General features: G+C 60.5%; 53 protein-coding genes (2 of these 53 running past the window's edge). 17 read left to right on the forward strand and 36 right to left on the reverse strand.

The window, feature by feature from the left end; translation table 11 throughout:
• A protein-coding gene (locus EBQ26_RS02305) for an MBL fold metallo-hydrolase (RefSeq protein ID WP_122237497.1) crosses the window boundary here: on the reverse strand, positions 1–249 show its 5' end (the start). Its footprint begins 390 nt before the window's first position; 249 of the gene's 639 nt are visible here — the first part of the coding sequence; the start codon lies at positions 247–249; the stop codon falls past the left edge of the window.
• Positions 250–588: 339 nt separating this feature from the next.
• Here EBQ26_RS02305 and nrdH point away from each other — a divergent pair, with 339 nt between their 5' ends.
• From nrdH to EBQ26_RS02325, 4 genes are all read left to right on the forward strand, one after another.
• Positions 589–819: a glutaredoxin-like protein NrdH gene (gene nrdH / locus EBQ26_RS02310; protein ID WP_122237408.1), complete on the forward strand. Its 231-nt coding sequence runs from the start codon at positions 589–591 to the stop codon at positions 817–819.
• Positions 820–910: 91 nt separating this feature from the next.
• Positions 911–1324, forward strand: coding sequence for a class Ib ribonucleoside-diphosphate reductase assembly flavoprotein NrdI (gene nrdI / locus EBQ26_RS02315; RefSeq protein ID WP_122237409.1), 414 nt, complete (start codon positions 911–913; stop codon positions 1322–1324).
• Between the two features lie 57 nt (positions 1325–1381).
• Positions 1382–3568 carry a class 1b ribonucleoside-diphosphate reductase subunit alpha gene (gene nrdE / locus EBQ26_RS02320; protein ID WP_122237410.1) on the forward strand — a complete coding sequence of 729 codons (2187 nt, stop codon included), beginning with the start codon at positions 1382–1384 and terminating at the stop codon, positions 3566–3568.
• Positions 3569–3685: 117 nt separating this feature from the next.
• On the forward strand, positions 3686–4774 hold the full coding sequence (locus tag EBQ26_RS02325; RefSeq protein WP_122237411.1) for an acyltransferase family protein: 1089 nt from the start codon (positions 3686–3688) through the stop codon (positions 4772–4774).
• Positions 4775–4938: 164 nt separating this feature from the next.
• On the opposite strand, the gene EBQ26_RS02330 is transcribed toward EBQ26_RS02325, so the two are convergent.
• Positions 4939–5601: an ACP-like domain-containing protein gene (locus EBQ26_RS02330; protein WP_147473985.1), complete on the reverse strand. Its 663-nt coding sequence runs from the start codon at positions 5599–5601 to the stop codon at positions 4939–4941.
• A gap of 122 nt (positions 5602–5723) precedes the next feature.
• Positions 5724–6689 carry a thioredoxin-disulfide reductase gene (trxB, locus tag EBQ26_RS02335; RefSeq protein WP_122237413.1) on the reverse strand — a complete coding sequence of 322 codons (966 nt, stop codon included), beginning with the start codon at positions 6687–6689 and terminating at the stop codon, positions 5724–5726.
• A 149-nt stretch (positions 6690–6838) separates the two neighbouring features.
• Here trxB and EBQ26_RS12560 point away from each other — a divergent pair, with 149 nt between their 5' ends.
• From EBQ26_RS12560 to EBQ26_RS02355, 5 genes are all read left to right on the forward strand, one after another.
• Positions 6839–7045: a hypothetical protein gene (locus EBQ26_RS12560; RefSeq protein WP_124780532.1), complete on the forward strand. Its 207-nt coding sequence runs from the start codon at positions 6839–6841 to the stop codon at positions 7043–7045.
• Positions 7046–7095: 50 nt separating this feature from the next.
• Complete coding sequence (locus tag EBQ26_RS02340; protein WP_122237414.1) at positions 7096–9648, forward strand: DNA translocase FtsK; 2553 nt, start codon at positions 7096–7098, stop codon at positions 9646–9648.
• 20 nt (positions 9649–9668) lie between these two features.
• Positions 9669–10103 carry a thioredoxin domain-containing protein gene (locus tag EBQ26_RS02345; RefSeq protein ID WP_122237415.1) on the forward strand — a complete coding sequence of 145 codons (435 nt, stop codon included), beginning with the start codon at positions 9669–9671 and terminating at the stop codon, positions 10101–10103.
• Positions 10104–10323: 220 nt separating this feature from the next.
• Complete coding sequence (locus EBQ26_RS02350; protein ID WP_122237416.1) at positions 10324–11406, forward strand: TRAP transporter substrate-binding protein; 1083 nt, start codon at positions 10324–10326, stop codon at positions 11404–11406.
• Between the two features lie 269 nt (positions 11407–11675).
• A complete protein-coding gene (locus tag EBQ26_RS02355; protein WP_122237417.1) occupies positions 11676–12758 on the forward strand; it encodes a TRAP transporter substrate-binding protein in 1083 nt (360 codons plus the stop codon).
• A 61-nt stretch (positions 12759–12819) separates the two neighbouring features.
• On the opposite strand, the gene EBQ26_RS02360 is transcribed toward EBQ26_RS02355, so the two are convergent.
• The 6 genes from EBQ26_RS02360 to def all read right to left on the reverse strand — a co-directional run bounded on the left by EBQ26_RS02360 (position 12820) and on the right by def (position 18608).
• Entirely contained in the window at positions 12820–13608 is a 789-nt protein-coding gene (locus tag EBQ26_RS02360; RefSeq protein WP_122237418.1) for a peptidylprolyl isomerase, read from the reverse strand.
• A gap of 100 nt (positions 13609–13708) precedes the next feature.
• A complete protein-coding gene (locus EBQ26_RS02365) occupies positions 13709–13984 on the reverse strand; it encodes a BolA family protein (RefSeq protein ID WP_122237419.1) in 276 nt (91 codons plus the stop codon).
• Positions 13981–14571 (reverse strand): inner membrane-spanning protein YciB, encoded by a 591-nt coding sequence (locus EBQ26_RS02370; RefSeq protein WP_122237420.1) that lies wholly within the window; start codon positions 14569–14571, stop codon positions 13981–13983. The genes EBQ26_RS02365 and EBQ26_RS02370 overlap by 4 nt, the downstream gene beginning before the upstream one ends.
• A 315-nt stretch (positions 14572–14886) precedes the next feature.
• Positions 14887–15999 (reverse strand): high-affinity branched-chain amino acid ABC transporter substrate-binding protein, encoded by a 1113-nt coding sequence (locus tag EBQ26_RS02375; protein WP_122237421.1) that lies wholly within the window; start codon positions 15997–15999, stop codon positions 14887–14889.
• A gap of 285 nt (positions 16000–16284) precedes the next feature.
• Positions 16285–18012 carry an NAD+ synthase gene (locus EBQ26_RS02380; RefSeq protein ID WP_122237422.1) on the reverse strand — a complete coding sequence of 576 codons (1728 nt, stop codon included), beginning with the start codon at positions 18010–18012 and terminating at the stop codon, positions 16285–16287.
• 95 nt (positions 18013–18107) lie between these two features.
• Complete coding sequence (gene def, locus EBQ26_RS02385; protein WP_122237423.1) at positions 18108–18608, reverse strand: peptide deformylase; 501 nt, start codon at positions 18606–18608, stop codon at positions 18108–18110.
• Between the two features lie 505 nt (positions 18609–19113).
• Here def and EBQ26_RS02390 point away from each other — a divergent pair.
• Positions 19114–20046 (forward strand): peptidoglycan-binding protein, encoded by a 933-nt coding sequence (locus EBQ26_RS02390; protein ID WP_238944088.1) that lies wholly within the window; start codon positions 19114–19116, stop codon positions 20044–20046.
• A 165-nt stretch (positions 20047–20211) separates the two neighbouring features.
• Positions 20212–20685, forward strand: a complete 474-nt coding sequence (gene lysM / locus EBQ26_RS02395) for a peptidoglycan-binding protein LysM (protein ID WP_122237425.1) — start codon at positions 20212–20214, stop codon at positions 20683–20685.
• Between the two features lie 76 nt (positions 20686–20761).
• Here lysM and purF read toward each other — a convergent pair whose 3' ends face one another.
• The 7 genes from purF to EBQ26_RS02425 all read right to left on the reverse strand — a co-directional run bounded on the left by purF (position 20762) and on the right by EBQ26_RS02425 (position 28042).
• Entirely contained in the window at positions 20762–22237 is a 1476-nt protein-coding gene (purF, locus tag EBQ26_RS02400) for an amidophosphoribosyltransferase (RefSeq protein ID WP_122237426.1), read from the reverse strand.
• 75 nt (positions 22238–22312) lie between these two features.
• A complete protein-coding gene (locus EBQ26_RS02405) occupies positions 22313–22876 on the reverse strand; it encodes a CvpA family protein (protein WP_122237427.1) in 564 nt (187 codons plus the stop codon).
• 38 nt (positions 22877–22914) lie between these two features.
• Complete coding sequence (locus EBQ26_RS02410; RefSeq protein ID WP_122237428.1) at positions 22915–24012, reverse strand: SPOR domain-containing protein; 1098 nt, start codon at positions 24010–24012, stop codon at positions 22915–22917.
• A gap of 150 nt (positions 24013–24162) precedes the next feature.
• The gene (folC, locus tag EBQ26_RS02415) at positions 24163–25545 is read right to left on the reverse strand and encodes a bifunctional tetrahydrofolate synthase/dihydrofolate synthase (protein WP_122237429.1); all 1383 of its coding nucleotides are present in this window, start codon (positions 25543–25545) and stop codon (positions 24163–24165) included.
• Positions 25546–25589: 44 nt separating this feature from the next.
• Entirely contained in the window at positions 25590–25763 is a 174-nt protein-coding gene (locus tag EBQ26_RS12815) for a hypothetical protein (protein ID WP_238944089.1), read from the reverse strand.
• Positions 25764–25900: 137 nt separating this feature from the next.
• Positions 25901–27106 carry a tryptophan synthase subunit beta gene (gene trpB / locus EBQ26_RS02420; RefSeq protein ID WP_122237498.1) on the reverse strand — a complete coding sequence of 402 codons (1206 nt, stop codon included), beginning with the start codon at positions 27104–27106 and terminating at the stop codon, positions 25901–25903.
• Positions 27107–27313: 207 nt separating this feature from the next.
• Entirely contained in the window at positions 27314–28042 is a 729-nt protein-coding gene (locus EBQ26_RS02425) for a toxin-antitoxin system YwqK family antitoxin (protein WP_122237430.1), read from the reverse strand.
• 278 nt (positions 28043–28320) lie between these two features.
• Here EBQ26_RS02425 and mtrR point away from each other — a divergent pair, with 278 nt between their 5' ends.
• Positions 28321–28971 carry a multidrug efflux system transcriptional repressor MtrR gene (gene mtrR / locus EBQ26_RS02430; RefSeq protein ID WP_122237431.1) on the forward strand — a complete coding sequence of 217 codons (651 nt, stop codon included), beginning with the start codon at positions 28321–28323 and terminating at the stop codon, positions 28969–28971.
• Positions 28972–29067: 96 nt separating this feature from the next.
• Here mtrR and rlmB read toward each other — a convergent pair whose 3' ends face one another.
• From rlmB to EBQ26_RS02445, 3 genes are all read right to left on the reverse strand, one after another.
• The gene (gene rlmB, locus EBQ26_RS02435; RefSeq protein ID WP_122237432.1) at positions 29068–29814 is read right to left on the reverse strand and encodes a 23S rRNA (guanosine(2251)-2'-O)-methyltransferase RlmB; all 747 of its coding nucleotides are present in this window, start codon (positions 29812–29814) and stop codon (positions 29068–29070) included.
• Positions 29815–29882: 68 nt separating this feature from the next.
• Entirely contained in the window at positions 29883–31460 is a 1578-nt protein-coding gene (murJ, locus tag EBQ26_RS02440; RefSeq protein WP_122237433.1) for a murein biosynthesis integral membrane protein MurJ, read from the reverse strand.
• Positions 31461–31604: 144 nt separating this feature from the next.
• Positions 31605–32435 (reverse strand): DUF3108 domain-containing protein, encoded by an 831-nt coding sequence (locus EBQ26_RS02445; RefSeq protein ID WP_122237434.1) that lies wholly within the window; start codon positions 32433–32435, stop codon positions 31605–31607.
• Positions 32436–32660: 225 nt separating this feature from the next.
• Here EBQ26_RS02445 and ychF point away from each other — a divergent pair, with 225 nt between their 5' ends.
• Positions 32661–33755 (forward strand): redox-regulated ATPase YchF, encoded by a 1095-nt coding sequence (ychF, locus tag EBQ26_RS02450; protein WP_122237435.1) that lies wholly within the window; start codon positions 32661–32663, stop codon positions 33753–33755.
• Between the two features lie 190 nt (positions 33756–33945).
• On the opposite strand, the gene EBQ26_RS02455 is transcribed toward ychF, so the two are convergent.
• Together EBQ26_RS02455 and EBQ26_RS02460 are read right to left on the reverse strand one after the other, a co-directional pair.
• Complete coding sequence (locus EBQ26_RS02455; RefSeq protein ID WP_122237436.1) at positions 33946–34962, reverse strand: polyphenol oxidase family protein; 1017 nt, start codon at positions 34960–34962, stop codon at positions 33946–33948.
• Between the two features lie 84 nt (positions 34963–35046).
• Complete coding sequence (locus tag EBQ26_RS02460) at positions 35047–35937, reverse strand: sulfurtransferase (RefSeq protein ID WP_122237437.1); 891 nt, start codon at positions 35935–35937, stop codon at positions 35047–35049.
• A 116-nt stretch (positions 35938–36053) separates the two neighbouring features.
• Between EBQ26_RS02460 and EBQ26_RS02465 the strand changes: the two genes are divergently transcribed.
• Complete coding sequence (locus EBQ26_RS02465; RefSeq protein WP_122237438.1) at positions 36054–36362, forward strand: c-type cytochrome; 309 nt, start codon at positions 36054–36056, stop codon at positions 36360–36362.
• A gap of 88 nt (positions 36363–36450) precedes the next feature.
• Here the strand turns inward: EBQ26_RS02465 and EBQ26_RS02470 are convergent, their stop codons facing one another.
• The gene (locus EBQ26_RS02470; RefSeq protein WP_122237439.1) at positions 36451–37389 is read right to left on the reverse strand and encodes an NAD(P)-dependent oxidoreductase; all 939 of its coding nucleotides are present in this window, start codon (positions 37387–37389) and stop codon (positions 36451–36453) included.
• 166 nt (positions 37390–37555) lie between these two features.
• Here EBQ26_RS02470 and EBQ26_RS02475 point away from each other — a divergent pair, with 166 nt between their 5' ends.
• Entirely contained in the window at positions 37556–38452 is an 897-nt protein-coding gene (locus EBQ26_RS02475) for a TrmH family RNA methyltransferase (protein WP_238944090.1), read from the forward strand.
• A gap of 417 nt (positions 38453–38869) precedes the next feature.
• Here EBQ26_RS02475 and EBQ26_RS02485 read toward each other — a convergent pair whose 3' ends face one another.
• The 5 genes from EBQ26_RS02485 to EBQ26_RS02505 all read right to left on the reverse strand — a co-directional run bounded on the left by EBQ26_RS02485 (position 38870) and on the right by EBQ26_RS02505 (position 45196).
• Positions 38870–39385, reverse strand: coding sequence for an OsmC family protein (locus tag EBQ26_RS02485; RefSeq protein ID WP_122237441.1), 516 nt, complete (start codon positions 39383–39385; stop codon positions 38870–38872).
• Positions 39386–39550: 165 nt separating this feature from the next.
• Entirely contained in the window at positions 39551–41173 is a 1623-nt protein-coding gene (locus EBQ26_RS02490; RefSeq protein ID WP_122237442.1) for a carboxyl transferase domain-containing protein, read from the reverse strand.
• 74 nt (positions 41174–41247) lie between these two features.
• Positions 41248–42957, reverse strand: a complete 1710-nt coding sequence (locus EBQ26_RS02495; protein ID WP_122237443.1) for an AMP-binding protein — start codon at positions 42955–42957, stop codon at positions 41248–41250.
• Between the two features lie 474 nt (positions 42958–43431).
• Positions 43432–44529, reverse strand: coding sequence for an SMP-30/gluconolactonase/LRE family protein (locus EBQ26_RS12565; RefSeq protein WP_124779693.1), 1098 nt, complete (start codon positions 44527–44529; stop codon positions 43432–43434).
• A gap of 118 nt (positions 44530–44647) precedes the next feature.
• Positions 44648–45196 carry a CinA family protein gene (locus tag EBQ26_RS02505; protein WP_122237445.1) on the reverse strand — a complete coding sequence of 183 codons (549 nt, stop codon included), beginning with the start codon at positions 45194–45196 and terminating at the stop codon, positions 44648–44650.
• Positions 45197–45354: 158 nt separating this feature from the next.
• On the opposite strand from EBQ26_RS02505, the gene EBQ26_RS02510 reads away from it, so the two are divergent.
• Positions 45355–46434 carry a 6-phosphofructokinase gene (locus EBQ26_RS02510; protein WP_390614159.1) on the forward strand — a complete coding sequence of 360 codons (1080 nt, stop codon included), beginning with the start codon at positions 45355–45357 and terminating at the stop codon, positions 46432–46434.
• A 115-nt stretch (positions 46435–46549) separates the two neighbouring features.
• Here EBQ26_RS02510 and EBQ26_RS02515 read toward each other — a convergent pair whose 3' ends face one another.
• The 9 genes from EBQ26_RS02515 to EBQ26_RS02555 form a co-directional block, all read right to left on the reverse strand.
• The gene (locus EBQ26_RS02515; RefSeq protein ID WP_238944091.1) at positions 46550–47704 is read right to left on the reverse strand and encodes an AraC family transcriptional regulator; all 1155 of its coding nucleotides are present in this window, start codon (positions 47702–47704) and stop codon (positions 46550–46552) included.
• Between the two features lie 156 nt (positions 47705–47860).
• The gene (gene greA / locus EBQ26_RS02520) at positions 47861–48337 is read right to left on the reverse strand and encodes a transcription elongation factor GreA (protein WP_122237448.1); all 477 of its coding nucleotides are present in this window, start codon (positions 48335–48337) and stop codon (positions 47861–47863) included.
• Between the two features lie 253 nt (positions 48338–48590).
• The gene (locus EBQ26_RS02525; RefSeq protein ID WP_122237449.1) at positions 48591–49469 is read right to left on the reverse strand and encodes a SirB1 family protein; all 879 of its coding nucleotides are present in this window, start codon (positions 49467–49469) and stop codon (positions 48591–48593) included.
• 236 nt (positions 49470–49705) lie between these two features.
• Positions 49706–50038, reverse strand: a complete 333-nt coding sequence (trxA, locus tag EBQ26_RS02530; protein WP_122237450.1) for a thioredoxin TrxA — start codon at positions 50036–50038, stop codon at positions 49706–49708.
• A gap of 180 nt (positions 50039–50218) precedes the next feature.
• Positions 50219–51004 carry an enoyl-CoA hydratase/isomerase family protein gene (locus tag EBQ26_RS02535; protein WP_122237451.1) on the reverse strand — a complete coding sequence of 262 codons (786 nt, stop codon included), beginning with the start codon at positions 51002–51004 and terminating at the stop codon, positions 50219–50221.
• Between the two features lie 301 nt (positions 51005–51305).
• Positions 51306–52610 (reverse strand): replication-associated recombination protein A, encoded by a 1305-nt coding sequence (locus EBQ26_RS02540; protein ID WP_122237452.1) that lies wholly within the window; start codon positions 52608–52610, stop codon positions 51306–51308.
• Between the two features lie 27 nt (positions 52611–52637).
• Positions 52638–53081 carry a TA system VapC family ribonuclease toxin gene (locus EBQ26_RS02545; protein ID WP_122237453.1) on the reverse strand — a complete coding sequence of 148 codons (444 nt, stop codon included), beginning with the start codon at positions 53079–53081 and terminating at the stop codon, positions 52638–52640.
• Positions 53082–53084: 3 nt separating this feature from the next.
• A complete protein-coding gene (locus tag EBQ26_RS02550; RefSeq protein ID WP_122237454.1) occupies positions 53085–53339 on the reverse strand; it encodes a hypothetical protein in 255 nt (84 codons plus the stop codon).
• Positions 53340–53436: 97 nt separating this feature from the next.
• A complete protein-coding gene (locus EBQ26_RS02555; RefSeq protein ID WP_122237455.1) occupies positions 53437–55098 on the reverse strand; it encodes a CTP synthase in 1662 nt (553 codons plus the stop codon).
• 375 nt (positions 55099–55473) lie between these two features.
• On the opposite strand from EBQ26_RS02555, the gene EBQ26_RS02560 reads away from it, so the two are divergent.
• Positions 55474–55619, forward strand: partial view of a primosomal protein N' gene (locus EBQ26_RS02560; RefSeq protein ID WP_122237456.1) — the 5' portion only. The gene runs 2101 nt beyond the window's last position; only the first 146 of its 2247 coding nucleotides appear in the window; the start codon lies at positions 55474–55476; its stop codon lies off the right edge, out of view.

Raw genomic sequence — 55619 nt, forward strand, 5'->3', positions numbered from 1 at the left:
TTGCGGATGCGGGCCGATGATGGGCAAACCCTTGAGCTGGGCCAGCTCGCCCGCAGCGCCTGCGTGGTCGATGTGGGCGTGGGTGAGCCAAATCGCCTTGGGCACAACGCCCAATTGCTCCACTGCGTGCAGGATGCGCGGCAGATCGCCGCCGGGATCGATGATGGCGGCCTCCATCGTTTGATCGCACCAGACGATGGAGCAGTTTTGCTGAAAGGGCGTAACGGGGATGGTGTGGTACTGAAGCATGGCGGGCGATTCTACGGGGCGATGCCCCCGGCCCAGCAGCGCGTAGCGCCTGGCGGGCGCGCTGGCGTTGGCCGGGGATTTGGCTGTTTGCATCGGCATGCACCGGCTGCGCCCTTGCTGGGCAAGGGTTTGCAGTTTCCGGTGCAGCAACGGCAAGGGCTGCGAGGCATTTTCGGCTCTCAAGGCGCATGGTTGAGGGAAAAAAGCTGATTGCCCTCATGAGGTCAAAACACTAAATGTAGTGGTTGATGGGGATTGGGGGCACTAAATGTAGTAGCATCACGACCGTGAGCCAGGCAACGCCTGGCTGCTTTTTGTTCCATCGCCAAGGAGTAATTCATGCAGGTCACGGTCTACAGCACGCCTTCTTGTGTTCAATGCAATGCGACTTATCGGGCGTTGGAGCGCCAAGGCATTGCCTATGAAGTGGTCGATCTGACGCAGGATGCGGCGGCCATGGAAATGGTCAAATCCCTGGGCTACACCCAGGCGCCCGTGGTGATGGCGGGCGCGGAGCATTGGAGCGGCTTTCGCCCTGACTTGATCGGGGGCTTGAAAGCCACGGCCTGAGCGAAAACTGAGCGAAAAGACCGACGCGAAAAGCCCTGCCCGCGCCACCGGCGTGCCAGGTGGGGGTGGGGCTCTGGCGTGTCGCCGCGCCATGATTGTTTATTTCTCGACCGTTTCCGAAAACACCCATCGGTTTGTGGCCAAGCTGGGCCTGCCGGCGCAGCGCATCCCCTTGAGCAACAGCGCCGCCGCCCAATTCAAGGTGGACGCGCCCTATGTGCTCATCGTCCCTTCGTATGGGGGCGGCAAGCTCGAAGGCGCTGTGCCCAAGCCCGTGATCCACTTTCTGAACCAGGCCGCCAACCGGGCTTTGTTGCGCGGGGTCATCACCGCTGGCAATACCAATTTTGGCCAGGCCTATGGCATCGCTGGCCGGGTGATCGCGCAAAAGTGCCAGGTGCCGCTGCTTTACAAGTTTGAGCTATTGGGCACCAGTGACGATGTGGAGCGCGTGCGCGCTGGGGTGCAGGCGTTCTTGCAGGCAAGCGCCGCACAGACTGCTTGAGCCATTGCTGCGGCGTTTCTCTTTTTTTGATTTTTCTGTTTTTTTCCGAATGCTGTCATGACTATCGCCCTTCGTCCCGAACCTCTCAAGCCTGAAGTCAAGCCTGTGGGAGCAGGCGTCTCGTCGCAAGATCAGGCGCTGGACTACCACGCGCTCAACGCCATGCTCAACCTGTTCGGGCCGAGGGGGGAAATCCAGCTCGACAAGGACCGGCTGGCCGCGCGGCAGTATTTCTTGCAGCACGTGAACCAGAACACGGTGTTTTTCCACAACCTGAAGGAAAAGCTCGATTACCTGGTGGAGAAAGGCTATTACGAGGGCCAGGTGCTGGCGCAGTACGACTTTGCCTTTCTGCAAAAGCTCTGGGATGCGGCCTATGCGCACAAATTCCGCTTCCCGACCTTCCTGGGCGCCTTCAAGTACTACACCAGCTACACGCTGAAAACCTTTGACGGCAAGCGCTATCTGGAGCGCTACGAAGACCGCGTGTGCATGGTGGCGCTGACGCTGGCGCGCGGCGACGAGGCCATGGCCATGGAGCTGATGCACGAGATCATCAGCGGGCGCTTTCAGCCGGCCACGCCGACCTTCCTCAACTGCGGCAAGCGCCAGCGCGGCGAGCTGGTCTCGTGCTTTTTGCTGCGCATCGAGGACAACATGGAGTCCATCGGTCGCTCCATCAACTCGGCGCTGCAACTGTCCAAGCGCGGCGGCGGCGTGGCTTTTTGCCTGAGCAACATCCGTGAGGCGGGCGCGCCCATCAAGCACATCGAGAACCAGTCCTCGGGCGTGATCCCGATCATGAAGCTGCTGGAAGACGCCTTTTCCTACGCCAACCAGCTGGGCGCGCGCCAGGGCGCGGGGGCGGTGTACCTCAACGCCCACCACCCGGACATCCTGCGCTTTCTGGATACCAAGCGCGAGAACGCCGACGAGAAAATCCGCATCAAGACCTTGTCGCTGGGCGTGGTCATCCCCGACATCACCTTCGAGCTGGCCAAGAACAATGAGGACATGTATTTGTTCTCGCCCTACGACATCGAGCGCGTCTATGGCCAGCCCATGGCCGACATTTCCATCACCGAGAAATACCGCGAGATGGTGGACGACCCGCGCATCCGCAAAAAGAAGATCAACGCGCGCGAGTTCTTCCAGACCCTGGCCGAGATCCAGTTCGAATCGGGCTACCCCTACATCATGTTCGAGGACACGGTCAACCGCGCCAACCCCATCAAGGGGCGCGTCAACATGAGCAACCTGTGCTCGGAGATCCTGCAGGTCAACGAGCCTTCGCACTACGTGGACGACCTGGGCTACGAGAGCATCGGCAAGGACATCTCCTGCAACCTGGGCAGCCTGAACATCGCCAAGACCATGGATTCGCCCGATTTCGCCAAGACGGTGGAGATGGCCATCCGCGCGCTGACGGCCGTCTCCGACATGAGCGACATCCGCTGCGTGCCCTCTATTGCCAAGGGCAATGACGACTCGCACGCCATCGGCCTGGGGCAGATGAACCTGCACGGCTACCTGGCGCGCGAAAAAATCTTCTACGGCAGCGAAGAAGGCATCGACTTCACCGACATCTACTTCTACACCATCACCTACCACGCGCTGCGCGCCTCCAACCAGCTGGCCATCGAGACCGGCAAGACCTTCAAGGGCTTCAAGGACTCCAAATACGCCAGCGGCGAGTACTTCGACAAATACATCTTCCAGAAGTGGGAGCCCAAGACCGCCCGCGTGCGCCAACTGTTCGAGCAGGCCGGCATCGCCATCCCCACGCAGGAGGACTGGAAAGCCCTCAAGGCCAGCATCCAGCAGCACGGCATCTACAACCAGAACCTGCAGGCCATCCCGCCCACCGGCTCGATCTCCTACATCAACAACTCCACCAGCAGCATCCACCCCATCGTCGCCAAGATCGAAATCCGCAAGGAGGGCAAGGTCGGCCGCGTCTACTACCCCGCGCCCTACCTGGCGCAGGACAACCTGCAGTACTACCAGGATGCCTACGAAATCGGCCCGGAGAAAATCATCGACACCTACGCTGCCGCCACGCGCCACGTGGACCAGGGCCTGTCGCTGACGCTGTTCTTCCGCGACACCGCCACCACGCGCGATGTGAACAAGGCGCAGATCTACGCCTGGCGCAAGGGCATCAAGACCATCTACTACATCCGCCTGCGCCAGATGGCGCTGGAGGGCACGGAGGTCGAAGGCTGCGTCTCCTGCACGCTGTAAGCGCTGCAAGGCCCCGCCAGGCGCAGGGCAGGGGGGGCTTGGGCCGGATGCGGTGAAAAATGGCTGTCACAAAATGGGCGTTAGGATGCGCGCAGGGCATTCCCAGATAGGCTATTCATGATTATTCAGAATATACAAATCCTGCGCTTTTTCGCCGCGTTTCTGGTCGTATTGCACCATACGCTGCCGCCCAATATCCACCCGGCCCATTACGCAAAAATCCCGGCCTTTATTACGGAAATATCGCTGTACGGCTTTGCCGGGGTGGATATTTTCTTCGTCATCAGCGGCTTTATCATGGCCCAGACGACCAGAAACATATCCCCTGGCCCTCAAGCGGCAGGCAGTTTTGTGATGCGCCGTTTCTGGCGCATTTATTCGAGTTATTGGCCTGCTTTTTTCCTGACCTTGGGATTGAGCATCTGGCTGGGAATTTTCCAGGGGCCTGAAATCAGCAGGCTCGGCTCATTTTTGCTGTGGCCGCAGGAATATTATTTGCTCAATGTATCCTGGACTTTGAGTTATGAGCTGTATTTCTATTTGCTGATTGGCTTGGTGCTGCTCATTTCGAGAAAATGGGCCTGGGCGATATTGACAGCGCTCTTTCTGGCGCTGGCGATGTATGTCATGTGGGGCTTTGCGCATGGGTTTTATCTGCCTGAGCGGTATCAAAGCCTGTCTTTCATCTTCCAGGTTTTTTTGACTTCACCGCTGATTCTGGAGTTCTTCGCTGGATTTTTGCTCAGTGAGTTTCTCCACCGTTATCCGCGCCAACCTGTGCATTGGTGGCTGCTTGCGACGGTGATGGCAATTGCAGCCAGCGTCTATTATCAAAAATATGGCGGGCTGCAAGGCGTTGGCATGGCGGCGTTTCTCTATTATCCAGAGAGAGTGCTGTTTTTTGGCACGGCCTCGGTGGGTTTAGTTGCCGTTGCGGCTTTGGCTCCATCTGGGCGTGGGGTGTTTGGGGCTTTATTGCATCGCTTGGGCGATGCGTCTTACGCCTTGTATTTGCTGCATATTCCCTTGCTGGTGATTTTGTATGGCTTGCTGTTCCCACGTATCCCGGGTTTGTTATGGTGGAGCGGCGGCAAACTGGCGTTATTGAGCTATTTATTGCTGGCGGTCTTGGCCTCGTGGGCTTACTTCAAATGGGTGGAAACGCCTTTGAATCGCCTGGGCAGGCGGTGGCTGCCTGGTATTTGATAGATTGCAAATCAAAGAAAAAACGACTTTCCATCCATTATGCCGAAAAACTCGATTTATTTTCCTTTGAAATATAATTTTGGCATGAAAAAGCCGCACTGGCTTGGTGCGGCTGGAGAGGGATTGAGAGTAGAAAAAGCTTGGGTCGATATGCCTGAGCTTTCTTATTTTGCAGGCATGCAGGATTTGTAGAGGATTTTGTCGTTAGGCCCAGTCACCATGACGGCCAGCGAGCGGAAGTTGTCGCGCGTCATGGCCTCTGTGCTGATGCGATAGCCTTGGCCTTTGAAAAAAGTATCGACATCATCGGAATCGTTCAAATCGTACTGAAGGGTGCGACGCTTGCCTTGCAGTTGGGTCGTAGCGCTGACAGGAATGCCGACTTTATTGAATTTGTAATCGATGCTCAAACGGCCTTGCTGGCAGGCATATGCAACCGTGTTGGAGGCCGAAGCTGCGGCTGTCGATTTTTGCGCGCTGGCTTTGGAGGAAACCTGACAGTTTTTGAACAGGATTTCATCATTGGGCGCGGTAATGATGATTTGCGAGTTGCGGTAATTTTTGGAGTTCAGCTCGTTGGAGGCAAGACGATACCCTGTTTTGTTTTTGAAAATGGTGTCCACATCATCGGAATTTTGCAAGTCGTATTGCAAAACTTGTTTGCTACCCAGAATGCTGGTTTCCGCGCTGACAGGAATCCCCATTTTGTTGAACTTATAGCGCACAGTCACATGGCGCCCTTGATCGCAGGAATAACTGACAGAATGATCGGCCGCCATGGCAGAAAGGGATGCGCAAGCCAGCGCGCCAGCGATGAGGTGTTTCATTTTCATATTTCGATTCCTTTGGTTGATAAAAGGCAATCTTTTATAGGTGATTGCCTGACCTTTTTGCAATTCTAGGGGGCAGATGCTGCTGCTATGTAAACTCTGGTTTCCTGGGAGTTTTTTTATGTTTCGCAAGACTGCTCAAGAAATCGCTGCGCATCCAATGCGGCCATGCAGCCTGTGCCCGCGCTGGTAATGGCTTGGCGATAAACATGGTCTTGCACATCGCCTGCGGCAAATACGCCGGGCACGCTGGTTTGGGTGGCAAAACCGGCATGGCCACCCTGGGTGACGATATAGCCATTTTCCATGGCCAATTGGCCTTGGAAAATTTCCGTATTTGGGGAGTGGCCAATGGCGATAAACGCGCCATGCACGGCGACGTCTTCTGTTGCGCCGCTTTCAACGTGCTTGATGCGCACGCCCGTGACGCCGCTGTCGTTGCCCAGCACTTCATCGAGCACATGCAACAGCTTGAGTTCGATCTTGCCTTGCTGCACTTTTTCCATCAGCTTGTCGATCATGATGGGTTCGGCGCGGAATTTGTCGCGGCGGTGGATGAGGGTGACTTTGCGCGCAATGCCCGAGAGGTAAAGGGCTTCTTCCACGGCCGTGTTGCCGCCGCCGACGACGGCGACGTCCTGGTCGCGATAGAAAAAGCCATCGCAAGTGGCGCAAGCAGAAATGCCACGCCCCATGAAGGCGGCCTCCGATGGCAGGCCCAGGTATTTTGCAGAAGCGCCGGTGGCGATGATGAGGGTGTCTGCCGTGTAGGTTCCGCTATCGCCTTTGAGGGTGAAGGGGCGCTGCGAGAGGTCTACTTGCTGGATGTGGTCGAAGACGATGTGGGTGTTGAAGCGCTGGGCATGCTTGAGAAAACGCTCCATCAGCTCAGGGCCTTGCACGCCCGCAAAATCGGCTGGCCAGTTGTCCACTTCGGTCGTGGTGGTCAATTGGCCGCCTTGGGCCATACCCGTGATCAGCACGGGTTGCAAGTTGGCGCGCGCAGCATAAACCGCAGCGGTGTAGCCCGCAGGGCCTGAACCCAGAATCAGAACTTTGGCGTGTAATGTGTTGGAAGTGCTCATGTTTTCTCCCGTGGAAAAAGCCGATAAGAAAAAGCCGCAGGGACTAGGGTTTGCGATAATCTGGCGCAAGAGCAGTGGTGCTCAGCGGCTGCGTATGGCATTGTAGGCAGGCGCGTGGGGAGCAAGGGTGACGGCTTTGACTCAACCCCGTGTCCCGTGCTGCTACTGCTGTAGGCAGTTTTCTTTTTTATTTCACCTCCACAGGCCATCTTCAGGATGGCCTGTGGGGCTTTGAGGGGGCTGGCGTCATCAATTGGCGGCATGTGATGTGTGCTTTTCACCGCGATAGAGGTTTGATTGCGGAAAAAAGGTGGGAATTGGATGCCATTGTGCAATTTTTGACGCCAGGAGACTGATGCGATCGCGATCTCGTTCTACCAATACGTTCAATTCTTCGGCGCAGGATATGACCCAGGGCTTCATCAGCCGCCTGGGGCAAGATGCGCTTTTGTTCATGGCGCTGGTGTTGGGCGTGGCGTGGGTGGCATCGCTGGCAAGTTACTCCCCGCTGGATCCAGCCTGGTCGTCTTCAGGGCAGCCTGCCCGCCAGCAGACGGAGAACTGGCTGGGTCATGTGGGCGCGTACTGGGCCGATATCAGCTATTTCCTGTTTGGCTACACCGTTTGGGTGCTGGTGGCGGCGTTGGCGCTGCTGTGGTGGTGGACGTTCCAGGCCTGGCTGCGCGGCAAGACAGCGCCGCGCACGGACGATCGCTTGCTGATGTTGCGCCTGTGGGCGCGGCGTTTGCTATGGCTGCTGTGGGTGGCTTTGTTGCTGTGCGCCTGTGCCGTGCTGGAGTGGACGCGCTTGTATCGGCTGGAAGACAGCTTGCCTGACCATTCCGGCGGCGCGCTGGGTTTTTGGATTGGGCCGCTGGCGGTGCATTGGCTGGGCTATACGGGGTCAACCGTGGCCGCCACGGTGCTGGCGCTGCTGGCGCTTTCCTGGGTGCTGGGCTTTTCCTGGGGCAGGGTGGCTGAGCGCACGGGCGCCTGGGTGGAAAAGTGGCTGGATCGTGCGCGGCTTGGCTATGAGCATCTGCGCGATGCCCGTGCCGGTCGGCGCGCGCAACGCGAACGCGAAGCGCACAGCGCCCGTGATGTGGTGCTCTCCCGCGAAGTGCTGGAGAAAGAGGCGCAGCCGCCTCAGCCAATGCCCGAGGACAAGCTGCCCCCCCTGCGTGACATTGAGCCGGAACTGCTGACGCCAACGCCGCCGCAACGTGAAGAGGCAGCGCAAGCCGATGGGCCGGGGGCCGCCGCGCCGATGCCTGCCCACACCGCCAACCAGGTTTTGCCGTGGGATGAAGAACCAGCGCCGGGCAAGACGTATGCCAGCACCACGCCTGAGGAGCGCCTGGAGCCGTTGTGGGACGATCCCAGCCCCACAGCCGCTAATGAAACCGCTTTGATTGCCACCCCAGTCAAACGCCAGAAGCATTTGTTCGACGATGCCAGAAGCGGCCTGCTGCCCACGGTTGAGCTGCTTGACCCCGTGGCGCTGAAGCAGGAAACCGTCACCCCCGAAACGCTGGAGATGACCAGCCGCCTGATTGAGAAAAAACTCAAGGACTTCGGCGTGGAAGTGCGTGTGGTCGATGCCCAGCCCGGCCCGGTGGTCACGCGCTACGAGATCGAGCCGGCCACGGGCGTCAAGGGCGCGCAAATCGTCAACCTCTCCAAGGACTTGGCGCGCTCGCTTTCGCTGATGTCCATCCGCGTGATCGAGACCATCCCCGGCAAGAACTACATGGCGCTGGAGCTGCCCAATGCGCGCCGCCAGTCCATCCAGCTCAAGGAAATCCTCTCCTCCGAGATCTATCAGGACGAGAAATCCAAGCTCGCGCTGGGCCTGGGCAAGGACATCATCGGCAAGCCCGTCGTGGCCGATCTGGCCAAGATGCCGCACTGCCTGGTGGCCGGCACCACCGGCTCAGGCAAATCCGTGGGTATCAACGCCATGATTCTCTCGCTGCTGTTCAAGGCCGAGCCCAGCGAAGTGCGCCTGCTGATGATCGACCCCAAGATGCTGGAGATGAGCGTCTATGAAGGCATCCCGCACCTGCTGTGCCCGGTGGTGACCGACATGAAGCAGGCCGCGCACGGCCTGAACTGGTGCGTGGCCGAGATGGAGCGGCGCTACAAGCTCATGAGCAAGCTGGGCGTGCGCAACCTGGCGGGCTATAACGCCAAGATCAAGGCCGCGCAGGAAGCGGGCGAGATCATGGGCAACCCCTTCAGCCTCACGCCCGAAGACCCCGAGCCGCTCGAACCCCTGCCGCACATCGTCATCATCATCGACGAGCTGGCCGATTTGATGATGGTGGTGGGCAAGAAGATCGAAGAACTCATCGCCCGCCTGGCGCAAAAAGCGCGCGCCGCTGGCATCCACCTCATCCTGGCCACGCAGCGCCCCAGCGTGGACGTCATCACCGGCCTGATCAAGGCCAACGTGCCCACGCGCATTGCCTTTCAGGTCAGCAGCAAGATCGACAGCCGCACCATCCTCGACCAGATGGGCGCCGAAGCCCTGCTGGGCATGGGCGACATGCTCTACATGAAAGGCGGCACCGGCTTGCCCGTGCGCGTGCACGGCGCTTTCGTCAGCGACGACGAAGTGCACCGCGTGGTCGAATTCATCAAGCAAAGCATGGGTGAAGCAGACTACATCGACGGCGTGCTCGAAGGCGTCAGCAGCGAAGCCGCCAGCGATTGGGCCGTGGACTTTGAAGGCACACCCGCAGGCTCTGGAGGCGGCGAGAAAGACCCCCTGTACGACCAGGCCGTGGACATCGTGCTCAAAGACCGCAAATCCAGTATCTCCCACGTGCAACGCAAACTGCGCATCGGCTACAACCGTGCGGCCCGCCTGCTGGAGGACATGGAGCAGGCCGGCCTGGTGGGGGCGCTGAGCAGCAATGGCCAGCGCGACATTCTCGTGCCCGCGCGGCCTGAATGAGATCCCCCCAAGGCGCACCCATGCCCCCAACCGTGCCCGCCCCACCGCCCCAGCCGCCTGAAAAGGCGCCAGCCCCGCCGTCGGATCGCTTGTATCTGGTCGGCCTGTGCGCCCAATGGTGCGGCGTTTGCCGCGAATTTGAGCCGCAATTTGAACACCTCGTGCGCACGCACACCGTGGCGCACGCGCAGCCCTTCTCCAGCGCCTGGCTGGATGTGGAGGATGAGCTGGTGGCCCAGGCCTTGGGCGATGTGGATATTGAAACCTTCCCCAGCATTGCGCTAGGAAGGGCAGGGGGGCCGCTGCTATTCATGGGTGCCATCCTTCCGCACCCCGCAGTGCTGGCGCGCCTGCTGGATGAAGCCGCCTCGCCCACCGCCCCTGCCGTAGTGCAAGACCCAGCGCAACAAGCCGCCTGGCAGGCGCTGATGCAGTTGCTGAAAGCGCCAGATTGACAATTTTTCAAATCAAAGGAAAAGAAATTGCCATATTTGGGCATGTTATGTATAGAATGATTTTTCCTTTGATGAATAGATATATCTTTTTGAAAAAATTTTGCTCAAAGCAGGCATACAGGGTTTTCCTTTCTCCCCGCAAGCCCAATCCCTTACTAGAATCGTCCGCTTGTGCCGCCCTACGAGGGCGGGGCATTAACTTTTTTTGGAGAACCCATCCATGGACCGTCGTTCCATTCTTAAAGGCGCTGGCGTCGCTGGCGTTTTGGCAGCAGGCGTAGCCCCCGCCGTTCATGCTCAACCCGCCGTGCGTTGGCGCCTGGCATCGAGCTTTCCGAAATCCTTGCCAACGCTGTTTGGCAGTGCGGAAATCCTGGCCCAACAAGTCAAGGCCATGTCTGGCGGCAAATTTGAAATCTCCGTGCACCCCGCTGGCGAGCTGATGCCCGCTTTCGGCGTGGTGGATGCCTTGCAGAACGACACCATCGACATGGCGCAAAGCGCGGCCTATTACTTCACGGGCAAGGATTCCATCTTCGCCTTTAGCTGCGCCGTACCCTTTGGTTTGACAACCTTGCAGATGAATGCCTGGAAAGACCACGGCAACGGCCGCAAGCTGCTCAACGCCTTCTTTGAAAAATACAACTTCTTCACCGCCAGCGCAGGCAACACCACCACCCAAATGGGCGGCTGGTACCGCAAAGAAATCAAATCGCCCGAAGACTTCAAAGGCCTGAAAATGCGCCTGGGCGGTGGCCTGTTTGGTGAAACCATGGCCAAACTGGGCGTGGTGGCGCAAAACATCCCCGCTGGTGACATTTACACCGCGCTGGAAAAAGGCACGCTGGATGCGGTGGAATTCGTCGGCCCGTTCGACGACGAAAAGCTTGGCTTGAACAAAGTTGCCCCCTTCTACTACTACCCCGGTTGGTGGGAAGCCAGCGCCGATATTGAGTTCTTCACCAATATCAAGAAGTTCAACGAACTTTCATCCGAAAACAAGGCCATTTTAATGGCCGCCATGCGCGTCGCCGCTGCCGAAACCACCTCGGCTTACATGACGTTCAACCCCGTCGCCTTGAAAAAACTGGTGGCCGAAAAAACCCAGCTCAAAATGTTCCCCAAGAGCATCATGGATGCGGGCTTCAAAGCCGCGATGGAAGTCTTCGCCGAGCATGAAAGCAAGAGCGCGGAATTCAAGAAAATCCACCAGGACTTCCGCGCCTTCCAGAAAGACCAAATCCTCTGGAACCGCGTTTCCGAATTCCCGTACAACCAGTACATCAATTCGATGAAGTTTTAAACCACCCTAGGTGTGAAGGAGATCGAATCAAAATTTACCGAGATTTCCTGAAAAACGCTGGATAAGAAATGGCGGCACTGGCCGCCATTTTCATGCGCTAAAAATCCGAAAATGTGTGATGCACAAGCAACCCATTCTGGAAAAAATAAGGTAGCCCATCGATTTACAGTGCAAATCTTATTGAAAAATGGCATAAACTTTTGAAAGCGCATCCCACGGCGCATGCCTTTTGGCAACTTCTTTTGGCAACCTTTGACTGGAGACATCTTATGGACCGTCGCTCAATTCTCAAAACGGCAGGCGTTGCAGGCGTTCTCGCCGCAGGCGTAGCTCCCGCCGTTCATGCCCAGCCGGCAGTGCGTTGGCGCTTGGCGTCAAGCTTCCCCAAATCTCTGCCCAGTTTATTTGGTGTGGCGGAAAAAATGGCCGCGCTGGTCAAAGGCATGTCCGGTGGCAAATTTGAAATCTCCGTGCATCCTGCCGGTGAACTGATGCCTGCTTTTGGCGTGGTGGACGCCTTGCAAAACGACACCATCGACATGGCACAGACGGCAGGGTATTACTTCACCGGCAAGGATGCCGTTTTTGCCTTCAGTTGCGCCATTCCATTTGGTTTGACAACCCTGCAAATGAATGCCTGGAAAGACCACGGCAATGGCCGAAAATATCTTGACGCTTTCTTTGAAAAATACAACTTTTTCAGCGCGTCATCTGGCAATACGGGCACCCAAATGGGTGGCTGGTACCGCAAGGAAATCAAATCGCCCGAAGACTTCAAAGGCCTGAAAATGCGCCTGGGCGGCGGCCTGTTTGGTGAAACCATGGCCAAACTGGGCGTGGTGGCGCAAAATATCCCCGCTGGTGATATTTACACCGCACTGGAAAAAGGCACGCTGGATGCGGTGGAATTCGTCGGCCCCATTGATGATGAAAAATTGGGGTTCAACCGCGTAGCTCCCTATTACTACTATCCAGGCTGGTGGGAAGCGAGTGCGGAGCTGGAGTTTTTCATCAACCTGAAAAAATACAAAGCCCTTTCGCCCGAGTACCAACTGATGCTGCAAACGGCCATGCGCACGGCTGCTGCGGATATGACCTCCTATTACTCAGCGAATAATCCGATTGCCCTGAAGAAATTGATTGCCGATAAAACGCAGCTCAAAATCTTTTCCAAGGAAATCATGGATGCAGGCTTCAAAGCGGCGATGGAAGTCTTTGCCGAGCATGAAGCGAAAAACGAGGAATTCAAAAAGATTTACCAGGATTTGCGCGCCTTTCAGCGCGATCAAATCTTGTGGAGTCGCGCTTCGGATTTCCCGTATAGCCAGTACATCAATATGGCCAAAATCTGATTTCGGCTACCCATAAAAAAAATCCGCCTTCAAGGCGGATTTTTTTATGGTAGGTTAAGTCTTATTTCTCGATCTTGGCAGCCTTATACAGCTTTTCCTGGAATTCGGCCAATTGCTTTTGTCCCAACGCTTCCTGGATTTGTGGTTTCACATCTTCCAGTTTGGGGGGCTGAATATCGCGGCTGTCTTTCAGCTTGAGAATGTGCCAGCCAAACTGCGTTTTCACAGGCGTTTCCGTCATTTTGCCTTTGGAGAGTTTCTTCAGCGCTTCGCCAAATTCAGGCACGTACGCTTCGGGGCGGCTCCAGCCCAAATCGCCGCCGTTGGCACCTGAGCCAGGGTCTTTGGATTTTTCTTTGGCGATGGCCTCGAATTTGCTGGCGTCCTTTTTCAGATCGGCAATGATGGCTTTGGCTTCTTCCTCTGTTTCGACAAGGATGTGAGAGGAGTGGTATTCCTTGCCTTTGTTTTCTGCCACGTATTTGTCGTATTCGGCCTTGACGGCAGCGTCGGAGACAGGGTTGTCTTTCTGGTATTTTTGGAACAGTGCACGGATGAGGAAGGTTTGGCGGGCCAGTTCCATTTCCTCCTTGAAGGCATCGGTTTTTTCGAGGCCCAATTTTTGAGCTTCCTGTTCAAATACGGCGCGGCGAATCAGCTCTTCTTTGACGTGCGCTTCCAGCTCGGGCGTTTTCTTTTGACCGGCTTGTTCAAATTGGTTGATGAAAAAATCGTAACGCGCTTGTGGAATGGCTACGCCATTGACGGTAGCGAGATTTTGCGCAGAAACGGGCAGGGCCATGGCGGCGAAGGAGCCTGCGAGCAAAACGGAAAGCAGTTGTTTTTTCATGAGTTTTCAATACCTCTTGGTTGGGTTGCGTGGATTGCTAAACGATGTCAAGGCCCATGCCTTTGCCCGAACAGAAATGCCTTATTGGCCTGGGGCCGGGTTATTTCAGTTCGATGGCCAAGGCGTGAAGCCCCGCATCGAAAAAGTCGCGCAGGGCATCATACACAAGGCGATGGGCTGCGACGCGTGAGGATGAGGCAAATAATGGTGAAGCAATGTGAACCTTGAAATGGGTTCCAAAGCCTGTTCCATTGGCGCCTGCGTGGCCTTCGTGCCGATGACTCTCGTCGATCACAAGAAGTTCCGTTGGCTGGAAAACTTGGCGCAAGCGCGCATCAATGGCTTCGGCGGTAACGGTTTGGGGGGCGGTGCTCATGGCGAATCTTGCGATGGGGGAGTCGTTGGTGGCTTGGTATCGTCGTTGATGACTTCGATCTCTTGGCCGTGATTGAACTGAATGAACAAAATCAGTGCCAATATGGCGATAAAAGTGATGACGGGGCTGCCAAAGGTTTTGTAATTGACCCAGAAGGATTCACTGAAGTTTTTGGCGATGACGATATTGGCAACGCCCATGATGGTGAATAAGGTGGCCATCCCCCAGACAAAGCTGCGCCAGGCGGCATCGGGCATTTTGATTTGGTTGCCTAATAGGGTTTTGAGCAGATTTTTTTTCAAAATCAGCATGGAGCCAAGCAAAATGGTTGCGAGCAGCCAATTGACGACCGAAGAGCGCCACATGATGAAAATGGGGTTTTGCAATATCAGGGCCAAACCGCCGAAAACGGCGATTAGCCCCATGGAAACCCATTGCATGCGTTGCACTTGATGGCCGAGGGCCAGGCTGACAATGATTTGTAGGGCCGATGCGGCAATGGCGACGGCAGTGGCTGCGTAGATGCCCCATTTGACGTAGGTGACGTAAAACAGAACAAAGGGCAGAAAGTCAAACAGGAATTTCATGAAAAGACGGCTCTGCAGAGATCGGCAGGGCTGGCGTTTGGCAAGGCGGCTATTTTAAAGGCTTGGTGCGGCTTGGTGGAGGCTTGGTTGGATTTTATTGCAAATCAAAAAGAAATGAAATCGCCTTATTTTGGCAATTTATAATTCAAGTAATATTTACTTTGAAATGAAATCCATGTGAGGCGCCAGCCACGGCAACGGGGGGATGGGCTTGGAACCCATCCCCCCGTTTGTGTTGCTAGCCCAGGAGCACAAGCATTGCATGGCGCCCCTGGATGGCTTCAGCCGGGTTCAGCGGCTGGGTGCATGCATGGCTTATTTGTTGACGGTTTTGCTGCCGTCTTTATGCCAAGTGAAGACGTCGAACTCAAAGTGGTTCAGGTCGCCGGATTTATTCCAGGAGAGTTCGCCAATGGGGCTGGCGATCTTGGCGGTGCGCAGGAAGTTGGCGACTTTTTCGGGGTTGTCTTCGCCAGCGGCTTTGATGCCTTCGACGATGGCCATGGCTGCGGAATAGGCGGGGAGCTGGAAGGCGCCCGCTGCATCGCGTTTTTTGTCCTTGAAGGCTTTGACGATGGCAGCGTTGGCGGGGTTTTGCGAGAAGTCGGCGGGCAGGGTCACGAGCATGCCTTCGACGGCTTCGCCTGCGATGGCGTTGATGTCAGGGTTGCCGACGCCTTCCGGGCCCATGAATTTGGCTTTGAGGCCTTGCTCGGCAGCTTGGCGCAACAGCAGGCCCATTTCGGGGTGGTAGCCGCCGAAATAGACGAAATCGACGCCTTCGGTTTTCAGCTTGGTGATGACGGCGGAGTAGTCGGTATCGCCAGCGTTGATGCCTTCAAAGATGGGGGTGGCAACGTTGGCCGCTTGCAAGGTGCTGCGCACGGAGCTGGCGATGCCTTGACCGTAGGAGGCTTTGTCGTGCAGGACGGCGACTTTTTGCGGCTTGACCTTCTCGATGATGTATTTGGCGGCAGCGGGGCCTTGCTGGTCGTCGCGGCCGATGGTGCGGAAGATGTATTGGTAGTTTTTGCCGTCGGTCAGGGCTGGGGCGGTGGCCGATGCGGTAATCATCACCACGCCTTCTTCGTCATAAACGGGAGCGGCGGCGATGGTGGCGCCGGAGCAGACGCCGCCGACGACGTAATGGATTTTGTCGTTGACGACGCGGTTGGCGGCAACGGGGCCTTGCTTGGGTTCGCAGGCGTCGTCAATGACGACGACTTCGAGTTTCTTGCCCAGCACGCCGCCTGCGGCGTTGACTTGTTCAACGGCGGTGTTCAACCCTTCGCGAACCATGTCGCCGTATTGGGTCACCGGGCCTGTGGTGGGGCCGACGGCGGCGATTTTGATGGTGTCGGCAGCGTGGGCGGAGAAAGCGAGCACGCCAGCAGCGGCCAGGGCGAGGGTTTTGAGTTGGAAGGTCATGTGAACTCCTTTGGATTGTTGCAGGGATCGACCTCGATCCCCCAAGGCGGCGAGCATACACGGCAAATGCCGCGCAGCACGGGCAAATGCCTAGGGGAAACGCTGATTTTCAGCGCGTCCTAGGGGTTTTCACTATAAATCAAAGGAAACAAAATATGCCTGTTTCGGCATGATGTGTATGTAATTTATTTTCTCTTGATGTAAATTAATACAAAGGGACGGTTTTTCGCCGTGCGCTCGACCTTGGGGCCTGGGCTGCGGCCCAAGTGATGGCATGCCTTTGTTTCAATCGCGGTAGCGGTTGGTGATGGGGTAGCGCCAGTCGCGCCCAAAGCTGCGGGCGCTGAGTTTGGGGCCGGGGGCGCTTTGCTGGCGTTTGTATTCGCTGATGCGCAAGAGTTTGAAGACTTGCGCTACGCGCTCTGCCGGGTAGCCGGCGGCGATGATTTGCTCGGCGCTGTGCTCCTCTTGCATGCGCAGGCGCACGATGGCGTCGAGCATTTCGTAGGGTGGCAGGCTGTCTTGGTCGGTCTGGTTTTCGCGCAGCTCGGCGCTGGGCGGGCGGGTGATGATGCGCTCGGGGATGGGGTTGGCCGGGCCTAGGCCGAAGGTGTGGCCGTTGCGCCAGCGCGCCAGGGCAAAGGCTTCGGATTTGAAGATGTCTTTGAGCGGGGCAAAGCCGCCGCAACTGTCGCCGTAAAGCGTGGAGTAGCCCATGGCGACTTCGCTTTTGTTGCTGGTGGTCAGCAGCAGGCCGCCGAATTTGTTGGAGATGGCCATCAGCATGACGCCACGGATGCGCGCTTGCAGGTTTTCTTCTGTCGCGTCCTCTGCGCGGCCTGCGAACAGGGGGGCGAGGCTGTGTTTGAAGCCTTCGAAGGTTTCGCGGATGCTGATTTCGTCGTAGCGCACGCCCAGGCGCTGCACCATCTCGCGTGCGTCGTCCACGCTGATGGAGGCGGTGTAAGGCGAGGGCATCATGATGGCGTGCACGCGATCGGCGCCGAGCGCGTCCACCGCGATGGCCAGCACCAGGGCGGAATCCAGCCCGCCCGATAGGCCCAGGAGGACATGGGAGAAGCCGTTTTTGCGCACGTAATCGCGCGTGGCCAGCGTCAAGGCGTGCCAGGTGGCGTGATGGCGGAGGGCATCAGGGCTGTTGGCGCTGCTTTCGCTGATGGGGCCGCTCGCGTCGTTTTCACTCAGCCATTGCAAGCCGTCAGGGCCAGCGGCCAGGCGCAGCGGCCACAGGCATTCTTCAAACGCGGGGGCATGGCCTGCTGTTTGCCCGTTGGCTTGCATGGCGAAGGAGTGCCCATCGAAAACCAGCTCGTCTTGCCCGCCCAGCAAATTGGCGTAAAGCAGGGGCAAGCCGGTCTCTTGGGTGCGCGCGCGTGCCATACGCAGGCGCGCAGCGGGCTTGTCATGGGTGAAAGGCGATGCGTTCAAGGCCAGCAACGCTTGTGCGCCCGCAGCTTTGGCGCGAGCCGCAGGCTCGGCCTTCCAGGCGTCGGCGCAAACCAGAATGCCTAGGCGCATGCCTGCGATTTCGATCACGGGATCGGGCTGTGCGTGATGGTGAATGCCGCTGAGGAAGTAGCGCTTTTCATCAAAAGCGCCTTCATTGGGGAGGGTTTGCTTGCGCCAAGCGCCCAGGCGCTGGCCTTCGCGCAGCAGGCTGACGACTTGGCTGGCCGGGGGGAGGATGCTGGTGTCCGGCGGCAAAGGGGTTTGGGGATCCAAAGCCTCGACGTGGCTGATGAGGATATGCAGGCTAGGCCATTGCGTGCTGGCTTCTTGCAACTGCTGCAATGCTTGCGCGGCATCGTGCAAAAAGCGCGGCCTGGCATACAAATCGCCTGCGGCGTATCCGGTCAAAAACAGTTCTGGGAAGACCAGCAGGCTGAGCCCTTGTGCATGTGCGTGGGCTGCGGCGGCGAGCGCCTGGGCCAGATTGCCCTGCCAATCGCCCACTGTCGGGTTGAGCTGTGCAACGCAAATGGATAAGGCCATGGGATTACCTCCATTGAATCGTCCCGCCTGATTGGCGGATCGGCGGCAAGAGAAACAGCCCCGTGGTTGGGGCTGTAGGGTGTTTGGGATTGGGTTTAGCCTTTGGCGCGTTTGAGCATTTTGCTTTTGATGCGGTTGCGCTTGAGAGGGGAGAGGTAATCGACGAACAATTTGCCCATGAGGTGATCCATCTCATGCTGGATGCAAACGGCTTGCAAGCCTGTGGCCTCAATCGTGCGCCATTGGCCGTGTTCATCTTGTGCTTTGACGTGAACGGATGCGTGGCGTTCGACGCTGTCGTAAATGCCGGGGATGGAGAGGCAGCCTTCGTCGTCGCAGGTTTTTTCTTCACTGACCCAGGTCAGTTCCGGGTTAATCAGCACCAGGGGCTGGTTGCGCTCTTCGGTGGTATCCATCACGAACATGCGCTCATGCACATTGACTTGCGTTGCGGCCAAGCCGACGCCGTTGGATTCGTACATGGTTTCCAGCATGCGCGCAGCGATGTCTTTGATGCGTTCATCGACCTGGGCTATGGGTTTGGCAACGGTTAAAAGACGGGGGTCAGGGAATTGGAGAATTTCCAGTGTGGACATGTGTAGTGGTGGGCGATGGCTTAGAGTGTCGTTATTTTCGTCATTTTTGCCATTGATCACAGTTGGGCGGCAAAAAAGCATTGCTTTGCACCGGGCTTGCAATGAGAATCCAAGCGGCCTTGTCACAATTTGGGACGATTGTTAGCGTGTGTATGCATTGCTGCCTTGTGTAGGGCAAACAGTTTGGGCTTGGCCCGAGATTTGCAGTGAGACTATGAATCTATCCAGAAAAAACCATTCCATTACACGTTCGTGGCCTCAGGCGGGAGGCCTGTTGTCCATAGCGATGGCAGCGTGCTTGTTGGCAGGGCCAGCCCAAGCACACAAATACCCCGTCAGCGCCCATCAGCGCGCTATTGCACAGCAAGTTGCGGCTCGCGGCTTGCCCGTTCATGAATTGCGTGCGGATGCGCCGCAGACATACACCGTGAAACGCGGCGATACCCTTTGGGGGATTTCAGGGATGTACCTGAGCAAGCCTTGGCGCTGGCCCGAGTTGTGGGGCATGAATGCATCCACCGTTAAAAACCCCCATTTGATTTATCCCGGCCAAGTGCTCCACCTTGACATCCATGAGGGCTATGCCCGTTTGGGTGTGCGCTCCAGCGGGGCTGGCGGGGTTGTGAAACTTTCCCCGGGCGTGCGTTTGGAGCCTATGGAAAGCGCGCCGCTGCCCACCGTGCGCCGCGACTTGATTGAGCCATTTTTGGTGCGCCCAGTTATCAAGGACTTGAATGACATGGGTGATTTGCCCACGGTGTTGGCTTCGGTGGATGATCGCCTGATCATGGGGAACGGCGACCGCATTTACGTGCGTGGCAGCGATGCCGTGCCGCTTTCCACGCGCGAAGGCTCCCCGAAACACCTCTCCATCTTCCGCAAGGCCAAGCCTTTGCAAGACCCCGAAACCCAGGACATCCTGGGCTTCGAGGGCGAATATGTGGGCCAGGCACGGATTGTGCGCGACGAGTTCTTTGAAGAGGCGGTGGATAAAAAAGGCCGCCCCATTGAGGAGTACCGCCCAGCCACCTTGGAAGTCACCAAGGCCGTGACGGAAGTGCGTGTAGGCGACAAGCTGGATTTGATCAAGGAAGAGGCCGAATACGCCAATTTTGTGCCCCACTTGCCACCGCCGCACATCGAGGGCCGGGTAGTTTCCATTTATGCCGATCAGGCGGTAACCAATGCGGGTTCTGGCCAAGTGGTTGCAATCAATCTGGGCAGTAACGATGCGATGGAAGTCGGCCATGTGGTGCAAATTCTGCGCAAAGGCCGTTTGGCGCGTGACCCTGAACAGAAAGGCGGACGCGTGCGTTTGCCCGATGAACCCAACGGCGTGCTGTTGATTTTCCGTGTGTTTGATCGTGTCTCCTATGGTTTGATCATGGATAGCCATGATCCCGTTTCGGTAGGCGACAAGTTGGTTGCTCCGCAATAAACGCTATCGGCAGTTCTGCTGCATGCCATTGACGACCGCGCCAGGCTCCAGGACTTGGCGCGGTATTTTTATGTGCGCTGCCTGAAATTCCCTTTGGCGCTAAACTGTGGTGGCCCATACGGTTGGTTTGGGCTGTTTTTTAATAGTTTTAAATAGGAGTGCACTGTGGGTCTTTTCAGTTTTATCAAGGAAGCCGGCGAAAAACTGTTTGGAGGCAAAAGCGCTGAGGCTGCGCCCAGCGAGCAGCCTGATCTCAACCAAACGGCGGCGCAAGCCATCGAAAAGTACATTGCCACGCAGGGGCTGCAAGTTTCAGACGTCAAAGTGGCATTTGACGGCGCCACAGGCAAAGTGACCGTCACCGGGGTGGCGCAAACGCAGCAGGACTTGGAAAAAGTCACCTTGTGCTGCGGCAATGTGGCCCATGTGACAGAAGTCGATAACCAAATGAGTGTGACGACGCCTGAGCCAGAGGCGCAGTTTCACGATGTGGTCAAAGGCGATACGCTGTCGCACATCGCTAAGAAATACTATGGCGATGCGAACAAGTACCCCGTCATTTTCGAAGCGAACAAGCCTATGTTGACGCACCCCGACAAAATTTATCCGGGGCAGAAATTGCGTATTCCACCGCTGTAAAGCATGCGCATAGGTTGGCAAAAAGCCGGGCAATGCCCGGCTTTTTGCTGCGCTGCGTTCTTGAGTCAGGAAAGCTTTATTCCCCGTTCACTTCGGGTTGGGCCGGATTGCGTCCTTCGTTCAACGCCATGATGGATTCGCTGGTGATATCACCCGTGATGTATTGCCCATCGAAGCAAGAGGCATCAAAGCCATCCAGGTCAGGATTCAATGCGTGCACGGCGCGTTTCATGGCTTGCACATCCTGGTAAATCAGTGCATCGCAGCCAATGAGCTGACGAATTTCTTCCACACTGCGGCCGTGGGCCACCAGCTCTGCCGTGGTGGGCATGTCAATGCCGTAAACGTTGGGGTAGCGCACAGGTGGGGCCGCGCTGGCCATATAGACCTTGTTGGCCCCGGCTTCGCGCGCCATTTGCACGATTTCTTTAGAGGTGGTGCCGCGCACGATGGAGTCGTCCACCAGCAACACATTGCGCCCTTTGAATTCGCTGGCGATCGCATTGAGTTTTTGGCGCACGGACTTTTTGCGCACACTCTGGCCGGGCATGATGAAAGTGCGCCCAACGTAGCGGTTTTTCACAAAGCCTTCCCGGTAGGGTTTGCCAATGAGTTGGGCCAGTTGCATGGCGCTGGGGCGGCTGGACTCTGGAATCGGGATGACGACGTCGATGTCTTTGGGCGGAACGGCCGAAAGCACGCGCTGGGCCAGGGTTTCGCCCATATTCAAGCGGGCTGCATAAACGGAGATGCCATCAAGCACCGAATCAGGCCGCGCCAGGTAGATGTACTCAAAGATGCAGGGGTGCAAGCTGGCTTGGTCTGCGCATTGGGCTTGGCTGATCTCGCCTTGCTGGTTGATGAAAATGGCTTCGCCGGGCTGGATATCACGCGCAAGGGCGTAGCCCGTACCCTCCAGCGCAACCGATTCGCTGGCCAGCATGTAGCCACCGTCGGCGTGGCGCTGGCTGAGGCAAAGCGGGCGGATGCCGTGCGGATCGCGAAAGGCCAGCATGCCATAGCCTGCAATCATGGCGATGACGGCGTAGGAGCCGCGTACGCGGCGGTGGACGGCGCGCACGGCGGCAAAGATGGCCTCGGTGGTCAGCGGCTGCCCGGCGGTTTTGCGTTCCAGCTCGTGGGCCAGGACGTTGAGCAGCACTTCCGTGTCGCTGGTGGTGTTGGTGTGGCGGTGATCGGTGTTGAACAGTTCCTGGCGCAGCGTTTTGGCATTGGTGATATTGCCGTTATGCACCAGCACGATGCCGAAGGGAGCATTGACGTAAAAGGGCTGGGCTTCCTCCTCGCTGTTGGCGTCGCCGGCGGTGGGGTAGCGCACCTGGCCCAGGCCGGTGGTGCCGGGCAGGGCGCGCATGTTGCGGGTGCGAAAGACGTCACGCACCATGCCTTTGGCTTTGTGCATGAAAAACTTGCGATCCTGCTCGGTCACGATGCCGGTGGCATCCTGCCCGCGGTGTTGCAGCAGCAATAGGGCGTCGTAGATAAGCTGGTTGACTGGGGTTGCGCTGACGACGCCGATGATTCCGCACATGGGATGGATCTCCTGGAGGGGACTGTATGTAGATGAGGCAAAAGCAAATAAGAGGCTGCAGCGGTCACAGGCATTTCACCGATGGGGGGGCAGCAGCGGCAAGGCGCTGGCCGCGCCAGCCGGGGGCAACGAGGGCAATTGCAGGGACTGAGGGGTTTGCAGGATCGTCCAGCCTGGTAGCCATTGGGCCAATTCCAGGCGGGCCAGCTCCAGCAGCGGGCCGGTGGCTGACGAGGTCCACCATAGCTGGTCGTTCCAGCGCAGCGCATGGATGACCACAGCCAGCAAAACGCCAAGCAGCACAATGCGCACAAAACCCGCCAACGCGCCGATAAAACGGTCAGCAGGGCGCATACCCAATGCTTTGATCGAGCGCCTGGCCATGCTGGCGAACATGGAAGAGAGAAACACCAACACAATGAAAACGGCCAGCATGCCCAGCACGCGCTGGGCCTCGTCACTGATGGAGCCAAAGATAAGCATCATGCCCAGCTCAGGCCCCAAGCGCATGGCACCCAAAGCGCCCATCAGCCAGCCCAACAGGCTGATGCATTCAAACACGAAGCCACGCCAGATGCCTACAGCCACAGAAAGAAAGGCCAGCATCAAAAAGGCCAGGTCAAACCCGTTCAGCGTCATGGAGGAGGGGACTGTCAGCCAGGGGAACGCAGCAATATTCAGAGCGAAAGAATAGCGGCGGGCAAGTTCGCGCTTTTCACGCGGTTGGCAGCGCGGTCGGCTTCGGCGCGGTTGGCAAAGGGGCCTACGCGCACGCGCGTTGCCCTGCCACCGCCACTTTGCACCACTTGGGTGTAGGTGCGCAGGCCCAGGCTTTCAAGCTTTTGGCGCACTTCGCGCACCTTGGCGTCATCGGAAAAAGCGCCAATTTGGACAATGAAACGTCCTTGATCGCTGCGGCTTGAGGGCGTATCCACCTGGCGGCCTTCCAGCAATGCTCGCGCGCGAGCCGATTCGTCTTTGGCGGCGGGGCGCGGCGGCGGCTGGATAGCGGGCGTTTTGGCGGCTGGGGCGGGTTTGTCGGCCACAGCGGGTTTTTTCTCAATCGCTTTCTCCTGCGCTTTTTCCGATACTTTGGCGCTGGCGACCTGGGTGGGCTTGTCGGATTTTTGCGCAGGCTTATCGGCTGGTTTGGCGGGAGTTTTCTCTGGCGCTTTCGGCTTGGGTTGGGGTTTTTCCGCAGTTTTTTCTGCCACTTTGGCCGGCCTTTCCGACGTTTTTTCCGCAGGCTTGCTGGCAGGCTTTTGGGGTGGCTGTTTTTCAGCCGGCTTATTGCGCGCTGCGGCTTGCTCAGCTTGGGCGCGCTGTTTGGCTTGTTGCGCGCGCTGTGCTGCCAGGCTGACAGCGGCTGGGGCGACGGCGGCTTTGGCATCGCTGCTTTTCGCGGCCGAGGCGGTGGCGCGATCGGGCGCGGGGGATAAATCTTCCACGACTTCCTCGTCGTCGCCCAAGCCGTGATTGGCGATGCCGCTGGCGGCAACCAGCGCCACTTGGTTGCCACGGCCGCGCGCAGGTGCGGTATCGCCGCCATCGACGCTCACTTGGGCATCGATCACTTCGGGCCGCGGCTCGGCATCGAACAGCATGGGGAAGGTGATGATGGCTGCCAGCACCAGCAGGCACGCGCCGATGAGGCGGTGGCGCGCGCGGCGGCGCATGTCTTCAACCGAGTCGATGGGCGCCCGCACGCGCTTGCGCGCCAGCGAGCTGCGGTCTTCTGGCGCGGCGTCGGCCTTGCGCGATTCAAAAAGTGCCATAGCGGGTTAGAGGGTAGGGCGGCTGAGCGCGGCTGGCGCCACTTGGGAGGTTGCGCGATGCTGGCATCTCATGGTTTGTCTCAATCAAAATACCCCTGATGGAGGGGCATGGAGTCCATCAGCCATGCGCAGGCGCATCCCGCCAGCAGTTCACAAAGGGCTGCTGCCAGCCAAATGCGGAGCATCCAGCCTGGGGATGCCGTTGGCCAAAACGGCGCTGACGGTGAAGAAAGAGCCAAAGACGACGATTCTATCAGTCGGCTCTGCGGCCTTGATGGCCGCGTCCAGCGCAGCCAGCGGGTCGGCAAAGGTGGCGACCGGCACTTCGCGCGGGCGCTGCGCCAGCAGTTGCAGGGCTTGCCAGCGGTTGAGCAACTCACTGGCTTTTTCGGCGCGGGGCACGGGCAGGTCGGTGAAGTACCAGCGGTCGATCAGCGGGCCGATTTTGCGCAGCATGGAGGTGATGTCCTTGTCCTGCATGGCGCCGAAAACGGCGTGGGTGGTGGGGTAAAAGCCCATCACATCAAGGTTGGCCGTGAGGGTGGCGACGGCATGTGGGTTGTGGGCCACATCCAGCACTAGCACGGGCTGGCCGGGCACGATTTGGAAGCGCCCGGGCAGTTCCACCAACGCCAGCCCCTGGCGGATGGCCTGGGCGGTGACGGGCAGCAGCGGGCGCAGCGCTTGCAGGGCGGCCAGCACGCCTGCGGCGTTGATGAGCTGGTTGGCGCCGCGCAGCGCGGGGTAGGCCAGGCCGTGGATGCGTTTGCCGCGCCCGGCCCAGCCCCATTGCTGGCGGTCGCCCGCGTAGTTGAAATCGCGCCCGGCCAGCCAGAGGTCGGCGCCGATCTCGGCGGCGTAGGCCAACAGCGATTGCGGCGGCACGGGATCGCAGACGATGGCGGGCTTGCCTGCGCGCAGGATGCCAGCTTTCTCGCGGCCGATGCTTTCGCGATCGGGGCCGAGAAAGTCGGTGTGGTCGATATCGATGCTGGTGATGACGGCGCAGTCGGCATCGAACAAGTTGGTGGCATCGAGCCTCCCGCCCAGGCCAACTTCCAGAATGACCACATCCAGCTTGCTGTGACTGAGCAGGCGGGCAATGGCCAGGGTGGTGAACTCGAAGTAGGTCAGCGATACGGGGTGGCCGCCTTCGCCTGTGCCGTTTTGGCCCGCCTGGTGGCGGGCGCGTTCAACGGCTTCGAAATGGGGCAGCAAATCGGCCGCCTGTACGTTCTCGCCGTCGATGCGGCAGCGCTCCTCAAAGTGGACGATGTGCGGCGAGGTGTACACGCCGGTGCGGTAGCCGCCTTGCTGCAAGATGGCTTCGAGCATGGCGCAGGTGGAGCCTTTGCCATTGGTGCCCGCAACGGTGATGATGGGGCAATCGAAGCGCAGCGCCAGCGCATCGGCCACGCGGCGCATGCGCTCCAGCCCCAACTCGATGGTGCTGGGGTGGATGCGCTCGCAATGGCTCAGCCACTCGGACAGGGTGGCGAAACGGGCGACGGGGGCGGGAGCGTTGGCGGACATGAGGGGCAAAAGGCGGCGGGAAGGCGGGAAGGAGGCAGGCAGCCTTAGCGCATGGGCGTGGCCCCGGGCTGAGGCGGGGGAGTTTGCGCCGCAGGGCTTGGCGCCTGGGGCGTTTGTGGCGTTTGTTGGCTGCGTACTTTCAGCGAGCTGAACATGCCGTAGAACACGATGGCGGTGATGGCCAGGAGCATGAAAAGGGCGGTCAGCAAGCGCTTCATGATCTATCAATCAAACTAAAAATGATTTTACTGCCATCATGCCGAAATAGGTTGATTTTATTTCTTTTTGAATTGCAAATTCAATGGCAAGCCACCCTTGTACCGGGCGGCTTGTCGGGTTGGGGCTGCACGAGGGGTTACAGGCCCAGACGTTCGGCCACGTAATCGGCATCCTTGTCGCCACGGCCGGAGAGGTTGACCAGGATGTGCTGATCCGCCGCCAGCGTGGGTGCGATGCGCATGGCCCAGGCCACGGCGTGGGCGCTTTCCAGCGCGGGGATGATGCCTTCCACGCGCGAGAGGGTCATGAACGCATCCAGCGTTTCCTGGTCGCTGGCGGTTTCATAGCGCACGCGGCCCACGTCCTTGAGGTAGCTGTGCTGCGGGCCAACGCCGGGGTAATCCAGCCCGGAGGCGATCGAGTGCACGGCGGCGGGCACGCCTTGGGCGTCTTCCAGCACGTAGCAGGCCATGCCGTGGAGCTGGCCGGGATGGCCGCGCGTGAGCGTGGCCGAGTGGCGGCCGGGCTTGTCCAGCCCCTCGCCCGAAGGCTCGACGCCCACGAGCTGCACGCCGTCATCGTCCAGAAATGCAGTGAACATGCCGATGGCGTTGGAGCCGCCGCCCACGCAAGCGGTGACGATGTCGGGCAGGCGAGCGTGCTTGGCCTGGAACTGGCTGCGCGCTTCGCGGCCGATGATGGCCTGGAAGTCCCGCACCATTTTGGGGAAGGGGTGCGGGCCGACGACGGAGCCGATGGCGTAGAAGTAGTTGGCCGGGTCGTTGAGGTATTCCTCAAAGGCGCTGTCCACCGCCTCCTTGAGCGTGGCCGCGCCGCGCGTGACGGTCACCAGCTTGCAGCCCAGGATGCGCATTTTGGTGACGTTGGGGTGCTCCTTGCGCACATCGACTTCGCCCATGTGGATTTCGCAGGGGATGCCCACCATCGCGCAAGCGGTGGCCAGCGCCACGCCATGCTGGCCCGCGCCGGTTTCGGCAATGACTTTCTTCTTGCCCATGAAGCGCGCCAGCAGCGCCTCGCCTAGGCAATGGTTGATTTTGTGCGCGCCAGTGTGGTTCAAATCCTCGCGCTTGAGGTGAATTTGCGCGCCGCCGAGCTGTTGTGAGAGCCGCTTGGCGTGAAAGATAGGGCTGGGGCGGCCGACGTAATCGGCCAGCAGCTCGGCCAGCTCGCGCTGGAAATCCTCGCGCTGGCGGATTTCTTCATAGGCGCGGTCGATGTCGTCCATCGCTTGCTTGAGCGCGGGGGGGATGAATTGGCCGCCGTAAGGGCCGAAAAAGCCTTGGGCATCGGGCATGGCGGCAAAGCGGGAGGTGGACATGGGTGTGCTTTCCTTTGCGGGGGGAGGGGTTGGCAGCGGGCGTGCAGGGCAGGCGGCTGCATGGTTTTTCAATGGCTTTTCAACAGCTTTCCAAACCAATAGAAAAATCAAAACAAGCTTTCGGCATGGCTGACGTGCCGAAAGCTTGTGGAAATCGCTATTTGATCTGGAATTTTAACCGCATGAAGGCCCTCGCCAAGGCAGCGCTTATTGAAAAAGATCGGCGTGCCATTTGGAGAAGGAATCGGCCAGCAGCTCCAGCGCCTGCGCAGCGCTCAAAGCCCGGCCTTGCGCGTCGCGCCCCTGCAGGCGAATGAGCTGATCGTCCTGGGCCAGGCCCTCGGCGCTGCGCTGCGTGCCCGGCTCGCGCACGACAAAGGGGCCATCCAGGGCATCATCCACCCAGGTGTAGGAGGCGCGCTCGCTGCCATCGTCGTTGTAATACACCGTGCGGCCGTTGAGCTTGCCATTGCGGTACACCGAGAGGCTGCGCACCTGGCCATTGGGGCGGTAGAAAACGACTTCGCCCTCCTGCGGCGTGACCTCCCAATCCAGCAAATTCGCTGCGGCATCCACCGGGTAGGCGCTGCTTTGCGCGCTGGCGCTGTCTTGATAAAACTCTTGCAGCAAATGCTGGCCGCTGCTGTTTTTACCCATATAGACGCGGTAAAAACCGCCCGGCTGCGGGCTGTTGCGCAAATCGCCCTCGGCATCGCTGCCCGCCGCGCCGTAATAGGCAATGATGGCCAGCCCTTTGGCATCCACCGCCAGCACAGGAACGGGCGCGCCCAGTTGGGTGGCGATGGCCTGGGTATCGGGCGCGGCGGGCGTGGTTTGGCAGGCCGTCAGCCAGGGCAGGGCGGCCACGAGCAGGCCAGCCAAGGCCAGGCGAACGGGGGTGGTGCGGCCAGTGGGCGGCGGAAAAGGCGTTGTCATAAAGCAGGCTTCTTTCTTCGGCAGGGATGGGAGCTGGCAGGGGAGATGACAGGGGCGCTGGCGGCAACAACACAGTTGCAGGAGCGCAAAGGCAGGCATTGTCAGCCAAGTTCAGAAAGCGCGGCCCCAATCGGGCAGCCCGTTGAAGCGCAAGCGGGGCGCAAGGATTTGCAGGGGCGCCAGGTGCACGCCGCCCTACCGCAACCCTCTGATACATACATACGCGGCTGCATGTTTGCTGCCTATAATCGCGGCCCTTTGCCCCGACTCCCCCCGACATGAAAAGAACCAAGGCTCAAGCACAAGAAACCCGCGAGCAGTTGCTGCTTGCGGCGTTGGATGTTTTTGACCGCCGTGGCGTTGCCCGCGCCTCGCTGCAGGAAATCGCCCAGGAGGCGGGCCTGACCCGGGGGGCCTTGTACTGGCACTTCAAGAACAAGGAAGATTTGTTCGACGCCTTGTTTTTGCGCATTTTTCACGACGTGAGCCAGCGCCTGGATGACGACATCCGCAACAACGCGCCCGATATGCTGGCGAGCCTGCGCCAGGCGCTGGTAAACATGTTCGAGCGCGTGCAGCACAACGCGCTGCACCGCAAGTTCTCCCACATCCTGCACCTCAAATGCGAGCACACGCAGGAAAACGCCGGGATTGTGGACATCATGAACCGCTACCACCTGATGTGGCAGGAGCAAACCGAATCGGCCTTGCGCCTGTGCGTGCGCCAAGGCGCTTTGCCCAGCGATCTGGATCTGGCCTTTGCGACGACCTGGCTGAAATCGGCCGTAGTGGGGCTGCTGCAACTGTGGCTGGTCAAGCCCGGGCGGGTGGACTTGAGCGCAGCCGCCCCGCGCGTGATCGACGTGGCGCTGGGGGCTTTGCAAAACGATCCGCTGCTGCGTGCGGGGGCGCAAAGCTCCAACTCATGATTCCAATTCATGAGCTCATGATAAAAAACCCTTTCGTTAATACAGTATTGCCGAAAGGGTTTTTTGTTTTTTCCTTTGATTGGAAATTTGGAGTAATCAACCTTGGCGCTGGCGCATGGCTTCATACAAGCACACGCCGCTGGCGACCGAGACATTGAGGCTTTCTACCGCGCCCATCATGGGAATGCGCGCCAGCGCGTCGCAGCTTTTGCGCGTGAGCTGGCGCATGCCCGGCCCCTCGGCCCCCAGCACCAGGGCCGTGGGGCCGCGCAAATCGGCCTGGTAAATGGTTTGCGGTGCGTCCTCGCTGGTGCCTGTGACCCAGATGCCGCGCTCTTTCAGCTCGCCCAGGCAGCGCGCCAAGTTGGTGACCATGAAGTAGGGCACTGTCTCTGCCGCGCCGCTGGCGACCTTGGCCACCGTGGCGTTGATGCCGGCGGCGTGGTCTTTGGGGGCGATCACCGCGTGCGCCCCTGCGCCATCGGCCACGCGCAGGCAGGCGCCCAGATTGTGCGGATCGGTTACGCCATCGAGCACCAGCAGCAGCGGCGCGTGGCCGTCGCGCTCCAGCTTGTCGAGCAAGTCGTCCAGCGAGCGCTGTTGCGCCACTTCTTTCACGCGCGCGGCCACGCCCTGGTGGCCGTGGCTGCCCGCCAGCTTGGCGATGCGCGTGGCGTCGGCCTCGATCAGGCGCACGCCCGCTTCCTGCGCGCGGGCGAGAAACTGCTTCATGCGGGCATCGCGGCGGCTGTTGTCGAACAGCACTTCGACGATGGAATCGGGGGCGGTTTTGAGTCGAACGGTGACGGCGTGAAAGCCGAACAAAACTTTGTGATGCGCCATGAGAGGGGAAGTCGGCAGAGGGGGGGAAAGGTCGGAAGAAAGGAAAAAGCGAAAAACGCAAAGGCTTGTCACCCTTGGCCGGAATGGCGCAGCAGGGCGCGCAAATCGCAGCGTGCGGCCCAGAGGGTGCCAAAGTACAGCGCGATGGCGGCGGCCAGCATCCACGCCAGCGTCAGCACGCGGTGCAGGGGCTGCTCCTGCAAAGCCAGCCAATCCTGCCACTGGCTGGCCCAGCTCAGGAACATCACCAGGGCGATGAGCGCGGCCAGAATTTGAAAGCCCAGCCGCACCCAGCCCGGCCCGGGTTGGTAGGCGCCACGGCGAATCAGCCCCACCAGCAGCAGCGAGGCGTTGACCATCGACCCCAGCCCAATACTCAGAGCCAGCCCGGCGTGCCCCAGCCAGGGCACGAGGACGATGTTGAACACTTGCGTCAGCGCCAGCACGATGACGGCGATTTTGACGGGCGTTCGCATGTCCTCGCGGGCGTAATAGCCGGGCGCCAGCACCTTGACGGCCACCAGGCCCAGCAGGCCCGCGCCATAGCCCATCAAGGCCAGGGCGATTTGGCGCACGTCCGCCCCGCCCAGCGCGCCGTAGTGAAACAGCGTGGCCACCAGCGGCGTGGCAAAAAACACCAACCCGGCTGCGCAGGGCAGGGCCAGCACGGCCACCACGCGCAGGCCCCAATCGAGCATGGCGGAGTATTCCCCCACCTTGCCTGATGCCTGCGCGCTGGCGAGCTGCGGCGTGAGCACCACGCCCAGGGCCACGCCCAGCAAGGCGGTGGGGAATTCCATCAGCCGGTCGGCGTAGAACAGCCACGTCACGCTGCCCGCTTGCAGGTGCGAGGCGATTTGCGTGTTGATCATCAGCGAGATTTGCGCCACGCCCACGCCCAGCAGGGCCGGTGCCATCAGGCGCAAGATGCGGCGCACGCCGCTATCGCCCCAGGCCGCGCGCACGCTGCGCGGCGAGCCGCCCAGCCGCGGCAGCAGGCCCAGCCGCCGCAGCGCCAGCCATTGCATGCCCAGTTGCAACAGCCCGCCCGCCATCACGCCCGCGGCCATGGCAAAAATCGGCTCCCAGCCCTGCCGCGCAAACCAGGGCGCCAGCCCCAGCGCGGCGGCGATCATGCACAGGTTGAGCAGCACCGGGGTGGCGGCGGGAATGGCGTAGCGGCGCCAGGTGTTGAGAATGGCCGAGGCAAAGGCCACCAGCGACATGCAGGCGATGTAGGGGAACATCCAGCGCGTCATGCGCACGGCGGCGTCGAACGCGCCCGCCTCGCTGTGCAGACCGCTGGCGAGCAGCCACACCAGCAGCGGCGCGCCCAGCACGCCCAGCGCGCTAAAAGCAATCAGCGCCCAGAACAGGATGGTGGCCACGCGGTCGATCAGCGCCTGGGTGGCAGCGTCGCCTTGCTGCGCGCGCGTAGAGGCGAGCACCGGCACAAAGGCTTGGCTGAATGCCCCTTCGGCAAACAAACGGCGAAACAGGTTGGGGATGCGAAAGGCGACGTTGAAGGCATCGGTCAGCGCGTTGGCGCCAAAAATCGTGGCCATGAGCAAATCGCGCACCAAGCCGGTGATGCGCGAGAGCAAAGTCATCAATGAAACCGTGGAGGCGGCTTTGAAAAGAGACACGGGCAGGGCAGGGGTAAGAGGTGAAAAGGCACAGCCCGCGTGGGGCAGAGGATTTTTTATAAATCAAAAAGAAACAAAATTGCCTTGTTTCGGCAACTTATGAATCAAGTTATTTTTACTTTGATTGAAATGGCTTCGATGCTTTCAGCGGCCAGGCCTGGGGCTGTAGCGCGCCAGGCGCAAATCCACCGCATCGCCATCGTCCTCGAAATGGATGCGCACGGGCAGATAACCCGTCTGGGGGGAAAGCCAGATATGCGCTTTCTGATCGTCCTGGGCGTTGCGCTGCAAGCGCCGCAGCTCAATGGCGGGCATCTGGCCTGCGGGCAGGGTGACGGGGGCCAGGCTCACCACTTCAAACTCCCACAGCTCTTGCTTGTTCGTTGCCACCGTCCAGATCGGCAGGCGCTTGCCTGGCTGGCGCAAAGCGGCATCGCCCGCCATTGCTGCGGCCAGTTGGAAATACAGGCTCAGGCGATCCTGCCCGCCTTGGCGCACCGGCTGCGTCTGGCCCGATTCGACCGCCGTGACGGTGCCTGCGGCCAGGTCAAAGCGCATATTGCGGCGCTTGCGCGAAGAATCCTCAAAGCGCAGCGGCTGCAAAAACGCCGTGCCAATGCGCCCCTCGCTTTTTTGCCAGCGCGTGCCCACGATGGGCGCGCGGATGCGCTGCTCGGCCTGGTAGCTGTGGCCATCGTGCTGCCAATACAGCTTTCCGGTGGCGTTGTAGCCAAAGCCGCTGACCTTGCCGCTGACCTCGTATTCCAGCTCCGCCGCCGCTGGCACCGGCATGGGGGCAGCCGTCTTTTGTGTGGCGGCGGCCGCTGGCGCAGGGGCAGCAACTGGTGCAGGGGCAGACGGCGTTTTCGCCAGCGCCAGGGGCGCACCGCCCAGCGCCAAAGCGGCCACAAGCGCCGCCGCCGCGCCGCGTCTGGACGAAGAAAAAGCCATGAAAAAAACAGGGGAAGAAAACATGCGGCGCGAGTGTAGCAGGGCGCCAAACGGCGGTTTCGGTGGCTTTGGCGCTGGCGCGGCGCCTGTATGAGCGCCCTTGGCAGCGCATCTAAAATGCCGGGTTTGTTGCGCGCGCGCTGTGCGCGCTTTTGTTTTTTCGGCGCTGCCTGTGTTGTGCTGTATCTGCTGCGCCTTTGCAGCCCGCCCTTGCAGAGCCTGTAGCGCCCCCAATCAGGAAATTCCACCATGAGCTTGCAATGCGGCATCGTGGGCCTGCCCAACGTGGGCAAGTCCACTCTGTTTAACGCCCTGACCAACGCCGGCATCGCCGCTGAGAACTACCCCTTTTGCACCATCGAGCCTAACGAGGGCGTGGTGGAAGTGCCCGATCCGCGCCTGGCGCAGCTCTCGGAAATCGTCAAGCCCGAGCGCGTGGTGCCCGCCGTGGTGGAGTTTGTGGACATTGCCGGCCTGGTCGCTGGCGCCAGCAAGGGCGAGGGCCTGGGCAACCAGTTCCTGGCCCACATCCGCGAAACCAACGCCGTCATCAACGTCGTGCGCTGTTTTGAGGACGCCAACGTGGTGCACGTGGCGGGCAAGGTCGATCCCATCGCCGATATCGAAGTCATCCAGACCGAGCTGTGCCTGGCCGACTTGGGCACGGTGGAAAAATCCATCCAGCGCTACACCAAGCTGGCCAAATCGGGCAACGACAAGGAAGCGGCCAAGATGCTGGCGCTGCTGCAACGCCTGCAACCGGCGCTGGACGAAGCCCGCCCCATCCGCACGCTGGATTTGAGCGCCGAAGAGCTGGCCATGCTCAAGCCGCTCAGCCTCATCACCGCCAAGCCCGCCATGTTTGTGGGCAACGTCAGCGAAGACGGTTTCGAGAACAACCCCTTGCTCGAACGCCTGCAAGCCTACGCCGCCAGCCAGAACGCGCCGGTGGTGGCGATTTCGGCCAAGATCGAATCCGAGCTGGCGGGCATGGAGCCTGAGGACCGCGCGCTGTTTCTGGAAGAGCTGGGGCAAACCGAGCCGGGCCTGAATCGCCTGATCCGCGCCGCCTACCAACTGCTGGGCCTGCAAACCTACTTCACCGCAGGCGTAAAGGAAGTGCGCGCCTGGACGATCAAGAAAGGCGCCACCGCCCCGCAGGCTGCGGGCGTGATCCACGGCGATTTCGAGCGCGGCTTCATCCGCGCGCAAACCATCGGCTTTGATGACTTCATCAAGCACAAAGGCGAACAAGGCGCCAAGGAGGCGGGCAAGATGCGCGCCGAAGGCAAGGAGTACGTGGTGCAGGATGGGGATGTGATGAACTTTTTGTTCAACGTCTAAAGCCTGTGAGGCACTTGGCGCTCTTGCGGGGGGGCAAGTGCCTCACACGCTCTGGCCAACTCCAGGCCCGCCCGTTGCAATCCTTGCCGTCCGGCCTTCGGATGGCAAGGATTTTCCACATCTAAAAGAAATAAAATTGCCTTGTTTCGGCTTGATGGAATTAAAGCCGAAAATTCTTTGATTTGAAAATCTACCCCAGCCAAATGCAGGCGGCCATGCGGCCGGTGCGGCCCAGGCGGGCGCTGTCGCGGCGGTGCGAGAAAAACAGCGTTTCCTGGCTGAAGGTGCACCAGGGCCTGGTGCCATCGTTGCCGTACACCTGCGTGATGCCCAATTGGGCCAGCCGCTGGCGCGCCAGGCCGGGCAGGTGGGCCAGCCAGCGCTGGGGATGTTGCGGGCTGGGGCTCCACAGGGGGATGTCGCCCCAATCCGGGCGGCCCCAATCCTCGCTGCTCTGGGCCGTGGCGCGCTGGATTGTGACGTGCTGGGTTGTAACGTGTTGGGCGGGCGCATGCGCCGCAAAGGCCTGGCGCACCTCATCGCCCACTTCAAACGCTTGCGGCCCAATGCACGGGCCGAGCCAGACCTGGGTATGGCGGGCGATGGCGCGCTCGTCAGCGTCGGCGTCAGGGCGGTTGTGCGCTTGCAGCCAACGGCGCACGGCCTGGGCGAAGGCGGCGAAGGTGTGCTCCAGCACGCCGCCACCAGCCTGCCCGGCCAGCCCGCGCCAGCCCGCATGGGTGGCGGCCACGACGGGGGCTTGGCGGTGCGCCCACAAAACGGGCAGGCAGTCGGCCACGAGGATGGTGCAGACTTGGCCGGGGCTGGCCGTCCAGACCGCGTCGGCCTGGGGCAGGGCGGCAGCGCTGCCGGGCGCGCCGCCTTCGAGCGCCCACACGTCGCAACCGTGGATTTGCTGGAGGTAATGCGGCTGGGGCGCAGGGCGAGGTTGTGCGTGGGCTGGCGCTGACGCGTGGAGCTGGCCGATGACGGCGTGCAGCAAGTCGCGGTTGGCCTGGACGTGGCGCGGCTCATCCTGCACATGCTCGCCCAGATTCCAGCTATCGCAAGGCGCTGCGCTATAGCCGCCCTGGCGGGTGGTGAACAAAGCCCGCACACCCGCAATGGCAGGCCAATCGGGCAGGAGCACACAGGGCGCGCGGCCATCGGGCGTGGCCAGGGCGGGTAGGCGCAGCAGCGATTGCATTATTTTATTTCAAAGTAAAAATAACTTTTTTACCATCATGCCGAAAAAAGGCAATTTTGTTTCTTTTGATGTATATTAATGGAGTCAACTTTCCTGCCCCGTGGCGATGGGCATGCCTGGCGTGCGGCACCATTCGCTCCAACTGCCTGCGTAAAGCGCCGGGGGCGGGTAGCCAGCCAGCTCCAGGGCCACGGCGTTGGGCAGGGCGCTGATGCCGCTGCCGCAATACACCACCAGGCTGTCGCGCTCGCGCCCGGCCAGCAGGGCGTCCCATTCGGCCTGCAATTGCGGTTGCGGCTTGAAATGCCCGCTGGGCGTGAAGTTGTCGGTAAAGGGGCGGTTGAGGGCGCTGGGGATGTGACCGGCCACGGGGTCCAGCGGCTCGGTTTCGCCTCGGTAACGGGCGGGGCCGCGCGCGTCGATCAAGGTTTGCGCGGGCTGCCCCAGGTGCGCTTGCACGTCGCCGATGTGCAGCAGGCGGCGCAAGGGCGCTTGCAGCACAAAGGGGCGGGCGCTGGCATGCAGCGCCTGGGTGGGTGCGGGCATGGGGCCGCTGGCCACAGCGCCACCGGCCGTCAGCCAGGCTGGCCAGCCGCCATCGAGCACGGCCACGGCGTCGTGCCCCGCCCATTTGAGCATCCACCACAGGCGGGCGCAGAAGTTGCAGCCGTTGCGGTCGTACACCACGGCTTGCATGCCGTTGTGAAAGCCGATGCGCGTGAGCCAGGCGGCAAAGTCCTCACGGCGCGGCAGTGGGTGGCGTCCGCCGTTGAGGGCGCGGGCCGGATCGTGGGCGCTGAGGTCTCGATCCACATGCGCTTGCACCGCGCCTGCGATATGGGCGTTGGCGTACATCTGGTCGGCCTGGGCGGGGTCGCTCAGATCAAACGAGCAATCAAATACCATCAGCGGCGCGCCGCTTTGCTGGAGCGCTTGCAGTTGGGTAACGGAGATCAGGGTGGTCAGTGCGGTCATGACGCGGGCTGGGGAGGGTTCATGCAAAACGGGGCGGCATTGTCGCCGCTGCGGTCTGTGTTTCCAGAAATGCAATACCATCCTCGCCTGTCCCATTCACAACGAATTTGCACGCGATGCCTATCCGATACCTCTTGGCGGTTTGCTGCGCTCTGGCGATGGCCCAGGCGGCCCAGGCCGATGAAAAGCTGATGAAATCCAAAGCCTGTTTGAGCTGCCATACGGTGGAGCGCAAGGTGGTGGGCCCGGCGTTCAAGGATGTGGCGAAAAAGCGAGCGGGCGAGGAGGGCGCCGCGCAACTGCTGGCCCAGCACATCCGCCAAGGCAGCAAGGATGTGTACGGCAAAGTGCCCATGCCGCCCAATACCCGGGTGTCGGAGGAGGAGGCGCTGAAGCTGGCGGAGTGGATCCTCACGCTGAAATAATGCGCCTTGCCACAGAAGGCAAAAGCGGTTGAGCGAGGGGGCGCCCGCTCAACCGCTTTTTTCATAGGGATGATGGCCGCTGCCCCCATCAAAACTTGTGCAAACGCGCAATCAGGCTGCTGGTATCCCAACGATTACCGCCCAAGGCTTGCACATCGCCGTAGAACTGATCGACCAGCGCCGTCACCGGCAGGTGTGCGCCGTTGCGGCGCGCTTCGTCGAGCACCAGGCCCAAATCCTTGCGCATCCAATCCACGGCAAAGCCGAAGTCAAACTGGCCTTGGGCCATGGTCAGGGCGCGGTTTTCCATCTGCCAGCTCTGCGCCGCGCCTTTGCTGATGGCGCTGATAACGGTAGGCACATCCAGGCCCGCCTGCATGGCAAAGCCCACAGCCTCGGCCAGGCCTTGCACCAGCCCGGCAATGGCGATCTGGTTCACCATCTTCGTCAATTGCCCCGCGCCCGCAGGCCCCATGAGCGTGATGGCGCGGGAGAAGGCTTGCGCCACGGGCAGGACGGCATCGAACACCGCCTGCTCGCCGCCGCACATGACGGTGAGCTGGCCGTTTTGTGCGCCCGCTTGCCCGCCGGAGATGGGCGCATCCAGAAAATGCAAGCTCCGCTCGGTCGCATGGGCGTGCAGTTCGCGCGCGACTTCGGCCGAAGCGGTGGTGTGGTCCACATAAATCGCGCCGGGTGCCATACCTGCAAATGCACCTTGCGCGCCACGGGTGACGGCGCGCAAATCCTCGTCATTGCCCACACAGCCGAACACGAATTCGGCCCCTTCGGCCGCCTGGGCTGGCGTGGCCGCTTGTCGCACGGCAGGGTTGACGGGCGAAAACTCCTCTACCCATTGCGCAGCTTTGGCGCTGGTGCGGTTGTAGACTGCGACGGTGTGCCCCGCACGCGCCAAATGCCCCGCCATGGGGTAGCCCATCACGCCCAAACCAATAAAAGCCACACGGCGTGGCGTGGTGGGCGCGTAATCTCTGGAACCAATGCTGGGGGTCGGTGTTGTGCTCATGCCAGGGCCTCAAAAATGCTCAAAATGGAAAGAAAAAATGCCAAAGAGGGCGATCATAGAGCGTGTGGCAAAGTCGCCTGCGCTGCGCCAACGGCGCCTCACAGAATCTGAGCGCAGTTTGAGCACCCCCAAAACACCCCATCACCCCCATTGACCATTGCGATTCATGCAACCGCCCATTGCACAGGCCATGCGCGCCATTTCCATTACTTCACGCGATAACCCCCATGTCAAAGCCTGGCGTCGCCTCGCCCAAGAGAGCCACGCCTGGCGCAAGCAAGGTTTGCTATGGCTGGAAGGCGAGCATTTGTGCAGCGTCGCGCGCGAACGCCCTGTCTGGCCCGTGCAAGCCTTGGTGCTCTCGCAAACGCGGTGGGAAGCAGACGAAGCCGCCCACTGGCTGGCATTGCCGCCCGCCTCTGCCAAAGCTGCCCCGGCAGAGCATCCAAAGCCATTGCCGCCCCCCGTCTATGTGCTGCCCGATGCGCTGTTTGCCCACGTCAGCGGCCTGGAAAGCCCCGCCGGGCTGGCCTATATCGCGCAATGCCCGCAAGCGCAAACCGTGCGCACAGGTGTGGCCACCGTGGTGTTAGACCGTTTGCAGGATGCGGGCAATGTGGGCGCCGTGTTGCGCTGCGCGGCGGCCTTTGGCTTCACCCAGGTGGTGGCGCTGCGCGGCTCGGCTGGCTTGTTTTCGCCCAAGGTGTTGCGCGCAGGCATGGGGGCGCATGCCAGCCTGCATTTGGTGGAGCAGGCGGGGGTGGATGAGGTGCGGGCGTTGAATGTGCCCTTGTTATTGACCAGCTCGCACCGTGGCCAATATCTGCATCGGGCTGTGCAAGAGCACACATTGCCTTGGCCTTGCGCCTGGGTGCTAGGCCACGAAGGGCAGGGCGTCGCCCCGGATTTGGAAGCCTTGCCCCACACCCCTGTGCGCATCGCGCAGCCTGGCGGCCAGGAATCGCTCAACGTCGCCACTGCGGCGGCGATTTGCCTGCATGCCAGTGCTGCGTTGGCGCTGGAGAGTCGGCAAGAGCGTCTTCCCGTAAAAGATGCTGTGTGATGGGGCAAGCCTGGGCTTGATGAAGGACACCAGCCCTTAACTGTTCGTGCGCTCTTGCGTTGGGAGCAAATACTCTGCGACTGAAGCCCTATTGCCCGGCCGCATTTCTTCGGCCAGTCGGCCAGTTTCCCCTGGCGTACCAAAGATGGGAGCGCCAAGCTTCATGCAGGCCGAAAGCTCCTTCACCCGGCCACTTCGATAGATGTAAGCCATGCACGGCCCGTTGCGCCAACGCATGCGAAACTCAAGCTTCTGGGCCCCGGACTGGATGAGTTCATAGGCAGTGTCTTGGAGGCTGAGCACGATCTCTGTGAGCGGGGCCGGTTCAAAAAGCGGGAGTTCGGGGTTGGTTTGCGGTTGCATGCGGTATGCGGGTGGCTGGGGTCATGGCTGGTGGCGGTGCGTGATGGCAAGAAATCAGTCGGGCTGGGGCGCGTCGCCAACTGGCAAAGGCCAGACGGGCTGGCAGCGCACCTCGGTTTTCACCGACTGGGCGATGAAGCATTCCTCGTGGGCTGCATGATGCAGGGCCTGCAACTCTGCAAAACTGGGCTGGCGGCCCGTGAAGCGCACGGCGGGCGCCAGGGTGACGACGCTCACCCAGAGCTTGCCCTGGGCGTTTTTCTCCATCACGCCGCTGGCGCGGTCTTCATAGTGCTGCACGGCAAAGCCCTGGCGCGCGGCGATGGAGAGAAACCACAGCATGTGGCAGGAGGCGAGCGAGGCGACGAAGGCTTCTTCCGGGTCCACGGCCTGCGCGTCTGACCAGGGCAGGGGCACGACGTGCGGCGAGGACGAGGCGGCCACCTGCTGCCCGCCGTCAAAGCGCCAGAGATGGCGGCGGCTGTAGCGGCCTTTAGCAAAATTTTCAAAGGCTTCAACGTCTTCTTGCGGGCCGAGTTGCCAGGTGACGGTGGCGGTGTAGGTGCTCATGCTTGGCTTTCCTGTTGCAGCCTGGGTGCCAGATTCAGCGATGGGCTGGACCGGCTCAGTTACATGAACGCTGGGGTGAAGGGGCGGATGCAGGCAGGCATGGCGGGGGACTTTCAGCGCATCGCCAGCCCACCATGCGGAGATTTTGAACCCGCCTAAACGGGCTTACATGCGGAACACGCCGAACTTCACGTCTTCCACTGGCGCATTGCGTGCGGCCGACAGGCCCAGGGCCAGTACGCGGCGGGTGTCGATGGGGTCGATCACGCCGTCGTCCCACAGGCGGGCGCTGGCGTAGTAGGGGTGGCCTTGCTCTTCGTATTGTTGGCGGATGGGGGCCTTGAAGGCTTCCTCCTCCTCGGCGCTCCACTGGCCGCCCTTGGCTTCGATGCCGTCGCGCTTGACGGTGGCCAGCACGCTGGCGGCCTGCTCGCCGCCCATGACGCTGATGCGGGCGTTGGGCCACATCCAGAGGAAGCGCGGCGAGTAGGCGCGGCCGCACATGCCGTAGTTGCCGGCGCCAAAGCTGCCGCCAATGATGATGGTGAACTTGGGTACGTTGGCCGTAGCCACGGCCGTGACCATCTTGGCGCCGTGGCGGGCAATGCCTTCGTTTTCGTACTTGCGCCCGACCATGAAGCCGGTGATGTTCTGCAGGAACACCAGCGGGATCTTGCGCTGGCAGCACAGCTCGATGAAGTGCGCGCCTTTCTGCGCGGATTCGGAAAACAGGATGCCGTTGTTGGCGATGATGCCCACCATCATGCCCTCGATGCGGGCAAAGCCGCAGACCAGCGTGGTGCCGAAGCGGGCCTTGAATTCGTCCAGCTCGCTGTCGTCCACGATGCGGGCGATGATCTCGCGCACGTCAAAGGGTTTGCGCGTGTCGGTGGGGATGATGCCGTAGAGCTCCTCGGCGGCAAAGCGCGGGGCCTTGGGCTGGGCGTCGGCCGGGCAGGGGGTCTTGCTCCATTGCAGGTTCTTGACCTTTTCGCGCGCCAGGGCCAGGGCGTGCATGTCGTTTTGCGCCAGGTAGTCGGCCACGCCCGAGAGGCGCGTGTGCACGTCGCCGCCGCCCAGATCCTCGGCGCTGACGACTTCGCCCGTGGCGGCTTTGACCAGCGGCGGGCCACCCAGGAAGATGGTGCCCTGGTTTTTGACGATGATGGTTTCATCGCTCATGGCGGGCACGTAGGCGCCGCCGGCGGTGCAACTGCCCATGACGACGGCGATTTGCGCAATGCCCTGCGCGCTCATGTTGGCCTGGTTGTAGAAGATGCGGCCGAAGTGGTCGCGGTCGGGGAAGACATCGTCCTGGTTGGGCAGGTTGGCGCCGCCCGAATCCACCAGATACACGCAGGGCAGGCGGTTTTGCATGGCGATTTCCTGCGCGCGCAGGTGTTTTTTCACCGTCATGGGGTAGTAGGTGCCGCCTTTGACGGTGGCGTCGTTGCACACCACCATGCATTCCACGCCGTTGATGCGGCCGATGCCGCAGATCACACCAGCGCAGGGCGCGGCGTCCTTGCCGTCTTTGTCCTTGTACATGTTCAGCGCGGCCAGCGGCGCCACTTCGAGGAAGGGCGAGCCGGGGTCGAGCAGGGCCTGCACGCGGTCGCGCGGCAGCAGCTTGCCGCGCGACTGGTGCTTGTCGCGCGCGGCCTGGCCGCCGCCTTGTTCGATGCGCTCGAACTGCTGGTTCAAATCGTCCACCAGGGCGCGCATGGCGTCAGCGCTGGCTTGGAAATCGGCGGATCGGGGATTGATCTTGGAAGTGAGGATGGCCATAGGGGGTTCTTGTGTGCTGGCCCCTTGCCGGGGCCTGGTGTTGGGGGTGTTGCAGGGCGTTCTGAACGGGGTTTTCAGGCGGTCTTGGCTTCGCTCAGGCCCAGCAGTTTCTTCATCTCGTCGCGGATGGCGAATTTCTGGATCTTGCCCGTCACCGTCATCGGGAAGGCATCGACGAAGCGGATGTAGCGCGGCACCTTGTAGTGCGCGATCTGGCCCTTGCAGAATTCGCGGATGTCGTCCTCCGTCACTAGCGCGCCGGGCTTGGCGATGATCCAGGCGCACAGCTCCTCGCCGTATTTTTCGTCGGGTACGCCCACGACCTGCACGTCCTGCACCTTGGGATGGCGGTAGAGAAATTCCTCGATCTCGCGCGGGTAGATGTTCTCGCCGCCGCGGATCACCATGTCCTTGATGCGGCCGACGATGTTGACGTAGCCCTGCTCATCCATGGTGGCCAAATCGCCCGTGTGCATCCAACCCTCGGCGTCGATGGCTTCGCGGGTTTTCTCCTCATCGCCCCAGTAGCCGTGCATCACGGAGTAGCCGCGCGTGCAGAACTCGCCCGACTGGCCACGCGGCACGGTTCCGCCTGTTACCGGGTCAACAATTTTGATTTCCAGGTGCGGCTGCACCTGGCCGACGGTGGTGACGCGGCGCTCCAGCGGCGTGGCCGTGTCGCTCTGGCAGCTCACCGGGCTGGTTTCCGTCATGCCGTAGGCGATGGTGATTTCCGACAGGTGCATTTGATCGACCACGCGACGCATGACTTCAATGGGGCAGGCCGTGCCAGCCATGATGCCGGTGCGCAGGCTGGAGAGATCGAACTCGGCAAAGCGCGGGTGGTCCAGCTCGGCGATGAACATGGTGGGCACGCCATGCAGGCCTGTGCATTTTTCGGCCTGCACGGTCTCCAGCACCGTCAGGGCGTCAAAGCCGTCGTTGGGATAAACGATGGCGCTGCCGTGCGTGATGCAGGCCAGATTGCCCAGCACCATGCCAAAGCAGTGGTACAGCGGCACAGGGATGCACAGCCGGTCTTCTGGCGTGAGCTTCATGCACTCGCCAATGAAAAAGCCGTTGTTGAGGATGTTGCGGTGCGTCAGCGTGGCCCCCTTGGGAAAGCCCGTGGTGCCGCTGGTGAACTGGATGTTGATCGGGTCGGTGTTCTTCAGGCCGGCCTGCACCTGTGCGACTTGCGGATCATTGGCATCGCCCGTGGCCAGCAGCTCGGAAAAGCGCTGCATGCCTGGTTGCTCCTGGCCCTGGCCGGGCACGTCGATCCAAACCACACGACGCAAAAAGGGCAGGCGGCGGGCAGCCAGTTGCCCTGGCTCGCATTGCTCCAGCTCAGGGGCCAATTCACGCAACATGCCCAGGTAGTCGCTCGTTTTGAAGCTGGGCATGGCCACCAGGGCCTTGCAGCCAACCTTGTTGAGCGCGTATTCGGCCTCGGCTGTGCGATAGGCCGGGTTGATATTGACCAGCACCAAGCCCACTTTGGCCGTGGCCAGTTGCATCAGCACCCATTCCACATTGTTGTGCGACCAAATGCCGATGCGATCGCCCGGCTGAAGGCCTGTGCGCAGCAAAGCGCTGGCGAATTGGTTGACTTTGGCCTGCAGCTCGCGGTAGGTGTAACGCTGCCCCTGATGGCGGCTGACCAATACATCACGCTCAGGGTAACGCTGCACCACGGCGTCGAAGAAATCGCCAATCGTTTGCTCTATGAGTGGCGTATGGGTGTGGCCTTTGGCATAGCTCAGCTCTTTCGCGGTTTCCATTTATGTCTCCTTGAAACCTGTGAATTCAGCCCTGCAATCAGGGCGTATGGACGCGGCATGATAGGAGCGCCAGCCAGCCTGAGTGTGTCAATACGGGTACAAAACATGCCAGGACGGCACTGTGTGGCGGAGTAGGGCTTGGTGACAGAAGTGAAAGGGATGGCGGGGAAGCTATTTGCATAATTACCCCTCTTATGAATTTGACATAATATACATCGTATCGACTATGAAGCCTGATCGATTGGCCCCATACCGCCAGGCAATGCACAGGCAAAGCCGCGTCGATACTGACTGGGATCGGGCAAGCACGCCGTCCCTGCGGCGGTGATCAAGCTGCTGCGCATCTGGGCTGGCTACGAGCTGCCAGGCAAGGCGTGGGCGGGCTGGTCGATGCACTCGGGCAAGCGCTTGGGCATGCCTGCCCGCCTAACCGGCAAGCTTTGCCCTTGTTTGTGATTCAAATGAAAGTCGGCATCAATCACTGTATTTCAGCATGACCAAAGAAGTCGTGCTGGCATATATGGCGCTATCACCTTGGTAATGTGCAAACCCTCGACCTATGGGGTTTGGTGCTTTTCCTGTATCGCCTTTTGCCCCATTGGTGGCAATTTTGGAATCTTTGATGACCTCTCCCGTATGAAGATCAAGAAGGGCCATGTCATCGTCCAAGCGTATCCAGGCTTTGCCGTCGGTTGCAAGTGTCTGGATACTATTAAACATCGCTTTCGTAATCGAATATTGTGTGCCTGATACAAGCTCAACGGCTTTGAATTGGCCGTTGGTGTCAATGAACGAACTCAAGGCTCGCCCGTCGGAGCTGCAGTGCAATCCCTGGTATGCACCACCGTTTTCATTAATCAGTGTTGTAACCGACCCGGATTTCGTTATATGTCGAACAATGTTTTTATCGAGCAAATAATAATCTTCACTTGACCCTTGCGGGCAAATTTTGTCAATGAGGGAAAAAACGGCTTGTTTTCCAGTGCCATCTTTTTGTTGTTCTCCAGGCCCAGCGACGCGAGGATTGGGGGTGGCAAAACCGGCCAATTGCGATAAGCGTCCTTCAGAATCCAAATGCCAAATTCCGTTGCCATGCCCCGGCTTGTTTCTATTGCTTATACCAAGCCCGCCTGTAAAACCCTCTGAGTCTGCAATCAACAGGCCTCCATCTTTTGCCATTGCAATGGCCGATGGGCTGGCAAGCGTAGTCAGCGGGCCTTGCGTTTGCGCATGGTAAGGCGGCGCTATAAATTGGGTTTTAATTTCCTTGCTCTCGATATCGAATACGCGGATTCTGTACGATGCATCGCATACGGCCCGTTCAAGAGTCAGCACCTGTAATGCTGAAGTATTAATGGCTATATCGCTGATATAGCCCAGCATCACCCCACTTCCTGCGCCATCTACGCAACCTCTTGACGTGTCGGCATGATTGGTGATGGATTCAGGCCCCAACAAAGTCCTGAAATTTGTTTTGGTAATATTTTCTAAGTAATTTTCATCGCTGCCGCCACAAGCGGCCAAAAATGAAACAAAAATGAATGGAAACACTATTTTTTTGCGATTTTTCATAGCTGTGCCTATGGTCTGTAAAAATTGAATTACATGCTGACGCCTACCCTGTTTGCATACAATTGGCAAAAACCCTGATTTTTATATTCTCTTCTTTGTCAGAAAAGCAAAATTCCGGTCAAAACAGGCTGCCTTTGCGGGCTAAATCAAGCAGCCCGTTCAGGGCATGCCAGCAAGCCGCTTCACGCACGGCCTGGCGATCACCAGCGAATATGCACCGACGGGTCAGGACATCGAACACCGGCGCAGCAGCGTTTTGTGTTTGGGATGGTGAGGCAGCCCAGGCAAACCACACCGTCCCCACCGGCTTTTCTTCGCTGCCGCCGCTGGGGCCTGCGATGCCGGTGATGGCGAGGCTGAGTTGGGCTTGGGAATGGCGCAAGGCCCCTTCGGCCATGGCGCGGGCGACGGGTTCGCTGACGGCGCCGTGTGTGGCGATGAGCTCGGCGGGCACGCCCAGCATTTGCTGCTTGGCTTCGTTGGAGTACGTCACCATGCCCCGCTCAAACCAGGCGCTGGAGCCTGCCAATGCCGTGCAGGCGGCGGCCACCATGCCGCCGGTGCAACTTTCGGCGCAGGCCATCATGCGGTTGGTGGCGATCAAGCATTGCGCCAATTCGGCGACGGCGGCGGTTATACGGTCGGCCATGCAGTCGAGATCAGACATGGGGAAAGCTCCAATTTCTCCTGTTTCACAAAGCCCGCTGGCATTGGCGCACAACGCGCAAATGCCATAGGCACGCCGATTTTGTCCGATACCATTGCCCGCTTTTTCATCCTTTGCCTGTTGTCCATATGAGCTCGCCTGCCTCCCCTCGCCCGCCCCTGCATGTTGGTGTTTTGACTGGCGGCGGCGATTGTCCTGGCCTGAATGCGGTGATTCGCGCCGTCACGCTGTGTTTAACGCAAGAGCTGGGCGCGCGCGTGACGGGAATTGAGCGCGGCTTTTGGGGTTTGATGGAGCGGCGCTCGCGCCCGCTCACGCGCGCGGATGTGCATCACATCGTGCACGAAGGCGGCACGATTTTGGGCACGCACAACAAAGCCAACCCGTTTCAGTGGACGCCCGCTGGCGGCGCCGATTGCTCTGCGCAGGCCCTGGCTTATGCGCGCGAGCTGGGGCTGGATGCGCTGGTGGTGATTGGCGGCGATGGCTCGATGAGCATTGCCCACCGGCTGGAGCGCCTGGGCCTGCCCGTGGTGGGCGTGCCCAAAACCATCGACAACGATTTGATGCACACCGATCGCACCTTCGGCTTTGACAGCGCGGTGGCCGTGGTGGCGCATGCGCTGGAGCGGCTGGAGACCACCGCCCGCAGCCATGGCCGCATCATGATTTTGGAGACGATGGGCCGCTATGCGGGCTGGATTGCGCTGGAAGGCGGCCTGGCGGGCGGCGCGGATGTGATCGTCATCCCCGAGCTGCCCTACGACATCGAAGCCATCGCCCTCGCCTGCCGCCAGCGCTACAGCCAGCAAGGCTACGCCCTTATCAGCATCGCCGAAGGCGCCAAACCGCAGGGCGGCGAGATGACGGTGCGCGAATACCTGCCCGACAGCCCCGATCCGCTGCGCCTGGGCGGCATCGGCGAAGTCCTGCGCAGCCAGTTGATGCCCCTGGTGGATTGCGAAATCCGCGCCACCCAATTGGGGCATTTGCAGCGCGGCGGCTCGCCCACGCCGTTTGACCGCGTGCTGGCCACGCGCCTGGGGCACTACGCGGCCGAGCTGGTCAAGCGCCGCGAATTCGGGCGCATGGTCGTGCTGCAAGGCGATGCCTGCCACAGCGTGCCGTTGGCCCAGGTGGCCGACCTCAACCGCACCGTGCCTTTGCAGCACCCGCTGCTGCGGGCGGCGCACAGCATGGGGATTGCGCTGGGCGTGGCGGATGCAGCGGCTTCTTAAGCCCGCATCAGGAATTTTTCAAAAGAAAAAAGGATTCTTACCTATCATGCCGAAATAGGCTAATTTTATTTCCTTTTGATTGGTAAAATGGAGTATTTCAGCGCCCTATTCCGGCCTACTCTGGCTGCACCGCCCCATGCTGCTGGCGATACTGCGTGGGCGACAGCCCCGTCCAGCGGGTGAAGGCGCGGGTAAAGCTCTTGGCGTTGTCAAACCCCGTCATGCCCGCAATTTTCTTGACGGGATGGCGGGTGCGCACCAGCAATTGGCAGGCGCGCTCGCTGCGCACCTCGTCCTTGATGCGTTGCAAGCTGGTGCCATCCTCATGCAAAAAACGGTGCAGGCTGCGCACGGACATGTGCAGCTCCTGGGCCAGGCTCTCGGCCGTTTGCAAACTGCCTTCGCCCTGGCTGAGCAACTGGCGCACGCGCTGCTGGGTCAGGCGATCGCGCCGATAGGGTTTGACCACCACCAGCAAAGCGCGCTGGAGCATGTGGTTCAGCGCCGTTTCATCGCGCCGCACGGGCATGTCCAGGTAATGGGCATCAAAGTGCAGGCAGGCGCGCTGCGCGCCATAGCGGATCGGGCCGGGGAACATCAGCCCCACCTGCGTGGCATACGCCGGTGCCGCAAAGGGCAAATCCACACCCAGCAGCGGAATCTGCGAATCGAGCAACCAGCAGGAAAAGCCATGCACATTGCGCAGCAGCGTCAGCAGCCCCATGCGGCGCTGATCCGGCTCGGCCGCAAAGTGCTCCTGCACGCTCACCGTCACCACCTTGCGCGCGCCTTGCTTGTGCACCTGCACTTGCAGCGCCAGATCTTGCGTGAGCAGGTTGTGGTGGCGGCACCAGCGCGTGAGCGCCACCCGCAGATTGGGCGCGCTGATGGAGGCGCGCGCCAGCAGCCCATAACTGCCCCACGGCAGGGGGCGGCTGAGCCAGCCCAGCGCCTCGTCGTCCAGATCGCGCATGGCGTGGGTGGAGAGGCGCTCCATCTGCAAAGCCGTGATGCAGCCGTTGGGGTTGCGCCAATCGGCGGGCGTGATATGGGCGTGCTCGAGCGCCTGCACGCTGCTTTTGCCTTTGCGGCGGTAGGCTTCCAAGATGGTGAGCACAAAGGCCACGGGCGAAGCCTTGGCGGGCTGCAACGACGGCTTGGCACTGGCGGCCGGGGACGATTCTTTGCAGGCTTCGGCACAGGCGGCGCCTCTGGAGCGAGCGCCCTGCCCGGCTGCGTGAAGGCTTGGAGAGGGATTGGTGAAAGCCACGTCGTCAAAAAGTGAAATGAATGGAGGAATTGACCGATTTTGGCACTTTTCGTGCCCGTTCTGACCCGGAATAAACCCTCTCCAAGCGTGCTGCATGCATGCCCGGCATGCAGCTTCCCCACCCTTTCTTTACGGGCTTGCGCACAGGCTTGAGGCTTACTCGTAGCGCACGGCGATGATTTCGTAGCTGCGCTCGCCGCCAGGGGCCTGGACGACGGCCACATCCCCTTCAAACTTGCCGATCAGCGCGCGTGCGATGGGGCTGGAGACGTTGAGCAAGCCTTGTTTGATGTCGGCCTCGTCCTCGCCCACGATTTGGTAGGTGACTTGCTGGCCGCTGTCCTCATCTTCCAGCTCGACGGTGGCGCCAAACACGACCTTGCCCTCCGCATCCAGCGCGGCGGGGTCAATCACCTGCGCGGCAGCGAGCTTGCCCTCGATGTCCTTGATGCGGCCTTCGATAAAGCCTTGCCGATCCTTGGCGGCGTCGTACTCGGCGTTCTCGCTCAAATCGCCTTGCGCGCGCGCTTCGGCAATGGCGTTGATGACGTTGGGGCGATCAACGGTTTTCAAGCGGTGCAACTCCGCCTTGAGCAGCTCGGCGCCGCGCTTGGTGATGGGAAGGGTGCTCATGTGTATCCTCGTTTTTCCAAAAAAATGCACCGCAGAGCGTTGCCGCTCAGCGGTGTGGTGTGTTCATCAAATCGATGGGGCGTATTGTAAGGGCTCTGCCTGTGCGCCATCGCAATGTGCAGCCTGCCAAAGGGCTTTCAATTATCAATCAATAGGCAAAAAATATGGCTTATTTCGGCTTGTTGGATATTAAGCTTAATTTCCTTTGGTTTGCATTTCCATTTTTGCCGCTGGCATTGTGGTGGCGCCGGGCTTAACGCTGCATGCGCAATTGCTCCAAGGCCTGCGCAGCCTCCTGCGCGCAGGGGCCTTGGTGGACGTGGGCCAGGTACTGCTGCAAATCTTCGATGGCGCGCTCCACCAGCCCCAATTGGCGGTAAGTCAGCGCCCGCTCGCGCAGCGTTTCCCAATCCGTTGGCAGCAGCGTCATCAGGCGGTTTTGCACGCCCAGCAGCCGCGCGAAATCGCGTTGCGCCATAAAGATGGCCTGCAAATTGCGCAGCATGTGCGCAATGATTTCGCGCGGCGTGGCGGTTTGCAAAAGCAGCCCGGGCATGCGCTGTTCAACCAGCGCGGCCATGCGGGCGTCGCCTGGGTGCAGCCGCTGCGCCAGATGCGCTGGCGAGAGTGAGCGGCCATTGAGCGGATCGATCACGATTTGTTGCCCTTGCCCGGGCAGCACGCGAATCAGCAATTGCCCGGCGAAGAACACGCCGTGCGCGTTGAGATAGACGTCTTTAGCCAACTCCAGCCACAGCAAGGCCAACGGGACTGCGCTGCCTTGGCGCTGGGCGAGCACGTGGTGCAGGTAGTGGTTTTCGGGGTCTTCATCGCCGCCGTCGTGGTTTCCGTGGCGCTCGCGGGGTTCGTGGTGAGGGCCAAATTGCAGCTCGTCGTAGAAAAAAAGGTTGAGCCGGATGAGGCGCTCGGCCACGGTCAAATAATGGATGCCCCGTTGGTTCAAGCGGGCCTGCAGGCGCTCGACGTCATCGAGCACTTGCTGCAAATCCAGTTGCGGGTATTCGTCCTGCGCCAGGCTGGCGGCCGCTTCAATCAGCGGGAAACCCTTGTCGGACTGCACGAGCGAAGCAAAGTATTCAAGCGGCGCGGGTGGCTGCAAATTCATCAACATCCGACATTCCCTCAGCAAAGCAAACAGCCTTTAACAGGCCAAAAATCTGGCCCATTGTCGGTCAAAATGCGCTTTCTTTCCGCATAAACCACGAGCGCACCGATAGTTGAAAACCCCGATTGCCAGGGTTTTTGGGCGCTTTTGGCGCTTTGCGGTGTTTTATCTGCCGCACAACAAAAAAGCCGGGCTGTGATTGGCCCGGCTTTTTCAATGGTGGTGATAGCGGCTATGGGTGTTCAGCCCAGGTTTTTGTCGATGAAGGCCTGGATTTGCGCCTTGTTGCCAGCGCCGACGTTGGTGGCGGCCAGTTGGCCGTTCTTGAACAGCATGAGCGTGGGGATGCCGCGAATGCCGTATTTGGCGGGTGTGTCGCGGTTTTCGTCCACGTTCATTTTCTTGATAGCCAGTTGGCCTTCGTAGGCGGCGGCCAGCTCGTCCAGCACGGGGGCGATTTGGCGGCAGGGGCCGCACCATTCGGCCCAGAAGTCGAGCAAAACGGGGGTGGCCGATTGCAGCACTTCGGCCTCGAAGTTGGCGTCGGTGATGTGGGTGATCAAAGCAGAGGACATGGGGAACCTTTCAAATGCAACAGCCCGGTGGCCTAAAAATGAAAAACAGGCGTGGATTCTGACAGAAGTTGATACGCCACGCTGGCGAGAGGGGCTGCGCGGCGCTCTGGTTGCAAACAGCCGCGCGCTTCATCGGCCCGATTCACCAGCCCAATTCATCAAAGCGCATTCACTGCAACTTCACTGCAACCACTGGGGCTTGCGCTTTTGCAAAAAGGATTGCACGCCTTCCTTGCCCTCCGCGCTGGCGCGGATGTCGGCAATGCCTTGCACGGTTTGGGCGATCAGGGCTGCGTCGATGGGGCGCTCGGCCACGTCTTGCACCAGTTTTTTGCATTCGCGCACGGCATTGGGGCTGGCGCTGCTCAGCGCGGCGCACAGCTCGGCCACCTTGGCATCCAGCGCGGCGGCGTCGGGCACGATGGCATGGATGAAGCCGGTGCGCAAAGCCTCCTGGGCGTCGAAGCGCTCGGCCGTCAAAAAGTAGCGGTGCGCCGCGCGCGGCCCCATGGCGCGGATGACGTAGGGGCTGATGGTGGCCGGAATCAGGCCGAGCTTGACTTCACTGAGGCAAAAGCCCGCGCCTTCCACGGCCACGGCCATGTCGCACGCGGCCACCAGGCCCATGCCGCCGGCGTACACGTCGCCTTGCACGCGGGCAATGGTGGGTTTGGGGCATTCGTAGATCACGCGCAGCATTTCGGCCAGCTTGCCCGCATCGGCCAGGTTTTCCTCGCGCGTGTAATCGGCCATGCGGCGCATCCAGTTGAGGTCGGCCCCGGCGCAAAAGGCTTTGCCTTCGGCGGCGAGCACGATGGCGCGCACATCCGCACGCTGGCCCAGCTCGCCAAAGGCCTGGGTGAGTTCGGCGATGACTTCGTCGTTAAAGGCGTTGCGCACGTCGGGGCGGTTGAGGGTGACGGTGGCGATGTGGCCTTCTGTGGTGATGCGAAGGGTTGGGGTCATGGACGGGGTGCTCCTTGTGATCGTGTGGGATACGGGTTCAAGCGGGCGATCCTACGCGAGGCGGGGCCTTGGGCAAGCCCCCGATTGAGCCACTTTGGCAACCTTTGCGTTCGTTGTTGGCCGTGCGCCCTCTCCTGCTTGCGGGGGGAGGGTTCGGCAACACACCTTGGCCCGCGTGCCGCAGGGCAAGGGTGCGTTCATCTGCAAAGGTCAGGCAATTTATCAATCAAAGTAAATTTGAAACAATACCCATCATGCCGAAATGGGAAATTTTTATTTCCAATTGAAATGTAAAACGAATTCACTTGCCCTGTCCTTGGCGGGCTTGGGCGTTGCGCTCGCGCAGGTGGGCGAGCTTTTCGCCGATCTTGATTTCCAGCCCGCGCGGCACGGGTTGGTAGAACTGTTGCGCGGGCATGCCTTCGGGCAGGTAGTTTTCTCCAGCGGCAAAGGCATCGGCCTCGTCGTGGGCGTAGCGGTAGTTTTTGCCGTAATCCAGCTCTTTCATCAGCGCCGTGGGGGCGTTGCGCAGGTGCAGGGGCACGGGGCGGGTGCCGTCTTGCTTGACCCAGGCTTTGGCGGCTTTGTAGGCGGTGTAAACGGCATTGGATTTGGGCGCCACGGCCAGATAGACGATGCATTCGGCCAGCGCCAGCTCGCCTTCGGGTGAGCCCAGGCGCTCGTAAGTTTCCACCGCATCCAACGCCAGGCGCAGCGCGCGCGGGTCGGCCAGGCCGATGTCTTCGGCGGCCATGCGGATCATGCGCCGGCCGATGTAGAGCGGATCCACCCCGCCATCGAGCATGCGCACCAGCCAGTACAGGGCGGCGTCGGGGTCGGAGCCGCGCATGGATTTGTGCAGCGCGCTGATGGTGTCGTAAAACTGCTCGCCGCCTTTGTCGTAGCGGCGCAGGCGCTCGCCCAGCACGCGGTGCAGCCAGGCGGGGGTGATGGTGGCAAGCTGCTCTTGCTGCGCGGCCAGGGCCAGGGTTTCGAGGGTGTTGAGCAGGCGGCGGGCGTCGCCATCGGCCCAATCGAGCAATTGCGCCAGCGCGCCCTCCTCCATCGCAGGCACGGCGCCCAGCGCCTGGGCGCGCTGCACGATTTCGCGCAAATCTTCCGGCCCCAGAGGCTGCAAAACGTAAACGGCCGCGCGCGAGAGCAAGGCGGAGTTGACTTCAAACGAGGGGTTTTCCGTCGTCGCGCCCACGAAGGTGAACAGGCCGCTTTCGACGTGGGGCAAAAAGGCGTCCTGCTGGCTTTTGTTGAAGCGGTGCACTTCATCGACGAAGACGATGGTGCCTTGCGGCATCAAGCCATCGCGCGCGCGCTGGGCCAGCTCCACGGCTTCGCGGATTTCCTTCACGCCGCCCAGCACCGCGCTGATGGGGATGAATTGCGCGTCAAACGCATGGGCCATTAGCCGCGCAATCGTGGTTTTGCCCACGCCGGGCGGCCCCCAGAGGATGCAACTGTGCGGCCGCCCCGATTCAAACGCCAGCCGCAGCGGCATGCCCTCGCCCAGCAAATGGCGCTGGCCGACGACTTCGCCCAGCGTATGGGGGCGCAGGCGCTCGGCCAGGGGTTGGTGCGGTTGCGTTGCCATGGATGGAGAGGGCAATGGAGAGTGGATTCAGAGCAAAAGCAAATGCTCGGCAGTAGCGCCGCGCACGGCGGAAAGGGCAATGCGCTGGTCGAAGCTGGCCAAAGCGCCGCCGTGCTTGACGGCCAGGGCCAGTAGATACGCATCGGTGATTTGGTTGTGGCCGCTGATGCGGGTGAAATCCAACACCTCATCGGCCACCAGAGAGAGGTCATCGGGCCAGAACTGGTGGTCCAGCAAGGCATAGATTTCATGCAGCTTGCTGCGCACCCGCTCAAAACCAACTGGGCCGATACGGCGGCTGTATCCAGGCAGATTGAGGATGCGCAAAACGCCGTTTTCAGTGAGCGGGCAGGTGGCAATGGCAGGCAGGGCGCTCATGAAGCGCTGCGCGTTTTGACTATGCGGATGACTGTCGTCAAGCAGCGCAATCCAGACATTGACATCCAACAGCAGGCGGCGAGGAGTGGACATGGCTCACATGCCCTCTTCATCTTGCAAGCGGTAAATATGCTCACTGCTGATGACATCGCCCTCACGCGCAGGCAGCAAGCTGAAAGGGCTGCGCAAAGCCGGCGTTTCCTGCACGGCAGGCGCAGTCGAATGGCCATGCGCCTGCACGCCGCGGCGCATCCATTTGGACACCGCCTGCCCCAGCGTAATGCGCTCGCGCTGGGCGGTTTGCTGCGCGAGGATGAGCATGTCGTCGTCCAGATTGAAGGTGCTGCGCATCAGAGACTCCTTTACATCAAAGCATGAAATTGATGCACTGATGCTAGAGAACATCGCGCCGCCTGGCAAGCAGGCCCTTTCGCCCACGCTGCATCGATCAAGCAACCGGATGGGCCTTTTGCCTTGCCAGCGCCGCCTTGATGAAGGCATTGAACAGCGGATGCCCCGCCCAGGGCGTACTTTTGAATTCGGGATGGAATTGCACGCCGATAAACCAGGGGTGCACGTTTTGCGGCAGCTCGACGATTTCGGTCAAGTGCTCGCGCTGCGTCAGCGCCGAAATCACCAGACCCGCTTCGCGCAGCTTGTCCAGGTATTTGGTGTTGGCCTCGTAGCGGTGGCGGTGGCGCTCGGTCACCACGTCGCCGTAGATCTGGTGCGCCAGCGTGCCGGGCTGCACGTCGGAGCTTTGCGCGCCCAGGCGCATGGTGCCGCCCAGATCGCTGCTGGCGTCGCGCTTTTGGATGCTGCCGTCCTGGTCTTCCCACTCGTCGATGAGGGCGATCACCGGCTCAGGCGTGTGCGGATCAAACTCGGTGCTATTGGCCTTGGTCAAGCCAGCCACATGGCGCGCGTATTCGATGGTGGCCACCTGCATGCCTAAGCAAATGCCCAGATAGGGCACCTGGTGCTCTCGCGCGTAGCGGGCGGTGGCAATCTTGCCTTCCACTCCGCGCGCGCCAAAGCCGCCGGGCACCAAAATGCCGTCGTAAGCGGCAAGCGATTGCACCGCCTGGGCATCGCCCTCAAACGTTTCGGAGTCGATGTGGCTGATTTCTACCTGCACGCCACTGGCCAGGCCCGCGTGGCGCAGCGCTTCGTTGACGGATTTGTAGCTGTCGGACAGCTCCACATACTTGCCCACCATGGCAATGCGCACCTGGCCTTGGGGATGCTCGGTTTTGTAAACCAGATCGTCCCAGCGGCGCAGATTGGCGGGCGGGGTGTTCAGGCGCAGCTTGTCGCAAATCATGCCGTCCAGCCCCTGCTCGTGCAGCAGGCGGGGGACTTTGTAAATGGAGTCCACATCGGGCATGGAGATCACGCCCCATTGCGGCACGTTGGTGAAAAGGGAGATTTTGTCCTTCTCGTCCTGCGGGATGGCGCGGTCGGCGCGGCACAGCAGCGCATCGGGCTGGATGCCGATTTCGCGCAGCTTTTGCACCGTGTGCTGGGTGGGCTTGGTTTTCAGCTCGCCAGCGGCGGCAATCCAGGGCAGATAGGTCAAATGCACGAAGGCGCTGTTGTTGGGGCCGAGCTTGAGCGCGAGCTGGCGCACGGCTTCCAGAAACGGCAGCGATTCGATATCGCCGACCGTGCCACCAATCTCGGCAATGGCCACGTCCACCGCATCGGGCGTGCCAATGCCTGCGCCGCGCTGGATGAATTCCTGGATCTCGTTGGTGATGTGGGGGATGACCTGCACCGTCTTGCCCAGGTAATCGCCCCGGCGCTCTTTTTCCAGCACGCTTTGGTAGATGCGGCCGGTGGTGAAGTTGTTGGCCTGCTTCATGCGCGTTTCGATGAAGCGCTCGTAATGGCCCAAATCCAGGTCGGTTTCGGCGCCATCGTCGGTCACAAACACCTCGCCGTGCTGAATGGGACTCATGGTGCCCGGATCGACGTTGATGTAGGGATCGAGCTTGATGAGGGTGACTTTGAGGCCGCGCGACTCAAGCAGCGCCGCCAACGAGGCGGCGGCGACGCCTTTGCCCAAAGAGGAAACGACGCCGCCGGTAACGAAGACAAATTTGGTCATGTCTCGAAGGGAGAAAGAGATGGCAGCCCAGGGGCCGCAAGCCCCGCCAGCCAAGCTGGCTGCACGCCCAAACGGGGGCGATCAGGGGCAAAAGGCGCGGCGCAAAGGAAAAGAAAGGGACAGGGCCGAATCGGCAATTCTACCTTTGCCCCCGCCCCCTGCACTTGGCCCCCTGGCGACTGCATTAACATCGCGCGCCGCATGGCAAAGCATTGCGTCCCAACCGCTGCGCCGTTGCACGCAAATGCCTTGCCAGACGCCTTTTCACATCTTTTCCCACAAGGTTATCCACAAGGCAATTCCTGTTGTGGCAGCGCTTTCACGGCCCATTGTGGATAAGCGCCTTCCATCCTTTCGCTTTTTTTCTTCCCGCCCATGCACCTGGTATCCGTGGCTGTGAATGCGCCTTTTCATAGTGGCGTAGGCCATTTGCTCAGCTACCTCAGCGCCCAGCCGTTGCCAGCGGGAACCCTGGTGCGCGTGCCCTTGGGGCAGCGGGAAGTGCTGGGCATTGTTTGGCC

It is taken from the genome of Allofranklinella schreckenbergeri (genome assembly GCF_003703475.1).
In the GTDB taxonomy this organism is placed as follows: Bacteria; Pseudomonadota; Gammaproteobacteria; order Burkholderiales; family Burkholderiaceae_C; genus Lampropedia; species Lampropedia schreckenbergeri.

What these genes read in the sequence shown, in the direction of transcription:
- ychF (WP_122237435.1), top strand. Translation starts at nt 32,661, where the DNA reads ATGAGCTTGCAATGCGGCATCGTGGGCCTGCCCAACGTGGGCAAGTCC.
- EBQ26_RS02405 (WP_122237427.1), bottom strand. Translation starts at nt 22,876, where the DNA reads ATGACGCTGAACGGGTTTGACCTGGCCTTTTTGATGCTGGCCTTTCTT.
- purF (WP_122237426.1), bottom strand. Translation starts at nt 22,237, where the DNA reads ATGTGCGGAATCATCGGCGTCGTCAGCGCAACCCCAGTCAACCAGCTT.
- rlmB (WP_122237432.1), bottom strand. Translation starts at nt 29,814, where the DNA reads ATGGCGCATCACAAAGTTTTGTTCGGCTTTCACGCCGTCACCGTTCGA.
- EBQ26_RS02350 (WP_122237416.1), top strand. Translation starts at nt 10,324, where the DNA reads ATGGACCGTCGTTCCATTCTTAAAGGCGCTGGCGTCGCTGGCGTTTTG.
- EBQ26_RS02445 (WP_122237434.1), bottom strand. Translation starts at nt 32,435, where the DNA reads ATGTTTTCTTCCCCTGTTTTTTTCATGGCTTTTTCTTCGTCCAGACGC.
- EBQ26_RS02365 (WP_122237419.1), bottom strand. Translation starts at nt 13,984, where the DNA reads ATGAGCACCGCCCCCCAAACCGTTACCGCCGAAGCCATTGATGCGCGC.
- EBQ26_RS02485 (WP_122237441.1), bottom strand. Translation starts at nt 39,385, where the DNA reads ATGAGCACCTACACCGCCACCGTCACCTGGCAACTCGGCCCGCAAGAA.
- EBQ26_RS02380 (WP_122237422.1), bottom strand. Translation starts at nt 18,012, where the DNA reads ATGGCCTTATCCATTTGCGTTGCACAGCTCAACCCGACAGTGGGCGAT.
- greA (WP_122237448.1), bottom strand. Translation starts at nt 48,337, where the DNA reads ATGAGCACCCTTCCCATCACCAAGCGCGGCGCCGAGCTGCTCAAGGCG.
- EBQ26_RS02525 (WP_122237449.1), bottom strand. Translation starts at nt 49,469, where the DNA reads ATGTTGATGAATTTGCAGCCACCCGCGCCGCTTGAATACTTTGCTTCG.
- trpB (WP_122237498.1), bottom strand. Translation starts at nt 27,106, where the DNA reads ATGTCCACCTCCCGCTTTGCCGCCATGCCCGATGCCCAAGGCTTTTTC.
- nrdH (WP_122237408.1), top strand. Translation starts at nt 589, where the DNA reads ATGCAGGTCACGGTCTACAGCACGCCTTCTTGTGTTCAATGCAATGCG.
- trxB (WP_122237413.1), bottom strand. Translation starts at nt 6,689, where the DNA reads ATGAGCACTTCCAACACATTACACGCCAAAGTTCTGATTCTGGGTTCA.
- EBQ26_RS02490 (WP_122237442.1), bottom strand. Translation starts at nt 41,173, where the DNA reads ATGGCCATCCTCACTTCCAAGATCAATCCCCGATCCGCCGATTTCCAA.
- mtrR (WP_122237431.1), top strand. Translation starts at nt 28,321, where the DNA reads ATGAAAAGAACCAAGGCTCAAGCACAAGAAACCCGCGAGCAGTTGCTG.
- EBQ26_RS02555 (WP_122237455.1), bottom strand. Translation starts at nt 55,098, where the DNA reads ATGACCAAATTTGTCTTCGTTACCGGCGGCGTCGTTTCCTCTTTGGGC.
- EBQ26_RS02505 (WP_122237445.1), bottom strand. Translation starts at nt 45,196, where the DNA reads ATGTCTGATCTCGACTGCATGGCCGACCGTATAACCGCCGCCGTCGCC.
- nrdI (WP_122237409.1), top strand. Translation starts at nt 911, where the DNA reads ATGATTGTTTATTTCTCGACCGTTTCCGAAAACACCCATCGGTTTGTG.
- EBQ26_RS02465 (WP_122237438.1), top strand. Translation starts at nt 36,054, where the DNA reads ATGCCTATCCGATACCTCTTGGCGGTTTGCTGCGCTCTGGCGATGGCC.
- EBQ26_RS02550 (WP_122237454.1), bottom strand. Translation starts at nt 53,339, where the DNA reads ATGCGCAGCACCTTCAATCTGGACGACGACATGCTCATCCTCGCGCAG.
- EBQ26_RS02325 (WP_122237411.1), top strand. Translation starts at nt 3,686, where the DNA reads ATGATTATTCAGAATATACAAATCCTGCGCTTTTTCGCCGCGTTTCTG.
- folC (WP_122237429.1), bottom strand. Translation starts at nt 25,545, where the DNA reads ATGTCCGCCAACGCTCCCGCCCCCGTCGCCCGTTTCGCCACCCTGTCC.
- EBQ26_RS02375 (WP_122237421.1), bottom strand. Translation starts at nt 15,999, where the DNA reads ATGACCTTCCAACTCAAAACCCTCGCCCTGGCCGCTGCTGGCGTGCTC.
- EBQ26_RS02360 (WP_122237418.1), bottom strand. Translation starts at nt 13,608, where the DNA reads ATGAAAAAACAACTGCTTTCCGTTTTGCTCGCAGGCTCCTTCGCCGCC.
- EBQ26_RS02540 (WP_122237452.1), bottom strand. Translation starts at nt 52,610, where the DNA reads ATGGCAACGCAACCGCACCAACCCCTGGCCGAGCGCCTGCGCCCCCAT.
- EBQ26_RS02355 (WP_122237417.1), top strand. Translation starts at nt 11,676, where the DNA reads ATGGACCGTCGCTCAATTCTCAAAACGGCAGGCGTTGCAGGCGTTCTC.
- trxA (WP_122237450.1), bottom strand. Translation starts at nt 50,038, where the DNA reads ATGTCCTCTGCTTTGATCACCCACATCACCGACGCCAACTTCGAGGCC.
- EBQ26_RS02340 (WP_122237414.1), top strand. Translation starts at nt 7,096, where the DNA reads ATGACCCAGGGCTTCATCAGCCGCCTGGGGCAAGATGCGCTTTTGTTC.
- EBQ26_RS02345 (WP_122237415.1), top strand. Translation starts at nt 9,669, where the DNA reads ATGCCCCCAACCGTGCCCGCCCCACCGCCCCAGCCGCCTGAAAAGGCG.
- EBQ26_RS02535 (WP_122237451.1), bottom strand. Translation starts at nt 51,004, where the DNA reads ATGACCCCAACCCTTCGCATCACCACAGAAGGCCACATCGCCACCGTC.
- EBQ26_RS02425 (WP_122237430.1), bottom strand. Translation starts at nt 28,042, where the DNA reads ATGACAACGCCTTTTCCGCCGCCCACTGGCCGCACCACCCCCGTTCGC.
- EBQ26_RS12565 (WP_124779693.1), bottom strand. Translation starts at nt 44,529, where the DNA reads ATGAAAAATCGCAAAAAAATAGTGTTTCCATTCATTTTTGTTTCATTT.
- EBQ26_RS02370 (WP_122237420.1), bottom strand. Translation starts at nt 14,571, where the DNA reads ATGAAATTCCTGTTTGACTTTCTGCCCTTTGTTCTGTTTTACGTCACC.
- nrdE (WP_122237410.1), top strand. Translation starts at nt 1,382, where the DNA reads ATGACTATCGCCCTTCGTCCCGAACCTCTCAAGCCTGAAGTCAAGCCT.
- EBQ26_RS02330 (WP_147473985.1), bottom strand. Translation starts at nt 5,601, where the DNA reads ATGAAACACCTCATCGCTGGCGCGCTGGCTTGCGCATCCCTTTCTGCC.
- EBQ26_RS02455 (WP_122237436.1), bottom strand. Translation starts at nt 34,962, where the DNA reads ATGCAATCGCTGCTGCGCCTACCCGCCCTGGCCACGCCCGATGGCCGC.
- EBQ26_RS02545 (WP_122237453.1), bottom strand. Translation starts at nt 53,081, where the DNA reads ATGTCCACTCCTCGCCGCCTGCTGTTGGATGTCAATGTCTGGATTGCG.
- EBQ26_RS02470 (WP_122237439.1), bottom strand. Translation starts at nt 37,389, where the DNA reads ATGAGCACAACACCGACCCCCAGCATTGGTTCCAGAGATTACGCGCCC.
- EBQ26_RS02475 (WP_238944090.1), top strand. Translation starts at nt 37,556, where the DNA reads ATGCAACCGCCCATTGCACAGGCCATGCGCGCCATTTCCATTACTTCA.
- EBQ26_RS12815 (WP_238944089.1), bottom strand. Translation starts at nt 25,763, where the DNA reads ATGAAGCGCTTGCTGACCGCCCTTTTCATGCTCCTGGCCATCACCGCC.
- def (WP_122237423.1), bottom strand. Translation starts at nt 18,608, where the DNA reads ATGTCCACACTGGAAATTCTCCAATTCCCTGACCCCCGTCTTTTAACC.
- EBQ26_RS02410 (WP_122237428.1), bottom strand. Translation starts at nt 24,012, where the DNA reads ATGGCACTTTTTGAATCGCGCAAGGCCGACGCCGCGCCAGAAGACCGC.
- EBQ26_RS02460 (WP_122237437.1), bottom strand. Translation starts at nt 35,937, where the DNA reads ATGACCGCACTGACCACCCTGATCTCCGTTACCCAACTGCAAGCGCTC.
- EBQ26_RS02390 (WP_238944088.1), top strand. Translation starts at nt 19,114, where the DNA reads ATGAATGCATCCACCGTTAAAAACCCCCATTTGATTTATCCCGGCCAA.
- EBQ26_RS02495 (WP_122237443.1), bottom strand. Translation starts at nt 42,957, where the DNA reads ATGGAAACCGCGAAAGAGCTGAGCTATGCCAAAGGCCACACCCATACG.